Raw genomic sequence first — 57671 nt, forward strand, 5'->3', positions numbered from 1 at the left:
ACTCCGAGCGACGCATCAGTTATTTGAATAAAGTATTGGATGCGCCTGGCGAGGCTTTGCCAGATGCGGAGATTATTTGCCGTTTCGCCCGTAAGATGGGCTACAAGGGATTTGATTTTAAAGATAATGCTGCGATATATGCCGAGCATGCCAGGCTTACCGCCAAAACTAATATTGACATCAGCGGCTTGAGTTACGAGATTTTGAAGGAACGGAAAACGGTGCAATGGCCCTATAAAAAGAAAAGCCCGCCTAACGGTACGCCACGCTTATTTATTGACCGGAAATTTTACACGGCATCGCAAAAAGCTATTATTCATCCGGTACCTGATACCCTGACCAGTGAGCAGCCAGATATAGACTATCCGTTTATTCTAACCACGGGCCGTATCCGCGATCAATGGCATACTATGAGTAAAACAGGTAAGGTGAATAAGCTTAACCAGCATTATACACAGGCTTTTGTAGAGATCCATCCCGCGGATGCGGAGAAATTAAAAATTAACGAAGGCGATGTTACCGTGATTACATCTAAACGCGGTTCAGTACAGGTGAAAGCTAAAATATCGGCACAAATAAAAAGAGGCGTGATCTTTCTGCCGATGCACTGGGGAAAGATCTTAGGTAATGACCTGAATAGGGCCAATAATGTAACCAGCGATATGGTGGACCCTATTTCAAAAGAGCCTGATTTTAAATATTGCGCGGTTAATGTGGCCAAATTTAAAAAGCCTTTTCAACGTATTGTGGTGATAGGGGCAGGTGCCGGCGCGTACGGGTTTGTTAAATCTTATCGCGAGTTAAATCAGGACGATGAAATCACCATTTTCAGTAAAGAAAATTACCCTTTTTATAACCGGGTTATGCTGCCCGATTATATAAGCGGCGAGCAGCAGTGGGAGCAATTGGTGAAGATGACAGACGAAGAAGAACCCGAATACAAAATAAAAATGCTGCGCGGCGTGAGTGTTGAATTGATTGATCGCGCTAATCAATATGTAAAAGACTCAAGGGGAGTGAAAACGCCTTACGATGTTTTGTTGATTGCTACGGGCAGCAGGGCGGCGGTTCCCAAACACGTGCCCTCGCTACCGGGCATTTTTACCATGCGTAACCGTAATGATGCCGATAGCTTTAAAAAGCATATTCCACATGATGGCCATGTAGTGATAGTGGGCGGTGGCTTATTGGGTTTGGAAATGGCTGCCTCGTTACGCGAGATTGGTAAACAGGTTACTATCATCCAACGAACTTCCAGGTTTTTAAATAGACAACTGGATGCTCTGGGTAGCCAGTTGTTGCATGAGGAAATGGAGGATCAAGGTTGCGACATTTATTACGACGACGAGATCCAACTATTTTATGGGCGTTCAAAACTGACGGGCATCGGCCTTAAAAGTGGGCGCAAGATCAATTGCGACGCTATGATCCTGGCCATTGGTACCACGCCAAATTATGAACTGGCGAAAGAATGTGGATTGGAATGTCGTCGCGGCGTTATAGTGAATGAACGGCTGCAAACCAGCGACTCCAACATTTACGCCATTGGCGAAATAGCCGAGTTTAACGGCACCTTATACGGCATAACTGCCGCTGCCGAACAACAGGCTCATGTAGTAGCTACCTATATGAACGGCGATATAGCCAGCTATTATAAAGGTAGCCTGTTTATGAATATCATTAAGATTCATGGGTTTGATTTATGCAGTATTGGTTTATCTGAATGCCCCGACGACGATAATTACGAGGAAGTTGTTTTTACCGATAAAGCCAAGCGCTATTATAAAAAATGCATTATCACGCAAGACCGGCTGGTAGGCGCCATACTGATTGGCGATAAAAGTGAGTTCCTGGAATTTCGCGATCTGATAGCTAACCAAACAGAACTGAGCGAGAAGCGCCTGCAATTGCTTCGTAGCGGTAACAAGGCCGATCCGGTCCTGGGTAAATTAGTATGCAGTTGTAATAACGTGGGCAGCGAAAATATTCGTCAAAAAATTACGGAAGGGTGCGATAATTTGAGCGACCTGTGTGCAAAGAGTGGTGCGGGCATGGGTTGCGGGTCATGCCGACCGGAAGTTAAGCGCATTTTAGAAGAAACATTAGTCAGTTTATCCGGAGCAAGAAGCACATGAAGCATCTCATTAAAATTAACCTGCCGGGTGGTTTCATATCAGCCGGCGATCTTTACGAAATACTATTGATAGCAGAGAGTGCCGGTGCTTCCTGTATTCGTTTTGGTAATAGGCAGCAATTGTATTTTGAAATATCAGCCGATAGTTTGGAAGATCTGGAGCTGGATATGCTTAAATCGGAAATCACTTATGAGATTGACACCGACGAGTATGCTAACATTATAAGCTCGTACGTAGCCGATTCTATATTTACCCACTACGAAAGCTGGTTACGTGAAGGTGTATACAAAGATATATTTGATGCCTTTGATCATCAGCCTATATTGAAAGTAAATTTGGTAGACAGCAACCAAACGCTTGTTTCTTTTTTTAGCGGCAATATTAATTTTATCGCTTCGGGTACTAATAATTATTGGTTTACCTACGTTCGTTTCCCTAAAACTAATCAATTATACTGCCTGCCCAGGTTGGTTTACTCGGAAGATATACCCGCGCTGGCCAAGGCGATAGAAAAAGTTATTCTGCACCAAAAAGAATTATTTTACGGGCTGCCCGATATTGACGAAGCGTTGTTTTACCAGACACTTGTCGATAGTATAGATTTGGCTTTCCGGCCAATTATGGAGTCGCTTAAACTACCAGATTTTTATTTGCCGTACTACGAAGGCTTTAATAAATATGGTAATAAATATTGGCTGGGCATTTACCGGCGTAATGAATTGTTCCCTTTGGATTTTTTGAAGGACGCCTGTTTGCTTTGTTTAAAATCGCGTATTGGCCAGGTTTACATCACACCCTGGAAATCCATCATCATTAAAGGTATTGAACAGGTTGATCGTAATCAATGGGGACTGATTTTGAGCAAGCATCAACTTAATATTCGGCATGCTGCCAATGAATTGAACTGGCAGATAGAAGATACTTGTCAGGAAGGGCTGGAATTAAAGCAACAACTGGTGCGTCAGTTTGAAGACGCAGACTTGCGTACTTATCAGCTTTGCTTCGCCATTAAAACACAATCTAAAACCGGATTGCAGGGTTCTATTGTCATCAGAAAAAACAAATCAGGAAAGTACGACATATTGCATATGCGGGATTTTAATCCAAATTCAAAAGAAGAGTTAATATATGCTCAAGATGTGCGACCTTATTTGCTAAGTAAAAAGTTGATTAACCTGTGCAATGATTTTTATAAACAGCAGGCAGATCCGCAATTGTGGCCAGCCTCGGTTTTATCAGACGAAGCAAGTTTAACACCGCATGAAATGGCCGTCTATCAATGTAATAGCTGTCTTACACGTTACGACAAGCGGTATGGTGACCCTATTAATAATATTGAGAAAGGTGTGGATTTTGAGTTACTTGAAGATTACGAATGTCCGGTATGCGGGGGATCTAAAAACGAATTTCAAGTGATATATACAGATCAGTGAAGGTTTTAATCAATTTTCATTGATGGGTGCCTGTCTTAACAAATATCTGTACTCTAATTTGCACCGTGCTTTAAAATAAAAAGTCTAAACATTTGTTTTTTAACGATTAAGAGTTTTTTGTTGTGGAAGCGAGACGATTGAAATTGAACTTAGTCCCAATAGGAAAATCGAAATTGAGGGCTTCATTTTAGGATTAACTAATATTTTAGATGTGTTGTTATTTTAAGTACAGCCGATACCACCAAAAAACCCTTAACGAAAGTTAAGGGTTTTTATTTAACCTGCATTTTAAGAAATGAATATCGGTTATTAAATAAGCTGATTTATCAACTGCCTTAATAAAGGTACCACGGTTAATTCAAACCAGGGGTTTCTCTTTTGCCATATTTTATTACGCGGAGATGGATGTACGAGTGGTAAGTATGTCGGTAAATAATCATTGAAGTTTCTTACGGTTTCTGTTAATACCTGCTTTTTTAAATCCTTTAGGTAATAATTTTGCGCATACTGCCCAATAAGGATAATCAATTTAACTTCGGGCATATGGCGTAGCAATTGCCCGTGCCATAAAGGGGCGCATTCAGAACGTGGCGGCAGATCGCCTGAGGTGCTTTTGCCCGGGTAACAGAAGCCCATAGGTATTAAAGCGAACAATTGAGTGTTATAAAACTGTTCTTTATTTACACCAAGCCATCTTCTTAACTCGTTGCCACTCTGATCATCCCATGGAATGCCGCTATTTTGCACTTTTTGCCCTGGTGCCTGGCCTATTATAACAATCTTAGAGCTGGAACTTGCCCGTACTATGGGCCTTGGTAGATTAGGTAAATAGTTTGTACAAACCGTACATAATCTTATTTCATTTAAAAGTTCATCCACTGCTGAAAAATTAGCCGGTTTAATATTATTGAGCAATAGTCGTTTATAATTTACAGCAAGCTAAAGGACGGTTAAATTCCACATAGCCATAAATATTGAACTAAATTATGAATTATTGCCCTATTTCAAATTCCACCAAACCAAAGTCTTAGGCACATCGCCTAAAGTATAAGGTTCGCCAATGCGAGGTACGTTTAGCGGCATCCCTGTTTTTTGGGCAGCAGGCACAAGGGTTTTTATGGGTTCATTCCATGGGTGACCAGCTTCCGGGAACTTTGACCAGTGAACGGGCTGCAGCATGTGGGCTTTAAGGTCCACGGCAGCCTGTGCTGGCTGTCCAAGGCCTAAATGAACATAGGGCTGATTGTATTGTCCGCACTCCAGAAATGCGAGGTCAAACGGGCCATATTGCTTTCCAATTTGTTTGAAGTGCGGCCCATAACCACCGTCGCCACCGTAAAACAGTCGGTATTGACCCGCTTGTATTACGTAGGATGCCCAAAGCGTTCTGTCTGCTTTTTTGCTGTAAGTACGTTCGCTGTGGTGCTGTGCAGAAGTAGCTGTGATTTTGATACCGCCGGCTAGTAAGGTTGATTGGTTCCAATTTAGTTCGATGACCTTTTTAGGATCAAATCCCCAGTAAATTAAATCTGCACCCACGCCTAGCGGCACCACGGCCATTCTAATCTGATTTTTCAATTTTATAAGGGTGCGATAATCCAGGTGATCATAATGATCATGCGAAATGATCAGCACATCTATTGGCGGCATATCCTTGGCGTGATAATTCTTAGTACCCGGGAATGCCTTAATTAAACCGGGCACCGGGCCGGCATGGTTGCTAAAAACCGGATCAATGAGGATATTACCCTGCAGCGTTTTAATGAGCAAAGACGAATGCCCGAACCAAACGACGGTAGGTGCGGGAGAAGTCAGTTTCTTCAGATCGGTATTAACCCATGGTATTGCCGATGTAGGCCTGACAGGGCCAACATGGTCGCGAAACATGGCAGCCAGGCGATGGTGCTTGAAAGTAGAGTCTGGGCGTATTACCAGGTTTTGAAAACTGCCATTTTTGTAGTTAGACATTGTGTCCAACCGGGTAAGTTCTTCGCCTTCCGGATTTCTACCTAAGGAGCGATACTCACCACAACCAACGATTGCCGTTAGTAATAGCACAATCATCCCAATGCCTAAGAAATTATTTTTCATACTTATAATGATGCAAAATAACGCGTAAGGTTTAATGATTGTTTCGCAACCTTGAAATCAGCTATAACTCAAAACAAACTAAAACCCAAAAGCCGGCATCACCAACGCAAACATTTTGGTTAATAATCGCTTATCCCTATAAACATACCATGGACGACGCCGAATTCAGAGAACAATTTAAACCGGTACATGTGCCTTCATCATTTGAGGATGCTGCTAACCTGCAAGACAAAGTGGTATTTGCCCTGGCAGAACTAAATGAAGCGATGGCCGATGAGGTTGCGCGGAAATTAGAAGAACTGGAGCCTGAGCAGCCTCACAAACCTGTCATCAGTGATGTGCATAGGGTATTATCAGAACTTTATCAAAAAGGTTTGATAGCCGGAAATGAAACTGATAGCGGCCTGGTTTACAACCTGCATAAAATAACGCATGCCAATGACGGCAGCGTTAATCCTGACCTTTTGGCTCCCGGCCTTGATTAACCTTGTATTTTAATTGAGATGAGGAGACGCGAAACAAATACTGAATTAAAATCCTCGTTGGATTTCAATAAAACCACTGCAGATCGTTTTACAAATGCGGTAGCATCCGCATTTGGTAGTTTTACGTTTTTGATCTGCTGTATCCTGTTTTTTGTGGTTTGGGCCGTGTTGAACTGCCACATCGTTCCTAATCTCAAGCCTTTTGATCCTTTCCCATTTCAGATTCTGGAGATGCTGGTGTCTCTTTTTGCCATTATTTTATCCGTTTCGGTATTGATTAATCAAAACCGGCAGGGCAAAATAGAAAAGTTGCAACAACAGATAGAATTTGAGGTAAATGTTCGCGCGGAGGACGAGATCACCAAAACGTTGAGTATGCTCCATGAAATACAACATCATTTAGGCATTAAGGATAAAGGCGACAAAGAGTTGGAGAAAATGAAAGAAAGCACCGACATTCACGAGATCCATAAAAGGATAGACGACGGGGAATCGTCTGCTTAAAACATGCTGGCCTGTTCTGTTCCCGGCCCTTGTAATTCTTGCTGATAAGTGCGAATCAAACCGATGATATCTGCGCCATAAGCTGCAGCTTTTTGCGTGCCTACACCTTTAATAGTACTCAATGCCTTCAAAGTTGCCGGCAGTTTCTCTGCAATGGCAGCAGCTGTTTTTTCAGATAAAACCATATTGGGCATTATCTTTTCATCAACCGCCTTTGTTTCACGCCATTCCAGCAATCGCTCGTACAGCGCTTCGTTTGCTAATGCGTTTAAGGCTTTAAGGTAGGAGCGGTCATGGCTATTCAGTTTATTTTTACTGAGACTTAAATAAGCATCGGTATCGAAAGGATTTATTGCAAAATGTTCCAGTAAACGAATGCGGTTCATCATCCAGATAATCATTTGATCTGCTTTAGCAGCATTTTCTTTCGACTGATTGATGTAAGCCGGTAGTTGCGTATGCAGATCCTCTACCGCCATACGCAGTTTTTCCAAAAAATAGCCTGCTGCCTGCTGGCTGCGTTCAGGCTTTAACTGCCTCGTAAATTTCTCAGCTATATTTAAAATTTCAGTTTGAAACGTCGGCAATAAAAAAGCAAAACCTTTCATTTTGACTTTTAACGGAGCGAAATTAAACAGTTCACTAAGCAGGTATAAACGGTATAGCTCGCGGTCGCGTTCCAGTTTTTGACTATCGGGTTTGATTTCTGTGGCTTTATCATTAAACCGGGCGACGGCCGGATCGCCAATAATATTATGCGCAGCAATCGGATTACGCAGTACCATGCCACTCAAACTACGACAACGGCTCAGCGCCACATAGGCCTGCCCGTGCGCAAAAGATTCGGACACATCAATAATGGCTTTATCAAACGTAAGCCCCTGACTCTTGTGGATGGTGATGGCCCAGGCCAGCTTGAGTGGTATTTGGGCGAAACTGCCGGCATTGGTTTCGTTAATAGCCTCGCCCTCTAATTGGTATTTAACGTTGGTCCATTCAACAGCTTCCACGGCAATCTCTTTGTCTTCGCGTCCACATTGTACATAAACTACCTTATCATTCACCGCGGTAACAGTACCAATTTTCCCGTTATAAAACAACTTCTCGGCCGAACTGTCATTTTTAACAAACATCACCTGTGCGCCTACTTTTAATTTAAGGCTTATTTCGGTAGGGTAACCATCTTTCGGAAACTCACCACGGATGGTGGCCATAAATTCGTGTTCCTGCCCCTGCAATGCCTCCAGCCATTCGGTATTAATTTGCTGCGCGATGTTGTTGTGGGTAGTTAATGTAATGTACGGATCTGCTGGATCGGGCTTAAAATCCGCAATATATCGTGCATTTAACAGCCCCAGGTTTTCTTTGCTTAAACTTTGGTTGCGTACTTCGTTCAGGATATCTACGAAGGCTTGCTCTTTTTGCCGGTATACATGATCCAACTCAATGCGTACATAAGGCGCTTTCTGTAATACCTGGCTGCTAAAGAAATAAGGCGTATTGTAATATTGGCGCAAAATACCCCACTCTTCATCGCGGATGATGGGGCTTAATTGAGATAGATCGCCAATTAATAAAAGTTGTACCCCTCCAAACGGATGAGCAGACCCTTTGACGTTTCGCAAAATCAGATCGATCTGGTCCAGTACATCGGGCCGCACCATACTTACCTCATCAATAATCAGTAATTCCAGGTTAGCCAGCAGTTCGCGCTTTTCTGCGCTGTAATGCATGTCGGGCTGCTCAGAGCCATTGGGGATGATAGGCGCAAACGAAAGCTGGAAAAACGAATGGATGGTCATGCCCCCGGCATTGATAGCAGCCACACCAGTTGGCGCAACCACGGCCAGTTTCTTTTTTGATGTTTGCCTGAGCTGCTGTAAAAAAGTTGTTTTACCCGTCCCCGCTTTACCCGTTAAAAACACAACCGTGTTGGTACTCTCCAAATAATCACCTGCCAGCTTCATTGCTGCATTCGTCTCAGCCATCGTACTACAATAATAATCACGATCAATTAATAATACTTCGGTTGTGAAGAACTTTAGATAACATTGGCTTTCGCAATTAGTAAATTAAAACCTTTTGGTATGATGCTGTATTATTATAAGAAATCAACTACTCTTGTAATATGAAAAATCAAATCAAACTTTTATTAGTGGCATTAAGTATAAGCACCGGTATTTTTGCCTGCAAAGGCAGTGTTAATAGTGGCGACGCAGGCACAACGCCGCAAGACTCGATAAAAACCGGCTGGGATGTAAATGTTGACACGGTGGGTAAACATACCAATCTTGTTGTCGATACCACTAAAATGCACGATACAACCACCAAAAAATAAAATAGAATTAATAGAAAAGCCTTTAGTTTATAGCTAAAGGCTTTTTTGATGATTTTAAATCTCCAAAACAGATCATTTTTAAAACACAAGTGAAACAGCAGGCCGCCGTGCTATTTAGAGGCGTTGCAGATCGATATCCAATTTACCAGAACTAAACCATACCGACGACAACACACCCAAATTTGTGGTTTTAACTTTTTTAATTGCGTTTCCTGCAGTTATTTCATAATAACTATTAGGTGTTAATCCTTTAATTTCTCCTTTTACTCTTCCCGGATTTTTGATGGTAAACGACAGCTTATCACTGCTCCATTTGTTAACTGTTAAATTGATTGACTTCGCAGTCGCGTCAATATTTAATATGCAGCTGTCTTTATTTAGATGGTAATAGCTAAGGTGGTTACCCTTTTGCGACGCACCAAAATCCTCTTTGCTACTCACGGCAAAGCCTTTAGTACTTAAATTGTACTCCCCGGTACTTAGCCGTATGCGATAGGCAGTATCGCGCAGCGTATAATAAAAGTCGGTACCGTTAAGTTCAGGAGACATGTTGGGTTCTAAACCCATTCTGTTCCATTTTGGGCGGATGCCATAAATGTCGCTATAGAGCGCGGTAATGGTGGTGCAGATCCCTGATAGTACATCGTCGCCTTGCCCTAATTGGGTAACGCGGCTGTATCGTTGCGATGACAATCCGTCTTTATTGTATTGCTGCAGAATGTTATGGATATATTTTAGAGCTATTGCACGGTCATATTCGGCATATGAGCGGATGCCCAGGTAGCCCCAGGTAGGGAAGATGTCGCCGTTTTCATATTTGGGGAAGGGCCAGTTACCGCCCGAAACTTCATCCTGTTTAAATGAATCAAAACATAGTGGCCAGTGGAACAGGTGCTCAGACTGCATGCGTTTTTCAATGTTATCCAGGATGATTTTCTTGCGAGTAGGGTCATCGCATATTCCAAAAGCAATAGCAGCAAAGTTTACCGGCGTTACCATATTGTCGCCATGGGTGCTGCCGTCCTTATCGCGCCAGTAAACATACTGCCCGGCTTTTGCCGACCAGAACCCGCCGTCTTCAATAGGCTTATTGAACGCGGTTTTTAACTTAGCCGCAAGCGAGCTGTAGTATTTTGCTTTTTCTGTATCGCCCAAAGTTTGCTCGCAATCGGCCCAAAGTACCAACGACCGGTACATCTGCGCGTTTACAAAAGCATTTTCATAGCTGGCCCAAACAATGTCCAGCCAATCGCTTGATGTATGATCGAACCGGCTATTGTTCATCATTTCAAAAATACCGTTATGGTCGCTGTCGCGTGCTATGAGCCAGCCCAGCGCGTTCTCGCAGCTTTGTCGGTGAGATTTTAGCCAGTCTATTTTTCCGGTGACATCAAACTGTTCGCAAACGTTAATAATATACCCGGTTTGTGAGTCGACAGTGTATCCCCACATAGCCTCATAGTAACCTGTTTTTTTATTATAAGTGCCCGGCATCTCATCGCCTTGAACATTGTGCCAGCGCGATAAAACCCTGCCATCGGGTTTAATAGCCTCGTCGCGTTCCTGGTCCAAAGTGACTGATAGGTTATTAGTATAATTCGGATCATCCACCGCCATGCCAATCTGCGCAAAAAATGGTTCATGCATACACTTCCAATTACTTAGCCAGCCGTTACCACCGGTAATACGGCTATCAACCACGCCATAACGCGCTGTGGTGTTGAGCAATTCGCGTACTGCAATAGCATCAATCCCTGGTAGTTTGCCTCTTGAGTATTGTTTGTCATAGTTCACATATGCTAACTCGTAATTAACCACCACCTTACCTTTGTGTACCTTAAAAGGCGCAAAAATTAACTCGCGGCCGTTTACAAATCGGCTCAGGTTATAGCGCTGATTCAGCTCATCATCGCTAACCACATGGTTAATGGTGAACTCGTTTTTATCGCTATGGCTATAACGGGCTGCGGTTTGTCCGTTGCCGGTTTGTGTTTTTATCCGCAGGCCAACGCCAGTTTTTGCGTTCCATAAAGTCACGCCACCGGTATGTACGCCATAGGTATCGTTTACACCTTTAAGGTATTTGCACCATACCATGCCGCCATTATCTAAAATACCACCCGTCCAGGTGCTAGTATTGTTGAAGCTCCATTTTGGGAAAGCGGTATCGTCTAATTCCGCATCGTTATTATATTCGCGGGTTATGCGCCAGTTGATTTTATGGCTGTCTGTCATAAACTCCCAGGTTTCATTAACCTGCAGATCGTTATCGCCATAAATAATACCGGAGATAGTGGTCTTATTTTTTTCCTGGCGGATGCTTACAGGTTTGCTATTGTAACTGGTACCGCCTTTGCCCGATTGCAGCGACACCCCCGTAAAAATGCCCGAAGGCGAAAGCATATTTACCCCTTTAATGGTAAGCTGTTTTATGACGACACCTTTTAAATAGCCAATGACCAGCCCAACAGGATTACCCGGACTTGATATGGTAATTTGTTTTGTAGCGGGATATTCAGGCTTTATAGGTTTACCTGCAGCAAATATCGTCAACGGCAAAAAAAGAGCGACACCTAAAACTGCAACTATATTGGTAAGTTTTCTCATAGAATAAAATACAGGCAATGATGGTTTACTGTAGTAGAAATACTTTCTTAATAGCCTCTAAATAACCATAACCATTCACATTATCGGGTTGCAGGTAGCTGGTTTCTGTCCATTCGTTCCAGCTGTTTATGGTGATGAGCGGAACTTGTTTTGGATGAGCATCGGCATAATCTTTTGCCATACGCAGGGCCTTTTCAAAATTCTCGGGCGTATTGTTTCTCACTACTGCGCTTTTACCGGTACGCGGGCTGTTATCCCAGCCTACACTGATATGCGGATAGTAGGGGATGTCAAATTCGGCATCGATCTTGGCCCACTCTTTCTTCATTTGCTCCAGAATGTTCAGGTAATCATCATTAACATTTAAAAAGTGTGCAAACTGGTAATGGGTGGCACTGGTGAAGCCAAGCTTTTGCAATACGGCGTTTTGGGGTTTCTCGCCCTTATCGGCATCTACACCGCTAAAGTTAAAGTTGGCACCCCACATGGTAAATTGCAGATCGAGTCCCGGGAAGCCCGCTTTTTTAGTTTCCTCGCGGAACCATTTCAGGGCGTCGATAGTTTGCTGTAAACCGCCCAACCCGTTGATCAGGTTAGGCAGATCATAGATCATGAACACCGGCTTGCCGTTGATTTTATAATATTGTGGTGATTTAAAGTATTTGTCGATATCGCGTTTGCAGATGCGTTCAAACTCATTACGGTCAACCCGGCCTGTCCAGATCACGTTGTTTTCGTTGTATTTATTCAGGCGGGTATCCCAAACGTTAACCACATCATGGTTGGCCCACATTAAATAAAATTTCATTTTATCGCGGTTGCCGGCTTTCAGGAAACCATTGTCCAGCGTGGTTTCCATAAACGGGCGGCCATCATACCAATACCAGTCGAATATAAACACATTAACCCCATGGTCAACAGCCTGGTTAATTTCCATTGACATGACGGCCGAATCAGCCTCGTTAATAGTACCCCATAACGGTTTACGGTTCCAGTAAAAGCCGGGAAAGCGCTCCTGTACACTCGTTACCGTTTCCCACTCGCCAATACCCGACGGCCAGAATGGGCGCAAACGCGGATCGTCACTGGCATAAGCCGGGTATAAAAATGCGGCTACATCATAGTGGCGTTTGGCGGTTGAATTTTTATTTTGGGCTGATGTGGTAAGTGCGAAAAAGAGCGTGCAAGCTAAAACGGAAACGATTTTGAGTTTCATAGATCAAATATTGACTATACTAAGGTATAATTAAACAGGTTAAAATTGGCAGGAATGACCGGCGCATGCCAAAATCATCCAAGTCTAAAAGTATTTCATCTGTTTTTATTAACCGTCCTGCACTGTCTTGTGGCGCATGGGCCGTAAAGAAGCGTAACAGATAGTTGGATCTCGTCCATTCATCCATGTACAAGCGCCCTTTGTCCATGGATTAGGGGCGCTTAACAGTGCAATTTTGAGGTGTCAATAAAGACAAATAAAAATTAGATTTATGCAACGTTTAATCGCACTTGAGCCGGCAACTGCTACCGGGAAAACTAAAGAATTATTTAATGCCCTTGAGGCTAAACTGGGTATGGTACCCAACATGATGCGTACTATGGGTAACTCGCCCGCGGCGTTAAACGGCTATTTATCATTTAACGCAGCCTTAACCGAAAGTAACATCGGAGCGAAATTGGGAGAGTTAATTGCGCTGACGGTAGCTAATGCCAATGGCTGCGACTACTGTAATGCCGCCCACAGTTTTATTGGCGAAAAGTTGGTACATATTGATCTAAACACGCTTGCAGATGCCCGCGAAGGGAAAGCCGCAGATGCTAAAACGCAAGCCGCACTTGATTTTGCCCTGTTGGTGATATCAACAAAGGGCCGGGTAAGTGACGGGGATATAGCAACAGTTAAAGCCGCCGGTTTTGGTGATGCAGAAGTTGCCGAAATTATAGCACACGTGGGGTTAAACATTTTAACCAATTATTTTAATATAGCAGCACAGGTGGTAGTTGATTTTCCTGCCGTACCTTTAGCAAACATAGCCGCTGTTTAAGGGATGATGGGCCGGTTTAACCGGCCCATGTTTTAAATAATAAACAGAATAAAAGCTAAGCTGATTATATAATTAAAAAAGGTGACTGCTCAAACATCATACACGTTGATTAACCCTAACACCCAGGGGTTGGCTTTTGAATTGTTTTCTTTTGAGGATGACCAATATTTCAGAGAGGCTAAACGGCATGGTCATTACTCACTCTTGTTTATAACCGAGGGCGGTGGCAGGCTCAAGGCCGACTTTTCGACTTACCAGTTCCAGGCTCCGGCGCTTTTGTGCTTTTCTGTTTATCAACCATTTACCATATCGGCCGAAAATGGTTTGAAAGGCATCCTGATTCATTTTCATCCTGATTTTTTCTGTATTCATAAACATCAGGAAGAGGTAGCCTGCAGTGGCGTGCTGTTTAATAATATTTATGAGCCGCCAGTGCTACAATTAAAAGCAACGGAGATGGAACAGTTGTTAACCATTGTTTCGCATTTAAAAGCTGAAATCAGCCGCCCGGAGTTGGCACAGTACGAGTTGATGGTATCTTACCTTAAAATATTGCTAATCAATGCTTCGCGTTATAAGATAAATGGCCGGCCAGATATAGCGCTTAGCTCAAGCAAAGAACCGTTTATTTTGAAAACACTGAAAGATGCCATTGAAGAGTATTATAAAACTAAACACCGGGCCGGGCAGTATGCCGAACTGTTAAATATTTCTACCAAAGCGCTTAACAAACTAGCCACAACGCATTTTAGCCGCACGCTTACCGACTTAATCAACGAGCGTATTATGATTGAGGCTAAGCGCGAGCTTTATTTAACCGAAAAGCCGGTAAAGGCCATAGCTTACGCACTAGGTTTTAATGATGAGTTTTATTTCAGCCGTTTTTTTAAAGCTAACGCCCGGGTATCTCCGCAAATTTATCGTACTACGGTTGGTTTTGGCAGGGGGTAGCAATCTATGGAAGGTTCTGTTTTCCATACTTAAGTTTCATCAAAATCTCCGCGATCGATTTCCGGCTTAAGCCCGATAAAAAACCTTTAACCGCAATGATTAAAGGTTTTTTATTGACATTTTATAAATTATTAAAGCTCGATGTAGGTATATGCATACTTAGTAGTGGCGGTGGGGCTATTTGGATATACATAAGAGGTTGCTGTGACATAGCCATCCTCATCATAAGCATTTGTTACTGTGATATTATTTTGTGTATCGTTTGGCCTTACCTGTGTTTCAGTTACTACACGCCCATCTGAATCAAATGTGTAGGTGTAATTAGTAACCTGATCCGGACTATTGGGTACTGTGGTAACACTGCCTGCCACCAGGTTGGGACTTACATAGTTGTTTATAGAAGGGTATTGAATTGGTTTACCCACAACCTTTTTGTCGGTAAAAGTATTGGTAATAACCGTCCCGTCGTTAACTTCTGTTTTTATGTTGTTGCCGTTTGCATCGTACGTATTAATAGTTACAATGCCGCTATCGGTGTGTACTTCTTTAACTCTGTTGCCATCAAAAAGGTAGTCCGTAGCACTTGTCGCGGTTACTGTAGTATTTGCATATTTTGTGGTAGCTGCATGGACTATAGACTTGGTATCATCATAAGTATATTCTGTTAGGGTTCTATAGAGTCCGGTTGTTTGAGTTTGACTAAAATCTAAACTTATTAAGCGGTTGTTGTCATCGTAGCCGTAAAGTATTACAGTTTTACCTCCCGCGTCGTTTTGTGTCGAACTCGCCATCCGTTTTTTCGAATCATAAGTATAGCTGGTATTATAGGTCGAACCCATAAATATGGTGATTGCTGACGATATATATATTGTTTTGGTGGTAGGGGTGTCAGTTTTAGGGGAATCGTTTTTTTTGCAGGATTGGGTGCAGACAACAAATGCCAGCAACCCCATGAGGGATAAGGTTGTTTTCATAAAAGAAGATTTAAAATAGGTTTATACTAAATTAAAACTTTTAATTGAAAAGCAACAATTAAATTCCCGAATTACGCTGCCTTAAACTTTTGTTCGACGCCACATGATTTAAGTTAACCGGTATGGTGTAATGACTCACCCGATCTACGCTTTGCCGGATCACCCTCTCTTCCACGAGTGGGAAAGAGGGTAATTGTTAATATCGAATAATGAATTCTGAATTTCGAACATCGAAGTACTTTATCATTCATTATTCAATATTTATCGACCCTCTTTCCGCCAAAGACGAAGAGAGGGTCGACGAGCAAAGCGATGTCGGGGTGAGTCTCCACCTGCATACTATTCCTTTAAAATCTCCGCGACCGATTTGCGGCTTAAGCCATAGATAAACTTTTGGCCGGGATAATATTTTTCGCGCAGCTCAAAGTTTTCAAATGCTGGCCCGCCGGGCAGGTTTACGTATTGTTTAGGGTCGGGACTGGCACCGGCCCAGTATTTAGCGCGGCCGTTTACACGTACCTGTAAGGATGGATCGTAACCTGAATTATCTTTGCGCCAGTATTGCGTCAATTTAAAATCGGGGCGATAGCGCCAGCCTTTTTTAGTTTGATAGGCGCTGTCGGTTGGCCATGAGGTTAATTCGGCCAGGCTTTCGTTTTGTTCGGCTAACGCGATAGGGCTGCCATCTTTTAGTTTTAAAAACTGAGTTACGGGATAGCTTTGCTTTTCAATAAAATCAATACCGTTGAAATTGCTGTATAATTTGCGCGAGTCTACTATCTCATTATTTAAATGCAGCAATCGCAGGCGCGAATAATTACCCATGGTGGCTGTAAGCGCACATCTGTCCATACGGGCGCTGTTGGCTTTATTGTTAATTTCAAAACAGATTTCCTCGGGCCGGTCGCTGCGGATGCTGATCTTCAGATAAGGCGCAGCCTTATCTGAATACTGTTCCATAAAGACAAACAAGGTTAGTTGTTCTACCGCTGGTTTGGCAGGGTCGGGGTGAGTGATCACTCCCAGAGGTTTAAGGGACGGGTTATAAGCATCATCGGTTTTCTTATCACTCGCCCATAATAACTTTCCCCATTTGCCGTCTGTAGCCGATGGCGAGATTTCGCTAAACTCGATCTTGCCATCAACAATAGGTTCAATAGCGATGTAGTTGATCAGGTAGATTTTGCCCTTGTACTCATAGCCAACCTGTATCAACCCCCGTGGGCCGCCGCTCCCTGTATTGCCGGTTTCAACCGCATTTGGCCACAAGCTAAAAACAATACCGTCGTGTATGCCCCATAGCTGTTTGTTTGATGTTGCGTCTGGCCGAATCCACTTGCTTTGCGCGCTTGCGGCCAGGCTAATCAAAAAACAAAAGGCTAATAGGAAAGTATTTCGTTTGTTTATAAAGGACATAATTGGTTTATTGAAAATAGAAGTTTAAAGATATTTTTTATCGGCTAAGCAATCAATAAAATTGGGTCAATTGTTGGTTACAATCTCTAAAAAACTAATTTAGCTTTAAGTACCCACACCGCCATGATTAAAACACTCGAAGGTTATTATCTCTCAAAACCAGAACCTTACCAAAGCTGCCTGTTGGCTTTGCGCGATATTATATTGAGCGCTAATGCAGATATTAGCCATGAGCGAAAGTTCCAGATCCCGTTTTTTACTTACAAAGGCAAAAAGCTGGCTTACCTGTGGCTGGATAAAAAGAAGTTAAAAATGGGTTTCTGCCTGGATAAAAGCCTGCAGCCGGTAATGGAGGGCGTGAGGCCCAAAGATCAGTATGAATCCGTCATTATAGATCCTGATGCAGATATCCCCATTGATATCATCTTGAATAAACTGAATTATTACATATTACTTATCGACAAAAAATAAAGCCAATCGTTTTGTGCGATTGGCTTTTAGGAAGATATAGAATCGATAATGTATTTACAGGTTGTTTACGTAATCATCAACCAGGTCATACTGTTTTGAGTACCAATTGTTCATGTACTGTGTTTCGTTATTTAGCGTTTGGCTGATATTGCCGGCCCTGTCAGCCTCCCTGTTAAACGCAAGTGTGCCGGCAAGCAAGTTTCGGTAGAACTCTATTCGGTTCGCCACAGTTACTTTACTTAGCTGGTTGTTTTTTAATGATGCCCAGCGGGTTTTTACCAAATCTTTAAAGTTTGCAGCATTAAGTTTAATTAAGCGCCAAAACAGGTAATTACTGCTTACCCCCAAAATTGCATTATCCAGGTACATTCCTTTCCAATCGCGGCCCAGCGTGCTGTCCATATCCCATGGTGTATAAAAGAAATTGCCGTTGGTGCGATAATCATAAAAGCTGAAGTATTGATTTTTGCCCATATTATCAGTTGCGTCGATCGCATTCATGAAAATGAAATACTCAACCAGGTTATTGATATCCACTTTGCTGGCTATATTACCCGAAAAATCCTGATCGGCTGAGGTGGCTACAAATTGCGCGAAATCATGGAGATATTTCCAATCGGGTGCCGGTGTGTCGCCCAAATCGGGGTAAGAAAGCTCCCAGCCCGCCCAGGTAGCCGAGCTGTTGCTGTAGCCGGTTTTATCTAAAAATGTAGTTTCGTCTGTCACTTCGTCTGACTTATAAACCATGCCATATTGCTTTTTAACTTGCAGTTGTTTGCGATCCATTTTTTCGGTAAAGCAGTATAAACCGGCATATTGACCGTTTACAAACACCTCGCTCATATATCCCCGCGTGCCGTTTAAGGCTGTAGGTTCTTTGGCTATATAGGGTACGTTATTAAAACTATTCCAAAGATCGGTACACACCCTGTTACGCATACGGGCCTGATCAATATACATCGCATCTAATATCCAGTCTTCGTCGTTACGCAGGCCCAGTAAGGGTATATCGCGCGCAACACCATTTGCATCGACCGTATTTATTTTGTACGACTTTTTGGGCAGGTACTGTGCGGTAGCGCCACGTATGGCTATGGTGATGTTTGAATGTGTTTGTAAGTCGACTTTATGACTTTGGTAGTCCGGATCAACCAGGTTCATTGTTGCATCACTTTTAGTTTCGTCGATAACATAATTGATAGACGGGGTAGTTATCAAAACCATAGGCAGGCCTGTAACAACTAAAATGTAAGAGACGGTAGCACCGTCGCTGCCCGCAGCATCTATTTTGAGCTGTTGATTAGTTTGAAGCTGATATTTAAGCACATCGCCACTTTTTAATTTAATGCCATTAATATAAACAGCAGCAGCGGCAACACTATCGTAACCAACGGTATAACTTGATAACGTGGTACCCGGGCTAACCGGGAAATAATAGCAGTTGCTGGTAGCATCAAAACCACAGTAAGCACCATTAATGCGTAGTTTTAGCAGCTTGGGGGTACCGGATGCTACTACCGGAGGATTATTATCGCCTGTTTGGCTGGTGATAGTGTTGTTAGGCGCGATAGCTTTATCGGCTTTTTTGCATCCTCCAAATAATAAAATCAATAGCAGGCAATACAGTTGATATTGTTTGGTCATAAATAATTGTTTCAAAGCAAAGTTTAAGGTTGGCAGCAATGGCTATTTTACTAAGACTTCGTGCTGTATCAGTTATTTGTTGGGTGGGGACGTTAAATAATTAAATATTATAAATGTTACACGTAATAATTTTGTGCAAAAACAGTGGCATAGTGGGCTTTAACTATATTTGTTTATAAGCCAGTTTAATACACTTGGGCCAAACCAATTATCAACAAATCAGATACAATGAAACTAAATCCTCGCGGTAGTAAACTTGCCGTCGCGCTGCTTATACTCGGATCAATAGCCGGTAAACGCGCAATGGCTCAAAATACCAATAAGCCGCTATATCTCGATTATAACCAGCCTGTTGAAGCAAGGGTGAAGGATCTCATATCGCGTATGACGCTGGAGGAAAAAGCCGAATACCTGGATCACGTCGGTCCGGATATCCCGAAGTTTGATATTAAATCAGACAAGTGGAACCAGAGCTTGCACGGTGTAGTATGGACGCGACCAACTACGATGTTCCCGGTTTCGATAGCTATGGCCGCCACCTGGGATCCAAAATTGGTGTATAATGAAACTACCGCTATATCAGACGAAGCCCGTGCTATTTACAACGGCTGGCATAACGACTCCAATTTCCAGGGCGAAAAAAAGGGTTTGATCTACCGCTCGCCGGTTATCAACATCAGCCGCAACCCCTATTGGGGCCGTATTAACGAGTGCTTTGGCGAGGACCCATTTTTGGATGGACGCATTGGTGTAGCACATGTTAAAGGTTTGCAAGGGAATGATCCGCACTACCTGAAACTGGTATCCACACTAAAACACTATGCGGTTAACAACGTGGAGACAGATAGAACCAGTCGCTCGGCCACGGTTAGCGAACGGATGTTGTACGAGTTTTGGCTGCCGCATTTCAGGGATTGTATTGTCGAAGGTGGCGCGCAATCTGTCATGGCATCATACAACGCTATAAACGGTGTGCCTAACAATATTAACCATATGATGCTGACCGATATCCTCAAAAATAAATGGGGATTTAAAGGTTTTGTAGTGTCTGATCTGGGCGGCGTAAATACCATGGTTAATGGCCACGAAAAGGGCCAGATGAGTTATGAAGAGGCCGTAGCTAAATCCATCAATGCCGGTTGCGATTTTTCTGATAAAGAGTTTATGCAATACATCCCCATAGCGGTTAATAAAGGTTTGTTGAGCATGGCTAAGCTTGATGAATCGCTGGCCCGGGTTATGCGTGATCGTTTTCTATTAGGCGAATTTGATCCGCAGGAAAAAAATCCTTACAGCAAAATACCCATGAGCGTTATAGGCAGCCCGGAACATATTGCTTTGGCTTTAAAAGCTGCGCAAGAATCTATGGTGTTGCTCACTAACAAGAACCATATTTTACCGTTGGATAAGAGCAAGATCAAAACCATCGCTGTAATTGGTCCGCATGCTGATATATTCACTGCCGGCGGTTATAGCGGCAAGCCGATAGATGCGATAAACCCTATGCAGGGTATAAAAAACCGCATGGCGCCGGGCACCGAAATTATTTATGCTGCCGGTGCGGAAATCACACCGCCTCGTAGAAATGCCCCGGCTTTTGATAAAGCTGCCGAGTTGCAAAAAGCCGTGGACGCTGCAAAAAAGGCAGATGTAGCTATAGTATATGTTGGTACCACTTTAAATGTAGAGGCAGAGGGTAAGGATCGCACTTCGCTGGGCTTACCCGGTAACCAGGAAGAATTGGTGAAAGCGGTGTTAGCCGTTAATCCACGCACCATTATGGTGTTGATGAATGCAGGTCCACTTACTATTCCATACATCAAAGAAAATGCACCGGCCATTTTAGAGGCCTGGTGGCCGGGCGAGCAAGGCGGCAACGCCATTGCCGATGCGCTGTTTGGCAACATTAACCCCGGCGGTAAAATGCCGCTGACGGTCTACGCATCTGAGGCGCAAGTGCCATCGCAGGATGAATATGATGTAACTAAAGGATTCACTTATATGTATATCAACGGCGCTCCGCTGTTCCCGTTTGGGCATGGCTTAAGTTATACCACCTTTGCCTACAGCAATCTCAAATTATCGGCCAAACAAATAAAAACCAATGGCGATATCACTGTTTCTGTGGATGTTAAAAATACCGGAAAAATGGCTGGCGACGAAGTGGTGCAGCTGTACATTCACGATGTGAAGCCCAGCTTGGTAAGACCTAAAGAGGAGTTGCGCGGTTTCGAGCGTGTTACATTAGCGCCGGGCGAAAGCAGGACAATTAGGATGACCATCCCAAACAGCCGATTAGCTTTCTACGACGAAAAGATTCATGACTTCAGAGTTGAGGCCGAGCCGATAGATGTGCTGGTGGGCAGTTCTTCTGCAGATATTCGTTTAAAATCGCAGTTTACAGTGAGTAAATAGAAATTAACTGCATATCATGCAAAAGCTATAAATAAAAAAGGGGCCTGTTTGGCCCCTTTTTTATTGTTGAAATCCGTCCGGCAAAAAATCCAATGAAACAGAGTTCATGCAAAATCTTTTATAAGTAGGCGGCGGTCCATCGTCAAAAATATGACCCAGGTGAGAGCCGCATCTGGCGCATAATACCTCGGTGCGTTCCATCCCAATCGAGTTATCCTCGCGGTAAATAACGGCGTCCTTCCTTACGGCCTCGAAAAAGCTTGGCCAACCGCAATCGCTTGCAAACTTGGCGTCAGAGCGGAATAGTTTGTTACCGCACACTGCGCAGTAATAAGTGCCCTTGTCGCTGCTTTTCCAGAACTTGCCGGTGAAAGGGCGCTCGGTAGCTGCCTCGCGGGCGGTAGCATATAAATCAGCCGGCAAGATTTTTTTCCATTCGGCGTTTGATACACTTAACTTTTTGGTATCGGTGTTTGAGTAATAAGGGTTATTCTCATGGCCGCTTTTGGTCTTTAAGTGCTGTGCATTGGCCGCGCCAATCCATCCCAAAAGCAGGGCGCTTAATATCATTAGTTTTCTCATGGTTTCAATTTGTCTTTAAACGCTGCTTTAAATTTCTCTAGCTCGGGCTGTATCACATATTTACAATACGGTTGGCTGCCATTCAAATTAAAATAGTTTTGATGATAATCTTCGGCCTTATAAAAAACTGTAAACGGCACTACCTGTGTTACAATTTTTGATGGATAGGCTTTAGAAGTATTTAGCTTCGCGATGTAATAGTTGGCTTTATTTTTTTGATCGGCATTATGATAAAAAATAGCCGACCGATATTGTGTACCCACATCATTACCCTGCCTGTTAAGCTGAGTAGGATCATGCGCTACAAAAAAGGCCTCAATCAACTCGTCGTAAGTGATTTGTTTTGGGTCGTAAATAATGTTGCAGGTTTCGGCATGGCCGGTAGTGCCGGTGCAAACCTGTTCATAGCTTGGGTTGGCTACATGCCCGCCACTAAAACCCGAGATCACTTTCTTAACCCCGCGCAATTGCTGAAATTTTGCTTCGGTACACCAAAAACAGCCCATAGCAAACGTTGCGGTATCAACAACCGCTTTTAAATGCGTTGACTTAACCGGCGATGCAAAAAGCGACATAGCGCCCACTTGCATCATTATTAAAAAACAGATTATCTTTTTCATATATATCTAACTAACGAAGATAGTCGTGGTAAAGATGCTTTCCTTACAGCAAAAAAGATATTTCTGATAATAGGTTGACAAAGACACCCAATGTGCGAAAGATTCGAAAAAATAATTAGTATTATGTATTGCATAGTACTATATAAATAATATATCTTTGTTTAATTAAATAATAGAACAATGAAAAGCTTAACAATCAACTTAATAGGCGTGTACCTTGCTGCAAGTATCGCGTCTTGTCATTACGGAACGGGCAGGCACGTAGTTATTAAAACCGGCGATAATTATGGCGAGACAAAAATTGAATACTCGGGCCGTGCCGATTTTAATAGTGACGGAACGGCTATCACCTACATCAGCCCCAAAGGTTTTGTAAAATATAGTAACGGCGACCAGGAATTAATTGCCGAAAGCGATTATGCTGGGCATATCACTTATCAAATAAACGACAGCCAAAAACTGCGGCAGCTAAATCCGCAGCAAAAAATATTTTTAGCCGGCGCGATAAAAAATATGATTAGGCTTGGGCACAATGATGACTAATATTTGAGCGGGATAATCATCGTCACAAATAAAAATGCATGGATAATTAAACATACATTTAAACTTTGTGTTAACACAGCACAATTTGTGTTTGATGCCCCTGAAAAAATATCTGTTACCGGTTTTATTAATAGTGTGCTTGATGCCTTTTCAAGGCAAGGCATATTCGGTTTTAACTCACGAGGCTATCATTGATGCCAGTTGGGAAAAATCATTAAAGCCGCTTATTCAAAAACGTTACCCCGGGCTATCAGAGGCTGATATCCGGTTGGCGCATTCTTATGCTTACGGGGGAAGCTTGATGGCCGATATAGGTTACTCGCCTTTTGGTAGTGAGTATTTTACCAACCTGATCCATTATGTACGCACCGGCGATTTTGTCAATAACCTCATCTCAGAGTCTGAAAGTGCAAATGAGTTTGCTTACGCATTAGGTGCGTTGTGTCATTATATGGCCGATCAATATGGCCATTCGCTTGGCACTAACGTAGTGGTGCCAATGACGTATCCGGACGTAAAAAAGAAATTTGGCCCGGTTGCTACTTATGACGAAGACCATACCGCTCACAGCCGGGTAGAGATAGCCTTTGATGTTTTGCAGGTGGCCCGTGGTAATTATGCCTCGCAGGCTTATCATGATTTTATTGGGTTTAATGTTGCCAAGCCGGTACTTGAAAAAGCCTTTCTAAAAACTTACGGGCAAGATATTAATACCATCTTTCCAAATCTCGACCGATCCATTAACAACTTTAGGTGGGCCATTAATAGCCTCATGCCTACGGTAACCCGTAGTGCCTGGGTTTTAAAAAAGGATGAAATTAAAAAGACCGAACCAGGTGTTACCAGCCGTAAGTTTCATTACCGCATGCAGCGTAAAAAATACTATGGCGAGTTTGGCCGCGACCGCGACAAGATAGAATTTAAGCAGCAACTGCTGGCTTTCTTTTTAAAGATAGTGCCTAAAATTGGTCCGTTTAAGGTTTTTAAATTTAAACCGATCAGTCATGAAGGTGAGGTTATTTTTATTAAGAGCTTTGATGAAGTTACACGGCATTACGAAGAAGCGTTAGCAATGTTGGATTATAAAAAGCCGCACTTGCCAAATGTTGATTTTGATACCGGTGTGTTAACCACCTACGGAGAATATGGCCTGGCCACTAAAACTTACAATGATCTGCTGGATCAGCTTGCGCAAGGTAAATATGTAGCGCTTACGCAGCAGCTAAAAGATAATATTACTCAATTTTACAGTAAGGCTGACACCGTTAGTCTCGCCAAAAATGATACGGATTCATGGAAGAAAAGACGGTTGATTTTGCAAACTATTGCAACTGAAAACACCGTCCCGGTAGACAGCTTACACACCACCAACAAGGTGAATGATAAAGTATTCGTAATTAAACTAAATCATTAACTTTACGCTTGTCTGTAAAGGCGTTTGAACCAATTTACACCTGTTTTCATGAAAATAGTATCACGGTTAGTAATAGCAATGATCTTGTTATGCGCGGCTATTAATGCACAAGCAAAATTTGTTATGCCCAATGAGGTTGTGATTCAAGATGACTCATTACTGGTGGCTTTTGACGCGACTACGGGTGCCTTGATAAGAATGGAACGCAAAGCCACCCATTGGGTAATTGAACGGCGACCCGACCTTGGTACTACTTTCAGGATGCTGGTGCCACTGCCTAAACAGCGAAGCAATTACGTCATGGGGCAGGGACAGCCGGCTCGTATTGAAAAAATATCTGATCATGAGGTTCGTATTCATTGGGATAAATTGACCAGTAATCATGGTGGTTTGTTACCCATGAAGTTTACAGGCACGGTAACTTTAAATAATGGTCAGCTCATGTTTAGCGGATCGTTAGAAAATAATTCCGATTTAACGGTTGAGACAATTGACTACCCGTATCTGGGCGATTTCTCCCGCCCGGCTAAAACATCGCCAATGCAGGTTAAAACCATGTGGTACGGCAACTTAGAGTCGGCAGAACTATTTCCAAACTTTGGTAACGACAAAGGCTACTGGGGCACATTTACGCCAATAAAAACATTCGACACCAACCGCAGTTTGTTTTGCCTGATACAGACGCCGGGGCAGGGTATGTATGTTGAAATGCACAATCCGCTGCAGAAATATTTATTGGAATTTACCTTCGTACAGAATCCGGGTGTAGAGCAATCCGTTAATTCGCCTGTGCCGCAGGTTGATGAGATTGACGGGCACGCCGTAAACATGGAGTTCAGAACCTGTCATTTTATTTTTGCGCACCCACATACAAAATTTGATCTGGTACCGGTGGTGATGCAATGCTACAGCGGCGATTGGCATAACGGCGTAGACATTTACAAAAAATGGCGCGCTACCTGGTTCAAAGCGCCACATGAGCCTGCCTGGGTTCAGGATGTGCATTCATGGTTCCAGTTACAGATCAATTCGCCAGAGCAAGACTATCGCGTTAAATACAAGGATATTGTGCAGTACGGAAAAGAATGCGCAGAAAACGGCATAGGCGCTATACAATTAGTAGGCTGGAACGAAGATGGCCAGGACGGCGGCGACCCAAGCCAAAATACAGATCCTAATTTGGGTACTACTCAGGATCTGAAGGATGCGATCAAAAAGGTACAGGGGATGGGTGTGAAGATGATTATGTTTGGTAAGCTAAACTGGGCAGATAAAACAAAAGATTGGTACAAAAAAGAGCTTTACAAATATGCCGCTACCGACCCTTATGGTATACCTTATGAGCATGGGGGCTACAGCTACTATACACCTACGCAACTGGCGGGCATTAATACCCGCCGCCGTGCGGTAATGGATTTTGTCAGCCCCGCATATCGCAACCGCATTACAAAAGAATTTCAAAAACTGTTAGACCTTGGTGGTTCGGGATGGTTGTTTGATGAGAATTGTCATCATGGCCCGGTTAAATATAGCTTTGCGACAGATCATGGATACACCGCGCCGGGCTATATTTACAGTGGCGATATGCCGTTGGCTTCGCAATTGCGTGCTGCAGCCGACAAGATAAGTCCTGATTTTCTATTCGCAGGCGAAGGACATATGGATTGGCTAATGCAATATTATTCAACGTCTTATTTCCGTATCAATGGCGGATCGATACCGGTTTGCCGGTATCTTGATTCACATTCGCCGTTGATTGTTGCGGTAAACGGATTTGATGATCGCGAGATGTTGAATTTGATCTTGATGGACAGGTATATCATCAGCTATGAACCCTATAACTTTAAGGGCCACATCACTGATTTTAGAATGACGCTTGATTATGGCAAAAAAATTGACGCGCTACGTAAACGGTACCGTACTTATTTATGGGATGGTGAATTTCATGACACTTTAGGCGCGACGGTAAGCGGCAATGGCGATTTTAAATATTCGGTATTTACAACGTCAACCGGCAAGAGGGCTATTGTGTTGGTGAACCCGGTACGTAAAGCGGTAAATTGTAAAGTAAATATGCACAATCAGGGCAAATTGGTTGTAGCATCACCCGAACAGCAGGACGCTATTGAAACAGATGGCAATGTAGAAGTACCCCCAAGATCGGCGCTAGTAATAATGGAGCAGTAAGATATTGAAGTAAAGAATAGTTATTTTAAATGCTTTTTAATAATGTCTGTTAATTCCGTCAAGTTAAAAGGCTTTTTCAGATAGGCATCGGCCAGGCCTGCTTCTGCAATTTCTTTGATATTACTTACTGCCGATATAATGATAACAGGGATATGGCTGGTGGATGGATCGCTCTTAAGTTGGCGACTCAATTGCTCGCCATTAGCATCGCTCTTCCATTCTGTAAGCCAGTTGTCAAGCAATATAATATCCGGCTTGATCTCATTAATTGATCTCAGAATTTTAGAATCCTCAGAGGATATCACCTCGTAGTTCTCTTCTTCCAATACATAAACAATAGATTCTCTAATGTCTCTGTCATCCTCAATTACTAATATCTTTTTGGCCATTGTAGTGTAGGTGTAATATACACTAATAACAGCGAACCATAGGTGTTTTGTTTTGGATGGGGACGAATTTTAGTGATAATTATGACGAATAAGGCTTGTTTTTCGTCATTTTAACAGGAGGGTGTCACTCTGAGCCTGTAGAAGAGCGATGCGGAAATGCCATTACGCGCCAATCCGTCGACGAACTCAGGATGACAGCGCTATATTGGTGACGTTTAAAAAGTCTTGCTATTATAACAAACACGGCAACGTGGCTCATAACTGTCCTTCTCTCCAAGCAATACTTTTTCTTTGCTCGGCACCAGTCGGTACGAGTAAAGCGCAGGCGAGCCGCACCGCAGGCAAACGGCATGCACTTTAGTTACAGATTCGGCTATAGCCATGAGCGTAGGCATGGGGCCAAAGGGGCGGCCCTTAAAATCCATATCCAGCCCCGCTACAATAACGCGGATGCCTTTATTGGCCAGGGTGGTGCAAACGTCTGGTAATTTGTTGTCGAAAAACTGGGCCTCGTCAATACCAACAACCTGGGCATGGCCGGCTAACAATAATATTTCTGATGATTTGCCTACAGGTGTAGACTTAACGGCGATAGAGTTGTGCGATACTACATCGCTTTCATCGTAACGCACATCAAGCTTTGGTTTAAAAATTTGCACGCTCAGCTTGGCATAACGGGCACGGTTTATTCTTCTAATCAACTCCTCGGTTTTACCCGAAAACATCGAACCGCAAATAACCTCGATACCGCCACCGTTTTCACTCTTTCGCTTAAAAATCTCCTCGGTGAGCTGCATGGTAAACTTTTTGTAAAGGCCTAATATCAGAATTTAATGCTTAATTTTGGTAAGCATTTCGTAAAGTATTGTAATGAAGCAACTGGAAGTATTTAATAAGGTAGGTGGCATCCTGAAGGAGCTTAATGAGCAATATCAATATATCCAAACTAATCCTGAAGTTATAAACGACCTGGAAATGGAGCTGTTTGTTGCCAATGCGCATTTCCTGACAGACCATGCCGAGATTTTAAACAAGCTTAATCAGCGTACTAAAGCAGAGAAAGCCGAAGAAACCCGTGCAGACAAAGTGGGTACAAAAGCAGACATTCATGCATTGCCTCCGCCGGCACCGGTAGAGAAACCCGAACGAAGGTTTGAATTTCCGCCAAAGCCTGCCGAGCGTCCAAAACCCGAGCCGATAAAAACAGAAGAGCCGGTTACGCCGGCCAAACCAGCTCCTACTTCCGAGAAGTTTTTCGAACCCCTGGTGCAGCAACCAAAACCAAAACGTAATGAGCCTGCGGAAACAGAGGAAGTTTCTTCGGGAATTGACCTGTCATCAGATACACCGAAAGACAGCTATTCTTTTATGATGGAAGAGCCCGAGGTAATTCGTCATGAATTGGAAATTGATCCGGCTGATATCGATGATGATACAGAGGAAGAAATTGTTGCCGTTGAAGATATTGAAGAAGTTGTATCAGAACCGGTGAAAGCTGAAGAACCGGAAATTGAAGCCGTAGAAGAACCAAAGATAGCGGTTAAAGAAGAAGTAAAAGCAGTTGAGAAAAAAGAAGAACCGGCTCAAGATAAAGAAGAGGTATTGACCATTCATCAACGCATGTCTGCACAACGTGCCAGCTCGCCAGGTTATACAGAGCAAGCTGCGCAGCCTGTAACCAACCTGAAAGCTGCCATTAACCTGAATGATAAACTAAGCTTTATTAAAGACCTGTTTAACGGCTATAGCCTGGCTTACAGCGAGGCTATAGAGATATTGAATCGCTTTAATACTTTTGAAGAGGCCAACCGCTTCCTGACAAAAAACTATACCTTAAAAAATGATTGGGACAGTAAACCTGAAACTGCTGACAAGTTTTACGCGATATTGAAGAGACGATATAGTTAACACCCCTCTAAATCTCCCCGAAGGGGAGACTTCTTAAAAATTATATTCTTAAGTTTTTTAAGTCCTCCACCTCGGGGAGGGTTGGGTGGGGTTTTTAATTATAGATCATACCCATCCTGTTCGAATCTAATTTGATGAGGATGAACAGCATGACCGTAAAACTCAATAGCGACGACCCGCCGTAGCTAATTAATGGTAAGGGGATACCAATAGAGGGCACAATTCCAATCGTCATACCTATATTGATCACCACGTGGAAAAAGATAACCGAGGCCACGCCGTAAGCATAAACGCGCGAAAATGGCGATCGTTGCCTTTCAGCGACGTAAATAATGCGCAGTACCAGCAGCAGATATAAACCCAGCACCACAACTGATCCTGCAAAGCCAAACTCTTCGCCCACGGTACAAAAAATAAAGTCAGTACTTTGCTCGGGCACAAACGAGTATTTGGTTTGCGTGCCGTGCATATAGCCTTTACCCCAAAGCTTACCTGAGCCTATGGCAATTTTAGACTGATTAACGTTATAACCCTTACCCCTCAAATCTTTGGTTATACCCAATACAATATCAATACGTACCTTTTGGTGGGGTTTTAAAACTTTGGTGTATAAAAAATTTACACTTAATACAAAAGCAACTAATATCCCCGTGCCGACACCTATGGTAACGAGAGTTTTGCGGTTACGTCTGAATAGCAAAATAATGATTATCGATAAACCGATAATACAGCCAATAATTATAGGCAGGTGTCCAACTTTAATAGTGAGGACAAACAAGGCAATGAACAATCCTTCCAGTATCAGGAAATAAGGCGATAATCCCTCGCGGTATAATACAAATAGCAGCGAACTAAACACCAGCGTAGAGCCTGCATCGGGTTGCAGCAAGATCAGAACCATCGGCAGGAAAATAATAGCGGCCGCGGTAGCAAATGATCTGAGTTCGGTTATTTTAACGTTGGTGGCACTTAAATATCGCGCCAGCAACAAGCAGGTGGAAAACTTGGCAAACTCTGAAGGCTGAAGCCTGAAACCGCCCGGCAGAGAGATCCAGGCCTGGTTACCACCAACGTTTCTGCCTATAACGAGTACCAGTAGCAGCAGCAGCACAGAAATGCCATAAACAGTGGGTGCCAATGCCGAGAGAAATCTGCTTTCAAGTAATAAAATAAATATCCCCAGTACAATAGCGACCATGACAAAGACAAACTGCTTGCCATAGTTGGTGTCCAGATCTACTAGTGATGGGTTTTTTGGATCAAACACGGCTGAGTGGATGCTGAACACGCCAATGGTGCAAAGCGCCAGGTATATAAAAACCATGAGCCAATCGACATTAAAAAAAAAGCTGCGTTGCGGGTTACTCATCATCTTTAGGTTTTATAGCTGTCAGATAATTTGGGACCACCGGTTTTTTATTTTTGTTTGATGCAGATTGGATGGCTTTTGCTTTCTTAATCGAATCAACCCTGGCCCGGCGAGCGCTATCCAGCCTGGCGCGTCTTTTCTGTTGGCTGATATATAAATTGATATCAGGCATCAGGTTAGCATTTATATAACGCTCCGGGTCAATGCCCGAAGGGCGCGCGGTAATGCTGTCGCGTAAATATTTTTCAACCATGAAACTGGCTATTGGGGCAGCCCAACTGGCACCTTGTCCGCCATTTTCTACTATAACAGCTATGGCAATTTTAGGATTATCCCTGGGTGCAAATGCCACGAAAACAGAGTTATCTTCGCCATTTACCTGTGCCGTGCCGGTTTTACCACACATTATTATACCGGGTATTTTTGAGGCAGCAGCCGTACCGTGATCAACCACAGCCTGCATGCCGTCAATAACCGGCGCAAAATATTCTGAATCTACACCCACAAAATTTTTCGCGGTGTATTCTTTTCTGATGATCTGCTTGTCGCCTATAGCTTTTATCAAATGCGGCCTATAGAAAAAGCCGCGATTGGCAATCGTCGCTTCAATATTTGCTAACTGTAATGGGGTAGCTCCTAATTCGCCCTGGCCAATACCTAATGAGATAATTGTACTTGAACGCCAGCCGCCATATTTATACATTTTGTCATAAAGCGATGCTTTGGGTAAAAGGCCGGCGAGTTCACCCGGCAAATCCAGGTCAAGCTTCCCGCCCAGCCCAAACATAGCCACTTTGTTTCGCCATGCGGTGAAGGCACTATCGGTTTTTTTTGGCCCCAGGCGATTGATGAGCTTTTCAAATACCATATCAAAATAGCCGTTGCACGATTGGGCAATAGCACTGCTCAGATTAACTAATCCATGGCGCTCGCCGTGAAAACACGGTATGCGGCGGTTACCTGCCACATAATAACCCGGGCAGTTATAGGTAGTTTGCGGTGTAATGAGGCCTTCCTGTATGGCTATAAGTGCGTCCAACGGTTTAAATGAAGAGCCCGGCGGATAAAAGGCCTGAATTGGGCGCACCTGGAATGGATTGTATGGATTGTCGTTTAACCTGCTGTAGTTAGCGCTGCGGTCGTGCCCTACCAATAAATTAGGGTCATAACTGGGCGTACTTACAAAGGCCAGGATCTCGCCGGTTGATGGTTCAATGGCCACTATGCTGCCTGCCTTATTTCTCATCAGCTTTTCGCCTAGTTTTTGTAACTGGATATCCAGAGAAGAAGTCAGTTTTTCGCCGGGAACAGCCAAGGTATCGTAAGCTCCGTTGGCATACGATCCTTTTTGATTGCCTTTCGAGTCGACCATCCAGTTTGTTACGCCACGCTGGCCGCGTAGAACATTCTCGTATTGTTTCTCTACACCCGAGATACCGATGTAATCGCCCAAACGATAGCGACCGCCCGATTTGGCTATGGTGTTATCATTTACCTCGCCAATGTATCCTAAAAATTGTGCTGCTGTAGAATCGGGGTAACTGCGGATAGGGTGGGGCACAACTCTGAAGCCCTGAAACTCGGAAAGCCGTTCCTGTAGTGAAGCGTATAATTGTGGCGACAGCTGCTTCTCAAATGGTGATTGCAGATTTGGCGAGTATTTACGGGCTTTAGCCAAACGTTTGTCAAATTCGGCTTTGTCTATACCCAGCAACTTACAAAACTCAATAGTATCAAATGGTTTTATTTCTTTAGGAGTAACGTCAACGTCGTAAACCAGTTCGTTAGTAACCAAAGTTTTTCCGTTACGATCAAGGATTGTCCCGCGGGCCGGGTTTATAATATCCGGGCGGATAACGTTTTTGCTGGCAGATAGCGCATATCTATCATCAATGATCTGGATATAGAAAAGCCGGCCAAGAAGTATGAGTATAAGGGTAATAAATATGCCGCCAATAATGTATCTCCGCTCAAAATACTGATTCATTTACGCTCTTTACTTTTATAAAATAACAGGCCCGAAACCAAGATCAAAAATACAGTAAATATTGTACTTAGCACAGCGCGGCCAATGGTGTATTGTATCTCGTCGAATCTGAAAACTTCCATTATAAACAAAAAGAAGTGATGGATTAAAGTAAGTACAAGCGCGTAGGTAAAAAACCACCTGAAACCCATGTTACTTAACGTTGGCTCAGGCTCGTTATCAAAACCATCTTTTTGTACGGTGATGCTGATGAAGAGTATGCGTACAAAAGCAAGCAGCACGCAAGCGGTAATGTGCAAGCCGGGGGTATCATAAAAAGCATCAATAGTTAAGCCCAGTATAAATGCCAGTGCAAACAGCAAGATATTAGGTGTTTCGAATGGCAGCAGCAGGATAAAAAGAATATACAGGTACGGCGTAGACAGATCATACAGGCTAATGTTTTTTAACAGGAAAACCTGGATAAATACCAGCAGTATAAAACGCAGCAGGTTTACTATGATAGTTCTACTCATCTTTTTTCTGCTGGGCCTCCAATCCCAATTGCTCGGCGGCTAGTTTGTTGTTTACCACATAAACGTATTGCAGTTTGCTAAAATCAACCGCCAGGATCACATCCATATTCAGGAATGAGCCTTTGGCGTTTTTTGAGTGCAGGTTTGAGATCTTTCCTATGGGCACCCCGGCGGGAAATAAAGAAAGATCAGAAGTAACTACCTGCTGTCCGAGCCTTGGCGAGGCGCTATTTAAAACGTCGTATAATAAGCCTACGTGCGGATCAAGATTATCGCCCCAAATAAATGAGCCAAGATCTTTGGTGCCGGCAAGCGCCGCGCTGATTACCGTTTCTTTATGTAGCAATGATTGCACTACCGAGAAATGCGCTCCCACAAAAACAACTTTACCCACTACACCCTGCGGACAAATTACCCCCATGCCTTTAGCCACGCCTGCGCGGCTGCCTTTATTGATAGTTAGATAGTTATTACGACGATTGATAGAGTTATTGATCACAGCAGCATCAATATACTCATATTGCTGCTTGTAAACGGTGTCAACCACTTTATGCTTGGCAGCCGAATCGACATAAAAAGATGTTTTGAGCTGATTACGTAAGCGGGCGTTCTCGCGCGCCAGGCTGTCGTTTACGTCCTGCAGATGTAAATAGCTTTTAAAGTTGCCAACCTGTTGGTACAGATTACCGGTAACCTGGTTACTGCTATTAATGAAAGTTGCCTTTTGGAAAGAGTTGTATTTGATGTAGATAACCAACGCAATCACCTCAAATATAATGAACAGAAAAAACGCGTTGTATTTTGTAATGAATATTAAAAGATTACGCATCTGTTATTTGAGATTGGAGTCAAGAATCAAGAGACAAGAAACGGGTAAATGTTTACCTCTTGATTCTCGGCTCTTGATTCTTGCTTCTAATTTACTGCATTAAAAATTTAAAATTACCGATATTTTTTAGCGCAGTGCCGGTGCCTCTAACTACGGCACGAAGCGGATCTTCGGCAACGTGTACCGGTAGTTTAGTTTTGGCCGATATACGTCTGTCTAAACCACGCAATAATGCGCCACCGCCGGTTAAGTAAATGCCGGTTTGGTAAATATCTGCAGAAAGCTCTGGTGGAGTGATCTCCAATGCTTTTAATATCGCCTCTTCAATTTTTGAGATAGATTTATCTAAACAATGTGCAATCTCGGTATACGATACCATGATCTGTTTTGGCACGCCTGTCATCAGGTCGCGGCCCTGTACAGCAAAATCAGCCGGTGGATCGCTCAGTTCAGGCAATGCAGCACCAACTTCAATTTTAATTTTCTCTGCAGTACGGTCGCCAATCATGATGTTATGCTGGCGACGGATGTATTGAACAATATCAGAGTCAAAGTTATCACCGGCTACACGGATGGATTGATCGCAAACGATACCAGACAAGGCGATAACCGCAATCTCGGTAGTACCACCACCAATATCGATGATCATGTTACCCATAGGCTCCTCAACGTCAATACCAATACCTACGGCAGCGGCCATTGGCTCGTGGATCAGGTAAACCTCTTTGGCTCCGGCAATCTCGGCCGAGTCGCGCACGGCGCGTTTCTCAACCTCGGTAATGCCCGAAGGAATACAGATCACCATACGTAACGATGGGAAGAACCATCCTTTACCCTGGTTAATCATTTTGATCATGCCGCGGATCATGTGCTCGGCAGCGTTAAAGTCGGCAATTACACCATCTTTAAGCGGACGCACCGTACGGATATTATCGTGGGTCTTGCCTTCCATTTGCATGGCCTGGCGCCCAATGGCTATCACTTTGTTGGTTGTGCGGTCAAAAGCTACTATCGACGGTTCGTCAACAACAACTTTGTCATTATGTATGATGAGGGTATTCGCGGTACCTAAATCTATCGCTATCTCTTGCGTGAAAAAATTAAATAAACCCATTTGTCGTTTGCTTCAAATAATTTGCAAAGTTGTTAAATTTAGTTGATTAAGTTGCAATAAGTTAATTAGGTGAATGGTTTATTTTAAAAATATTTAAAAAAAGCCATCCAATCAATCAACAACGCATAACCCATCAATATTAGTGTTGATTAAATGAACGATTATCCTAACTAAACGCTAATCAACTAATCACCAATCATTAAAAATTAGTGTTTAAAGTGACGCACACCGGTGGTTACCATCGAAATGTTTTTTTCATTACATTTTTCGATAGATAGCTTGTCGTTGATTGATCCACCAGGTTGCAATACGGCCAATATACCTGCCTCTGCCGCCAGCTCAACACAGTCCGGGAAGGGAAAGAAAGCATCAGATGCCATTACTGCCCCATTCAAATCAAAGCCAAAGCTTTCTGCTTTGATCACCGCCTGTTTCAACGAGTCGACCCTTGAAGTTTGGCCCACCCCGCTGGACATCAACTGGCTGTTTTTAGCAAATACAATAGTGTTTGATTTAGTATGCTTAACCACCTTGTTGGCAAAGTATAAATCTTTCAGCTCTTGCTCGGTTGGTTTGCGGTTGGTAACCGGGGTCATATGTTCCGGGCCTTCAACGGTATTGTCTTTGTCTTGTTCAATCACGCCATTAAGCAGGGTTTTAAATTGCTTGGCCGGTAATTCAACAGGTTGACGAACCAGGATGATGCGGTTCTTTTTGCCTTGTAATATCTGTACGGCTTCGTCGGTATATGCCGGGGCAATTAGTACTTCGTAAAATATTTTGTCAATTTCGGTTGCTGTTGCAGCGTCAATCTCGGCGTTTGCAATGATCACTCCACCAAAAGCCGATACCGGATCGCATGCTAAAGCATCGATCCAGGCTTCTTTGATAAAAGAGCGCGAAGCAATACCGCAAGCGTTGGTATGTTTTAGTATAGCAATGGTTGGCTCGGTAAATTCGTCAATCAAAGCTACGGCAGCATCAACGTCAACCAGGTTATTGTATGATAGTTCTTTACCGTTTAATTTGTTGAACATGGCATCCAGGTTACCGTAGAATACACCTTTTTGATGCGGGTTCTCGCCGTAACGCAAGGTCTGGCTGGTTTGTATGCTGTGTTTAAATACCGGCAGCGGCTCGTCCTGGTTAAAGTATTGGAAGATCGCCGTATCGTAGTTCGAGGTAATATTAAATGCTTTTTGAGCGAAACGCTTACGCTGATCAATAGTGGTAGTACCATTTTGAGAGCTTAACATTTCGTATAATTCGGTGTAGTCATCTTTCGAGGCCAGGATAACTACATCTTTAAAATTCTTTGCCGCTGCGCGGATTAGGGAGATGCCGCCGATGTCAATCTTTTCGATCACATCGTCATGGCCTGCGCCACTTTCTACGGTTTCTTCAAACGGGTACAAATCAACAATTACCAGGTCAATTTCAGGGATCTCATACTGCCCCAATTGTTTTTTATCGCTCTCGTTGCTTCTGCGGGCCAATATGCCGCCAAATACTTTTGGATGCAGTGTTTTAACGCGACCGCCTAAAATTGATGGGTAAGAGGTAAGGTCCTCAACAGCAATCACATCAACCCCAAGGCTGCGGATAAAAGTTTCTGTACCACCGGTACTATAAATGCTGGCACCAATACGGTTTAACTCACGAATAATGGGTTCCAGATTATCTTTGTAATAAACTGAAATAAGGGCGTTTTTAATAGCAACGGGCTGACTCATTGAAAGGTATTTTTTTGAGCCGCAAAGGTAGTGATTAGAGATTAGAGATTGGAGGTTGGTGATTGGTTTTTTTTGAGAAAAATGAAAAGCATGGTTAGCAAGCCAAAATAAGACGGATGGAATGATTTTGCTATATTAGATGTCCAGTAGCAACTAATATGTCTTCAGTATCCATTAATCATCCCGACCAGGTCAGAGCCGCGTGGAAAAAATATTACCACCTATGGAAGCGCGAAGACGTAGGGGCAAAGCACGTACTTTTAAAGGAAGGTGATATCAGCCGGAAAGTTTATATGATAGAAAAAGGTTGCGTGCGTAACTGGTTCAATCACAATGGAAAGGAAATTAGTTTTCAATTTTTTTTTGAGGGCGATGTGGTATACTCGGCCGAAAGTTTCCGGAAGAATATCCCGAGTGTATATACCATTGAAACCATTGAGCCGGTTAGTTTACGTTGGCTAAGTCAGAAAGACATGGAGTTAATACGCGAAGATTTATTGCTATATAATGAAATGATTAGGCGCGCCGTAGATAAACAAGCCGAGTTTATGCGCCATTTTTTTTCTTATTTGAGAGATACGCCAAAAGAAAGGTACGAACTGCTGCTGTACCAAAATCCAGAAATCATTAAGCGCGTACCCCTGCAACACATAGCTTCTTACCTGGGTATTACAGCGGTATCATTGAGCCGCATTCGTAACCGAATATAATTTCTTAACAATTGTAAAGTATTATCTTGTTGCTAAAGGCGAACTTAGAGCAATTTAGATTGCCCGACAAAATGAAACTCAATAAAGTCATTCCAAAGATCTTCTACTCAGATATTAAAGCAGGCCTTGAACTCTTTGTTGATTGCCTGGGTTTTACGGTGAAGTACAAAGAAGACGCCCCCCCTTTCTATATTATTGACCGGGATGGCGTAACTCTGTTTTTGGTAGAGGACGATGAATTTGCCAAAAAAGATCGCCCCGAAATAAGAATTGATACGGATGATATTGACGCATTGTATAATGAATTGGCAGCAAAAGAAACTCAACTTTTTCATCCTAACTTAAACAAAGTAAAACTACAGCCCTGGGGTTTAAAGGAACTAGCCTTGCGCGATAAAAGCGATGTTTGTGTGATATTACAACAAGGGACGTAAGATGCATGACGATATACCCAGCTCGACCGCGGTAGGCGCAGCCATGCTAAGGGCGGCTCATCAGATTATTGATGGTAACGATAAATTGCTTGATGATCCGGTTATTCTCAAACTGATAGGTGAGGATGCTATTCAGCATCTGCTTGAGCGTAAAAGAGAGTTTTATTTGCCCGGTACCTTGGCTATGCGAACGCATGTGGTATTGAGAAGCCGTTATGCGGAAGATTGTCTATACGATGCTTACAACGCGGGTATAACGCAGTTTTTGATCCTGGGCGCCGGTATGGACACTTTCGCCTACCGCCAACCCAAATGGGCCGGCGGGCTGACTATTGTTGAAGCTGATCATCCCGCCAGCCAGGCTAATAAGTTGGATCATTTGATTGATGCTGGTATAGAGATCCCGCAAAATGTATCCTTTATTAAAATCAATCTCGAGGAGGATGACCTTGCCGAAGTTCTTAAACAAAGTAAGCTCGATTTAAGTAAACCTATGTATATAGCTTGTTTGGGCGTGATGATTTATTTGACGCGTGACGCTATCGCCAAAATATTCAGATTTATTGGTTCATTGCCCGGGAAGACTGAATTTGTTTTTACAGCATCGCAAAAACGTACGGATATGTGGGCCGTTATAGCGGCAGAGAAAGTGGCCCAGGCCGGAGAACCGTGGATAAGCCATTTTGACTTTGAAGCGCTCGAAGATCAACTAAAAATGAGCGGGTTTAGCCGCGTAATATTTTTAGATCCGGCAGAAGCTAAAAGAAGATATTTTGCACATGCCAACCTGCGCATCCCACCTCCCCGAAGGTGCAGTTTATTAAGGGCGGTGGTATGATTGTCTATAAACTGAAACGTAATAATAAATAACTTTATAGGTTATATATAAATTAGTATATTAGAGTATGACAACATTGATTATCAAATCAAATTCAGAAAGAAAGACTCAATTATTAATTCAATTGGCTGAAGAATTAGGACTGTCTGCTAAAATGCAAAATTTTGAAGAATTAGATGTGAATGCTATGGTAACCGGAATAGGTAGAAAAGCGACAGATGAGGAATTAATTGATTATCTTACTAAGGATACTGAAGCTTCACCTATTAGTTTAGAAGATGCATTCTCCAAATACATCAATCAAAAATAATTCTGTTGAATTTGGTGGTGAAAATAACGCCAAAGGCGTTACGGGTTATTGACGCAGTTGCTGATTTTGTAGAGTCAAAAAATACAAGTGGTAGTGGCGCAAGATTCGCTTTGAAATTCAAATTGGCTATTGAGAGCCTGGCACTACCTAATGTAGATTATGCCCTTTGTAATCATCATGTTCTCGCATCGTTAAAATATTCTTGCAGTCATTTTAATGATTGGGTTATCGCTTTTAGAATTACTGATACCGAACTTGTAGTTTACGAAATAATTCACAGTTCTTTGTTGTTTTAATTGACTTAAACTTCTGTAAAGTCCAGGTCTTTGCCATAAGTCTCATCTAATAACCAGGCTGCAGTAATACCAATAGCAAAAATGATTAAGCCGGTTACCCAACCGCCAATTAAGTAATTACCAAACAGCGTCCGCAGAAATTTAAAAAGCAGAATCATCAGTGGTAAAGTACCGCGAACCATATTCGGGATACTGATACCGGCCGACGCCCGCAGGTTGGTGCCAAATTGCTCTACACTGCTGGTAATGTAAACTACGTTTAGTCCCGCGCCATAACCCAATCCGGCACAAATAACATAAAACCAGATAGCGCTGCCATTGTGCTGCAGGAAGTAAAGAATAGTAAACAGAACCGCGATGGCATAAAATATAAACAGCGTTTTTTTGCGACTTTGCAAGCGCTGGCTAAGCCAACCCACACTAAAATCGCCTGCGGCAATAGCCATATATAAAAACATAATAGCGGTGCCCGGCTCAACCCCGCTAATACCCATAGATTTGGCAAACTGATCTGAAAAAGTAACCAATATGCCAATGATATACCAAACCGGCAGGCCCAATAAAATGCATTGCATATACTTGGAAAAGCGGCGGCGGTTATTAAAAAACATCAGGAAATTACCTTTGCTGATGCTGGTTTCTTGTACCTCTTTAAAGATCTTGCTCTCCTGTACCTGTATCCGCATTAGCAAAAGGATAACACCCAGTATGCCACCAATATAGTAACACATCCGCCAGTCTACCATTTTACTAATCACTGATGCCGCCACCACACCAAACAAACCAAAACCCGCTATAAATCCGGCAGCGGTGCTCCGTTTTTCTTTTGGCAATAGCTCGCTTACCAGGGTTATCCCCGCACCGAGTTCGCCGGCCAAACCTATGCCTGCAACAAAACGTAAAATAAGGTATTGATCTATGTTGGTGACCATGCCGTTAAGGGCATTGGCGATAGAGTAAAGGAGTATCGACCCAAATAAAACTTTTAGCCGGCCCTTCCTGTCACCCAAAATTCCGAAGATAACGCCACCGATAACCATACCTATCATCTGTACGCTGATGAGCAGTTCGCCTTTTGAAACGATATCGGCAGGGCTTAAACCTAATGCTGTGAGGCTGGGTTTGCGGATGATGGCAAACAACAGCAAATCATAGGTGTCAACAAAAAAACCTAGGGCGCTTACAATTACGGCAAGTTGGAAAATGCTGGTAGAGGGTTTGGTAGACATTGGAAATTGTTAATTGGTTTTCAGGCGGCTAATATATTTATTTATCATTGGCATATATGTTTGTAATCAAACTTTAATGTTATGGGGTAGCTTGTGTCGGGGTTTTTTGCAAAATAAGAAGAGGCTGTTCCTACTATCAGAACAGCCTCTTCTTTAGGCAACCAGATAAGGCCTTAGCTCTAATTCTTGTCTAACAGATAGCGCCAAACCACCGCGCTTAGTATGCTGCCTAAAATAGGCGCTACAATAAATAACCATAACTGGCTAACAGCCTCGCCGCCAACCAACAATGCCGGGCCGATGCTTCGGGCCGGGTTTACAGATACGCCGGTAACCCTGATCCCCACAATATGTATAAGCACAAGGCTTAAGCCTATAGATATGCCTGCAAAACCACCATGTATATTTTTTGTAGATGTTGATCCGAAAATAACAAACAGAAATATAAATGTAAAAACAGTTTCTGCAATAAACCCCGACTGCAAATTATAATGCGCGGGCGATAAAGCGCCATACCCATTTTGCCCTAATCCGTTTGCCGCAATACTATATCCATCCTTACCCGATGCGATCAGGAACAGGATACCAGCCCCGGCAATGGCTCCCAGTATTTGGGCTATTATATAAATTGCAGCTTCGCTTGCCTTCATCCGGCCTGCCACAACCATGCCGATAGAAATAGCCGGATTAATATGGCAGCCCGATACATGGCCTATAGCATAAGCCATAGCCACAACCGATAAACCAAAGGCAAAAGATATACCGAGTAAACCGACACCATCTATATTACCACCGTTTGCCGCGGCAATTACCGCGCTACCGCAACCCATTAAAACAAGCACCAGCGTGCCAAAAAGCTCTGCAATAAATTTGGAGGATAATTTTGTTTCCATATCAGATTTTAGTTAATGAATAAATAGGATACTAATTGTATTTTATAATGGCGAGCATTAAGTATTAGCTACTTATGCTAAGTAAAGTTACAATATAGCCCGGGATATCTACTATAGTTATTGTTTATATACAGGTGAAATTTCTTCAACATCGGGCGGTTTAAATTTGAAAACAGTGCAAGGCATAACTAATACTGTAGAGCTATAACAGATATTGGTTCAAAAAGCAGCCTGCCTTATTCAAAAACAACCATAAAAAAGATAAAGCCGCCTCATGTTTGACTCATGAGGCGGCTTTATACAATGTTTGATCTCGTACAATCAGCTCTTCATTTTTTTGAGCAAGTTTTCAATCACCTTCGGGAAATGCTGATGCTCCAACTGCTGGCCTTTAAATTTGATCATCTCCAGGTTATCGCCGGGTTCAATTTTAAATTTGGACTGGTGGATCACTTCGCCTTCATCAAACTGCTCGTTGGCAAAATGTATGGTAATGCCTGATTCTTCTTCGCCGGCTGCTAATACCGCTTTATGCACATGGTCGCCATACATGCCTTTGCCACCAAACTTAGGTAATAGGGCAGGATGCAGGTTAATTATTTTATTAGGGAATGCCGCCAATAACGTTTTTGGAACCAGCCACATAAAACCTGCCAGTACGATCAAGTCAACCTGCAGGTTTTTAAGCATGCGGATAATTTCATCAGTATCATAAAACTCCTGGCGGTTAAATATATGCGATGGGATTTCGAAGTTATCTGCACGTTGCAGTACATAAGCCTGCGGATTATTAGTTAATATCAATACAACCTCAGCCTCGGCACTACGTTTAAAATGCTCCATAATTTTCTGAGCATTTGATCCTGATCCTGAAGCAAAAATGGCTATTCGTTTTTTCAAAATGGCGGTTAATAAATTTGTTGTTGACCCAAATATAAACTTTTACAGGTTTGTTTACTATTGAGTTGTAGTATTTTGTCGTACAAAGCCATAGCGTACAACCCGCCGTATTGCAGAATTGTTGTAATTGATCACGTCGCCGGTTAAAAGCACCATAGAGTACCTGCCCAAACTGCTGATGGTAGAGTAAAGAAAGGGTTTTGTACTGCCTAATGTAGTGTCTTGAACAACAATATTCGACGCAAGGATCAAGCGATTTCCGGTTAATTCCCAATCACCTTTGGAGATTGTTGATTGTGCCGGGCAATCGAAATTGGTATAGGTACAGGTTTTGTCTGCATTAAAAGTAAAAACCTGATCGCAGTTAATAGCATAAGTGGTGTCCAGCAACGAGGTATCGCCGTGGGTCACCATAACTGTTACCGAGGATAAATTCCACTGCCCACTTACCAGTAGGTCAGGTATGTCGCTATCCAACGTTTTTTTACATGAATTAACAAAAAAGCCAATTAATATGGCTGCCGGAATGATGACGTATGCGAACTTATTTTTCATTTATAATGCTGCAAAAATAGAAATTAATTAACCAAGCCTATAACCTAAGGGAATTATAACTGTATTTACTACTGTATTATTTTATCGCCACCTATATTTGCCTTATGCGGATACCTTTTGAAGAACTGAAAACCGAATTTAAACGAGTGCTAATCAAGCTTGATTTTCCGGAAGCTAAAGCCGGTCAGTGCGCACAGATCTTTGCCGAGAATAGTCGCGATGGCGTTTACACTCACGGGCTAAACCGTTTCCCAACTTTTGTGAAGTACGTTAAACAAGGGGTAATTAAGCCCGATGCGGAGCCAACGTTAGTTAATGCATTTGGTGCTTTGGAGCAGTGGGATGGCAATTTAGGCCCGGGCATTATTAACGCGCTTTTCTGTATGAATCGTGCTGTTGAGTTGGCCGAAACAAACGGAATAGGCTGCGTGGCCATCAGAGGCACCAATCATTGGATGCGGGGCGGCACTTACGGCTGGCAAGCTGCCGATGCGGGTTTTATCGGCATTAACTTTACCAATACCATTGCTAATGTAGCACCCTGGGGTGGTACTACACCTACATTGGGGAATAATCCGCTGGTAATTTCGGTGCCGCGAAAGGAAGGACATGTGGTGCTGGATATGGCGGTGTCGCAATTTTCGATCGGTAAATTACAGCAATATCAAAGTTATGGCGAGCAATTGCCTGTAAGTGGGGGCTATGACAAAGAGGGTAATTTAAGTACTAACCCCGCTGCTATCCTCGATTCAAAAAGAGTTTTGCCAATTGGTTTCTGGAAAGGATCAGGCTTATCTTTAGTGCTTGATCTGTTGGCATCGGTATTGAGCCAGGGAAAATCCACGAAACAGATTAGTGATCAATCTATAGAGTCAGGCATATCGCAGGTATTTATCGCTATAAAGCCACAAAACACGCAGCAAACCGACGATCTGATCGAAGAGATAATAAACTTTACTAAAAGCAGTCATCAAACTAATGCGAATAAACCGGTGGCTTATCCGGGCGAAAGCACGTTGAAAACCCGCAGGGAAAATACGACCAAAGGTGTGTTGGTGGATGAGAAGATTTGGGCGGAGGTGCGGGCTTTATAAGCTACTTAACGCCCGTACTTCTGTATCCACTTCGTAATGATGTCTAATACCTCGGGCGAGATGGTTTCTTCTATTTTAGCATATTCATTTGTCTCACCGGTGCCGGCGTGTTGAAATAAGTGGTTCAGACCTGGCATGACCATGGTCTTGAAGTGTTTGTTGCCGGCGCTGGTCAGCAAACTGTCAAATCCGGCCAGGTTTTCTTTGGCGCTTACCTGTGTGTCTTTACTGCCATTTAAAGCAAGAACCGGGATTGTTATTTTACCCAAAGTAGTTGCCGGGTCGTAAGCATTAAAATAGCGCTCCCAGGGAGAGTAGATATTTCCGGCCAGCTGATTTATATAGTTTTTTCCATTTTCGCCTTGAAAGCCCGCGTCATTTAAAAATTGGACTGGCTGCTGCTTAAGCCATGCTTCCATAAATTTTGCAAAAGCCGGTTTAAGCTCACTGTCATCAGTGTAGTTAGTGTATTGATTGGCAAGATTAATCATGCCGCTGAAAAGCGCAGTCATTCTGGTTATATATTCTTCAGAAAGATGGGCTTTTCGACTACCATCGCTAAATTGTTTAATAGTTATATCTTCTCCCTTAATACCCACGCCGGCAAGGCATATTATAAAGGCTACATCTTTAGATTGTACGGCGGCAATGGGGGCTATCATGCCACCTTCGCTGTGCCCCAGCAAACCAATATGTTTAACATCAATGTCTGCACGATTTTTTAAATAGTTAACACCTACAAGCACATCATTAGCAAAATCTGCAGAGGTTGCATTGATGATATTTCCTGTCGTTTCGCCAATGCTACGGTCATCAACCCTTAAAACTGCAATGCCATTGCGGCTTAAATGATCAGCAATCACCCAAAATGGTTGATGTCCCGCCAAACTTTCGTCCCTGTCTTGCAAACCAGAGCCTGTTATCAAAATTACTGCCGGTACTTTTTTTTCTGATTTGGGAATAGTTAAAGTAGCGCCATATCTTATTGACTTATCCTTATTATAATAAAGTACATTCTCCTCGCTATACGGAAATGGAGGCTTTGGCGTTTGCGGCCTTTTTAACTCAGGCTTAGTTGCAACACGTTTAAACTTTAGAAGCTCATAAACTCCGTTTTGCCCCCAGTTGCCCGATAATTCTGTTTTATCAGTATTAAATTTTGCTATGTAGTTTGATTGCATGGTTTTGAAAAACAACCTGAGACTATCGCCGGAAAAATTTATTATAGAAGCTTTTAAATTTATGATGGCTTGCTGCGGTACGTCAAGCGTTATCCTTTTTTCTTTAGTTAGGCTATCTTCCCCTATATGTAAGGTCAAATTAAGACCCATAGATTGCGCTTCCCAGGTGGTTTTTGCAGGTAAAGTTTGAGCCGATAAATTATAGATACCTGCAAACAACAGGTATAAAAAGATGAGCGTACGATTTAGGTTCATGGTGATAATTGGTAGCCCTAAAGTACACAATTATTACACATTCAAGTTTTAGAAACGGCTTGGTTTGATAGTTTTATCCCATCATCCCTTCAAACTTTTCCCAAAATCCATCTTTAGGTACGGGGGCAGTTATGAGGATAGGTTCTTTTTTTATAGGATGTATAAACTGCAGCCGCCGGGCGTGCAGGCAAATGCTTTTGCGCAAACTGCCACGCGGGTAACCATATTTATTGTCGCCAACTATAGGCGTGCCCAGGGTTGATAATTGCACCCTGATCTGGTGCGGACGACCGGTGATCGGGTCAACTTCTATTAAGTAATAGCCTTCCAGTTCGCCTACCAGCTTATAGTGTAACTCTGACCGCTGGCTACCGGCTACCTCATGATCATGCGCTTTGGTAACGTTTTTCTGCGGATTTTTGATCAGGTAATGCACCAGGGTTCCGGCTTCGGGGTAAGGGCGTTTGCGGGTTACGGCATAATAAGTTTTATGCATTTCTCGCGCCTTAAACATTTTGTTAATACGCTCTAAAGCTTTGCTGGTTTTGGCGAACAAGATCACGCCACTAACGGGGCGGTCCAAACGATGTACAACGCCTAAAAAGGCACCGTTAGGTTTATTGTATTTTTTGGCGATGTATTTTTTAACCTTTTCGTCCAGCGGCTCATCGCCGGTATCATCAACCTGTACAATGTCGCCAGCGCGCTTGTTTACAGCAATCAAGTGATTATCCTCATAAAGGACATCCTTATCTGTTATATCGTGGTCGGCGTAATGAAATTCAGGTCGGGCCATTATTTAGTCGATAGTCCATGGTCCATAGTCCATGGTTGATTATATTTTTATTACTATGGTCTCTGGTCTATCGACCATGGACTAATTTAATATTGTTCTTTTTCGTTAGGGAATTCTCTGCCTTTTACATCGCTCACATAATTTTCTATGGCGCCATTCATGGTATCATACAAGTTAGCGTACTGACGCAAAAAACGTGGCTTAAAACCTTTATTAATACCCAGCATATCATGAATCACCAATACCTGCCCGTCGCAATGCTGCCCGGCGCCTATACCAATGGTTGGGATAAGCAGGCTTTCAGATACTTCTTTAGCTAACTGCGCCGGTATTTTCTCCAATACAATGCCAAAGCAACCCAGTTCCTGTAATTTCAAAGCATCTTCTTTCAATTTTGCAGCCTCTGCATCCTCTTTTGCGCGAACAGTATAAGTGCCAAATTTATAAATAGATTGTGGCGTTAAACCCAGGTGCCCCATCACCGGGATACCTGCAGTCAGGATCCGGCTTACAGATTCGGCAATCTCAATACCACCCTCTAGTTTCACCGCGTGAGCGCCCGATTCTTTCATGATGCGGATAGCCGAGTTCAAGGCTTCTTTAGAGTTGCCCTGGTAAGTGCCAAAAGGCAAATCGACTACTACCAACGCACGTTTAGCCGCGCGCACTACTGCCGATGCATGGTAGATCATCTGATCTAACGTTATCGGCAAGGTAGTTTCATGACCGGCCATGACGTTCGATGCCGAATCGCCAACTAATATAATGTCCATACCTGAGGCGTCTACTACGGCCGCCATCGAGTAATCGTAAGCAGTTAGCATGGCAATTTTCTCGCCACGGGTCTTCATTTCCTGTACGGTATGGGTGGTTATTCTTTTTACTTCTTTGTGAACAGACATAGTTAGATCTGATTTACTGTTAGGCAAAGGTAGGATAATTTTTATTTCGGAATTCGGATGTTTGATTTCGGATTTATCATCTTAATATCACATCAAAAAAATCCGAAATTCCACATCCGATATCCGAAATCTTTTCCTACTTTTGCGCCGTGAACAAAGGAGTTTCTTACTTCGTTTCTACAGTCCAATTTTACGGCGCATCGCACCAGACCAGCCGCAATTTTCACTATTCAATTTATTTAAACAGATGACTTATTTCACCAAATTACCTGCGGTATTATTATTAGAAGACGGAACTGTTTTTCATGGCAAAGCTGCCGGAAAAATTGGTACCACCGCCGGCGAAATTTGTTTTAATACCGGTATGACCGGCTACCAGGAAATTTTTACCGACCCATCTTATTTTGGGCAAATTATGGTGGCTACCAATGCGCACATCGGTAATTATGGTATAGCCAATGCCGAAGTTGAATCTGGCAATATCCAGATTGCCGGCCTGGTTTGTAAAAACTATAATATCCCTTACAGCCGTAAACAAGCCGATGAGTCTATCCAGGATTATTTTCAACAACAAAATATAGTAGGGATCTCTGATGTGGATACCCGCCAGTTGGTTCGCCATATCCGCGATAAAGGCGCGATGAATGCCATCATCTCCTCGGAAATTACGGATATTGACGAGCTGAAAGCTAAACTGGCCGAAGTGCCGTCAATGGATGGGTTGGAGCTATCATCAAAAGTATCGACTACAGAAACTTATACGTTCGGCGAAGAAAACGCACCATATCGTGTTGCAGTGTTAGATTTAGGTGTAAAGAAAAATATCCTGCGCAATTTTGATGATCGTGGGGTTTATGCTAAAGTTTATCCTGCCAAAACCACTTTTGCCGAAATGGAGAAAGATTTTGCACCAAGCGGTTACTTCATCTCCAACGGCCCCGGCGACCCATCTGCCATGCCTTATGCCGTTGAAACGGTTAAAGAGATCCTGGCTTCTGATAAACCTATGTTCGGAATCTGTTTAGGTCACCAGTTATTGGCTTTGGCTAATGATATCCCAACCAAAAAAATGTTTAACGGCCACCGCGGTTTAAATCACCCGGTTAAAAATATCATTATTAACCACTGCGAGGTTACTTCTCAAAACCATGGTTTTGGCGTAGTACCTGAAGCAGTTAGAGCGTCTGATAAAGTAGAGATTACCCACGTTAACCTGAATGATCAATCTATTGAAGGTATCCGTGTAAAAGGTAAAAAAGCATTCTCGGTACAATATCACCCCGAGTCATCACCAGGCCCGCATGATAGCCGCTATTTGTTTGACGACTTTATTAATTTGATGAAGTAATCAGATTGAAAATAAATAGAAAGACGCCCGATGGCGTCTTTTTTGGTTTAATAATAATTGTCATTCTGAGCGTAGCGAAGAATCTTATACGTAATACTTGTCGCGCTTATAGGATTCTTCGCTACGCTCAGAATGACAACCCTTTTTGTGTGTTTTACCGAAACCCTCATCCATTCACCGACAATTTCCCTTAACTTACCTAATAACCGTGTGCCATTTTTGATTTCCGATGCAAATTTGAATCATAAAATCATCACACAATGACAACTTTATTCACCGTACCGGCATTAATTATCGTCACGCATTTTTTTGCGCATGTAGTATCTGCTATCCATTTAATTGGTCACCTGGTAAAATAATTACAAGTTATGAAGCTCTTTCTGCTTATTGTAATAATCGTACTGATACGTCAAAAAAATCGCTGATATTTCACACCTTTGCGGCATGGCAAAACAATCCATCATTACAGTAAAAAACCTGGTTAAAAACTATGGCGATTTTAAAGCTGTAAAAGGCATTAGCTTTGAAGTTTACGAGGGCGAAATCTTCGGTTTACTGGGCCCTAACGGCGCGGGTAAAACCACCACCCTCGAGATCATTGAAACCCTGCGTGAAAAAACCTCCGGCGAGATCACTGTCGACGGATTTAATATTGATACTGATGCTGCAAGCATTAAAAAACGCATTGGTGTACAATTGCAGGCAGCGGGTTATTACCCGAACCTGAATCTTACAGAGTTGATTGATCTCTTCTCGGGATTGTATGGCATACAACGCAGTCCGCTGGAAATGTTGGAAAAAGTTGCGCTGACAGACAAAGCCAAAGCCAAATACAAAGAATTATCAGGCGGGCAGAAACAACGTTTCTCGATAGCTACCACCTTAATAAACAATCCGCGCATTGTGTTTTTGGATGAGCCGACAACGGGACTCGACCCGCAAGCACGTCGTAACCTTTGGGATTTGATTCGCGAAATCCGCGACCAGGGCACTACCGTAGTGATTACCACCCACTATATGGACGAAGCCGAAGTGCTATGCGACCGCGTAGCTTTTGTAGATAACGGAAACATCATAGGCGTTGATACGCCAGATCATTTTATCGATCAACTGGTAGCCTCGGGATTTGAACGACCAAAACAAGTTAAGTTGGCCAACCTGGAAGATGTATTTATTAATTTGACAGGTAAAGAGTGGCGGGCTGAGTAAACATCTCACAACCCTATCCAAAAGAGAGGGCTTTAAATAACGTTATCGACAATATTGATACTGATTAATAGATAAACATAAAATTAAAAAACATGCTCGTCAGAACCCTCTCCTCTGGAGAGGGCAGGGTGAGGTCTAATGAACATGACAAACCAAGAAAAACCGTACAGTAATTTTAAAGCTACCCTGGCTATCACCCGGGCAAGTTTCCGTTCCATTATACGTACGCCATCTACGGTGGTGTTTACGTTGCTTTTTCCGTTGATATTTATTTTGGTTTTCGGCTTTATTAGCGGGGGCGGAGTTATTTCCGTTGATGTTGGTGTGGCTAAAACTAATGATACCTTGAACCCGGTTTACCAGGCTTTGAAGAAAGTAAGCGTGGTGCATCTGATCCACGATCAAACACCGGAGCAGATGGAAGCCAATCTGAAAAAGGGGAGCATCGATGCAATCCTGAATATTCAGAAAAATGCTACGCCACCTGTCTTCACGGTGAATGTACAGTCAAGCAAGGCATCCGGCGATAAGATGGCGATTCTAAGATCGGCTTTAAATAATATTTTTTTCGAGATCAATTCGCATGTAACCAATGCACCGCCGCCGGTTGCCGTTATCAAGGAAGATACGGTAGCAGGCCGCGAGTATAAAACTATCGACTTTATTTTGCCCGGTCAGTTGGGCTTTTCCTTATTAAGCACTGGTGTATTTGGTACTGCATTCGTTTTCTTATCACTACGGATCACCCTGGTAATCAAACGCTTTTTTGCCACCCCTGTGCAACGTTATAGTATTATTATAGGCGAGGCTATTGCGCGGATCTCTTTCGCGTTAATTGGCGCATTGTTTATTATTTGCATCGGTCATTTCGCATTTGGTTTTACGCTGGTCCACGGTGTTGTCACGGTGCTCAATATGCTGCTGCTCTCGCTCATTGGGGTAGTGGTCTTTATGGGTTTTGGTTTCGTGGTGTCGGGTATTGCTAAAAACGAGAGCACGGTGCCGCCAATTGCTAATTTGATCACGTTGCCACAGTTCCTGCTATCGGGTACGTTTTTCTCTATCAATGTTTTCCCGGCGTGGTTGCAGCCTATCAGCAGGGCGCTGCCTTTAACCTACCTGAATGACGCTTTGCGTAAGGTTGCTTTTGAGGGCGCAAGCTTAATGGATGTATCGCACCAGATTTTAATTATGGCCATTTGGGGCGTGGTGATTTATGTGGTAGCTACCAAAACGTTTAAGTGGGAATAGCCAGGTAAACATCGGTCAACGTCGATTTACCTATTCATTTACTTTTATAGCTATGGCGATTTAGTTCTTGTATTTCTGCTTATAAATAGTTAAATCGCTTAAGCATTTAACTATTTAGCTGATAGATGAAATCCGGGGCATTAAAAATTGCAATAATTTATGTCGTAGCCGGTGTATCGTGGGTCGCTCTTAGCGACAAGGTGCTGGATTTACTAAAGGCGCGGCTTGATGTATCTGTGATCTTATTTATAGGCAGCATCAAAGGGGTTGGCTATATGATTTTTACCGGCTTTATCCTTTATAGACTCATCCTTCACTACAATGCCAAATTAGACGAAAGCGAAAAGCAATACCGCAGCTATTTCGAGGCCAACCCATCGCCCATGTGGATCTATAATAAACGTACCCTGAACTTTACTGCTGTAAATAATGCCGCAATATCTAAATATGGCTACACCGCAGATGAGTTTATGAATATGACAATCTTAGACATTCGTCCTAAAAGCGATGTCGGTAAGGTGCATACGGTAGTAAAACAACTTGCCGGCACTTATAACGACTCTGGCATATGGACCCACCGTAAAAAGGATGGCACTTTGATTCCGGTGCATATCACTTCTCATATCATTACTTCGCTAAAGGAACCACATATCATGGTGATGGCTGCCGAAGTAAAAAAGGCTTAATAAATTGTTTAAAAACACGCTTTGTAACATTAAATTTATGTTAATATTAAACAATTTTGCAGCTTATTTATTTGAAATTGTATCTTTGAAAAACTAAATGTTTCTGGTGTACTATCTACACTAAGATCTTAACTGAATAAATAAGCAAGAAAAATGAGTTTAATAATTGACGTTCACGCCCGCCAGATCCTTGACTCGCGCGGAAACCCTACTATCGAGGTAGATGTATTAACCGAAAATGGCTTTTTAGGCCGTGCCGCTGTACCATCAGGTGCATCAACGGGTATACATGAGGCTGTTGAGCTGCGTGACAATGATAAGTCTGTTTACATGGGTAAAGGTGTTTTAAAAGCCGTTGAAAATGTAAATGACATTATCGCTAAAGAACTGCAAGGTGTTGACGTGTTTGATCAAAACAGCATAGACAAGATCATGATTGATCTTGACGGCACCCCAAACAAAGGCAAATTAGGCGCTAACGCAATTTTAGGTGTTTCTTTAGCTGCTGCAAAAGCTGCTGCGCAAGAAAGCCGCCAGCCTTTATACCGCTACATTGGTGGTGTTAACGCTAATACATTACCTATACCAATGATGAACATTGTTAACGGTGGTTCACACTCTGACGCGCCTATAGCGTTCCAGGAGTTTATGATCATGCCGGTTGGGGCTTCGTCTTTCTCTGAAGCTTTACGTTGGGGTACCGAGGTTTTCCATAACCTGAAAAAGATTTTACATGACCGCGGTCTTTCAACTGCAGTAGGCGACGAAGGTGGTTTTGCACCAACTTTTGAAGGTACTGAAGATGGTGTTGAAACCATTTTAAAAGCTATCGAAAAAGCAGGTTACAAACCAGGTGTTGACATTTGCCTAGCATTTGATTGCGCTGCTTCTGAGTTTTACAAAGACGGCAAATACGACTATACTAAATTTGAAGGCGAAAAAGGTGCCATCCGCAACAGCGAAGAGCAGGCAGATTACCTGGCTTCATTAGCCGCTAAATACCCAATCATCTCTATCGAAGACGGTATGGCTGAGGATGATTGGGCCGGCTGGAAAATCCTGACTGACAAAATTGGCGATAAAGTTCAATTAGTGGGTGACGATTTGTTTGTAACCAACGTATTGCGTTTACAAAGAGGTATTGACGAGAAGACTGCAAACTCTATCCTGGTAAAAGTTAACCAGATTGGTTCATTAACCGAAACCATCAATGCGGTTAGCCTGGCACAAACCAGCAGCTATACTTCAGTAATGAGCCACCGTAGCGGCGAGACTGAGGATGCTACCATTGCTGATTTAGCCGTTGCTTTAAATTGTGGTCAAATCAAAACCGGTTCGGCTTCACGTTCAGACAGGATAGCAAAATACAATCAGTTGTTACGTATCGAAGAAGAACTGGGCGAGAACGCTAAGTTTATCGGTAAGAACTTTAAATACTACAACAAATAATATTCCAGGAGACGCAAAATATTGCGTCTCTACATTGATATTGAAAAGGCTCCGGGTTCGGGGCCTTTTTTTGTTTGACATTTAACCAAATATCCCTCTTTCCCGCTTGCGGAAGAGAGGGTGGTCGAGCGAAGCAAAGACCGGGTGTCCCCCCGCGTTAAGGATTACAGCGGATACCGGCCCGTGACTAAGGCCCTGCGCAGTATGATCCGCCTAAAGGCGGACTGACCCGAAGGGAACGCCCAAATAGTTATCAAAGATTATTTCATCATTTATATCTTAAAATAAAATGTCCCTACCTAAATTATTCATTATCAACTTATTGCTTATCAAAGACATTGCTAACTAATAAAAGCGTATCTTTGCGCAAATAAATTAATACCCGTTAGCTTTACGGCTTTGATCACCGACAAACTCTTCAGATCCGCTATGCAATCGCGTTAGCACAAAATATAAAAGACAATACATGTTATTTCAAGATTTAAATTTAATTGATCCAATTCTCAGGGCTTTAAAAACTGAGGGATATACTACCCCAACACCTATACAAGAACAAGCAATACCTATTGTGTTGCAACGCCGCGACCTGTTAGGCTGCGCGCAAACAGGCACCGGTAAAACGGCTGCTTTCTCTATACCTATTTTGCAATTGCTTTACCAGGACAAACTGCAACACAAAGAGCAGAAAACCATTAAGGCCCTTATACTAACCCCAACCCGCGAGCTGGCTATCCAGATCAACGAAAGTTTGGCAGCTTATGGCCGTCATACCGGTTTGAAGCATTTGGTAGTTTTCGGCGGTGTATCTCAAAACCCACAGGTTGATGCCTTGCGTCGTGGTGTGGATATTTTGGTGGCAACACCGGGCCGTTTGCTGGATTTGATGAACCAACGCTTCATCAACCTCGAGCATATCAAAATGCTGGTATTAGACGAAGCCGATCGTATGCTGGACATGGGTTTTGTAAACGATGTGAAGAAAGTAATTGCCAAAGTACCTGCAAAAAGACAGACGTTGTTTTTCTCGGCCACTATGCCAAAAGAGATCCAGCATTTAGCAGATAGTATTTTAACCAATCCTGAAAGAATTGAGGTTACGCCTGTATCATCAACAGCCGATACCATACAGCAAGAACTTTACTACGTAGAAAAGAATGACAAGCGCGCCTTGTTAGAACATATTTTAAAAGATAAAGGCATTAAAACTGCGCTGGTTTTTACCCGCACCAAACATGGCGCAGACAAGGTGGTTAAAGATCTGCACCGCTTAAAGATCACTGCCGAGGCCATTCACGGTAATAAATCGCAAAATGCAAGACAACGTGCATTGACCAATTTCAAGAACCGCGATACCCGTGTGTTAATAGCTACGGACATTGCAGCGCGTGGTATTGATATCGACGAGTTGACACACGTAATTAACTACGAAATACCAAACGTACCCGAAACTTATGTACACCGTATAGGTCGTACAGGCAGGGCAGGAGCCAATGGCATTGCTTATTCGTTTTGCGATGCAGAGGAACTGGAATTTATAAGAGACATTCACAAGCTGATTGGCAAACAGATCCCGGTTAATGAGGAACATCCGTATGTAATGAATCCGCTGACGGTAAGCCCATCTGCTGCTGCGAAGCCTAAAGGTAAAGGTGGCGGCCAAAAGCGCGGCCGTGGTTTTGGCCGTAGCGATCGCCCGTCGGGTGATAAACGTCAAGGCGGCGGTGGCCGTTCAGAAAATAGCAACCTAAGCGGCGGAAAGCCGGGTGGTAACAGAAGGTAGTGATAAAAGGTAGAGACGCAATATTTTGCGTCTCTTTTTGTTTTACCGTTGTATTGTTAATAAGTTAATAAGCATATTTGCACCGGTTAAACTTTTTTAATAATTTTAAATAAAATTATCGCGCCACGTTTATGCAACGACTGATAGATCTTTTTAAAAACAAATTTTTCCTGGTTACGGTGGCATTCGTGGTATGGATGGTTTTTTTCGATAAGAATGATCTGTTGTCGCAATACCAGTATCACCAGGAAGTTAGCAAACTGAAAACTGAGCGCGATTTCTACAAAGCCCAAAGCGAAAAAGTAACTAAAGATCTGGACGAGCTAAACTCGGATCCGGCCAAACTCGAAAAATTTGCCCGCGAAAAATATCTTATGCACAAAGACAATGAAGATGTTTTTGTGATTGTGAAGGATAAGAAAGATTAAACTTTCATGATGTCATGCCGAACTTGTTTCGGCATCCCACATGCTAGGCGAGGCGGACTGCCGCCGGAGATCCTGAAACAAGTTCAGGATGATCCGTGTAAATCAAATAAAGCAAGTTATAATTTACTAAGTTTGCTTCTTCGTCCATGATCGCAAGCCTTACCATCATCCGTTACAAAAAACGTTTTATACCCTTTGCCTTGATGGCAATGGCTGCGCACCGCATTCCGATAGCGCTGCAAAAAGGCTGTACCTTCTGGAGGTTATTGGGTAGCGGCCGCGACGGCGGCTTTAGCATGAAGCCCGATTGGCAACGATGGGGGCTGTTTGCTGTATGGAACAGTGAAAGCGATTTTAATAGCTTCAACAACAATTCATTCATTTCCAAATGGTGGAATGCGCTTGCCTATGAAAAATGGACGTTATTATTACAACCGAACCAAAGTCATGGCAAATGGGGCGGTGTCGATCCTTTTAATGATATCGAACCTGTTAAAAATATCGAGGGGCCTGTTGCAGTACTTACCCGTGCACGGATAAGATTGGGCAAATTTAAAGCATTCTGGTCGTCGGTTGAAGCGGTGAATGATGATCTTAATATAGCGCCGGGCCGGCTAACATCTATCCCTATAGGCGAAACGTACCACCGGGTTGCTACATTTTCTGTATGGGATAATGCAGACAACATGAAAGCATTTGCCTATAAACCCGGAAATCATGCCGACGTGATCAAACGCGCCCGGGAGGAGAATTGGTTAGGCGAAGAAATGTTTACCCGCTTCACAATTATATCAAGTCAGGGTACATTAAATGGCCAGGATCCTTTACAGGGTGTGGGTCTGAATTAAGATTTGAGCAATAATTTCGGCCCAAATTTCTACATTTACACCATGAGTATCCGTGTTGAAGGTTTAACAAAAATTTATGGCGAGCAAAAGGCGGTCGACAGTATCAGCTTTGAGGCTAAGCCCGGCGTGCTGGGCTTTTTGGGGCCTAATGGAGCCGGTAAATCAACCACCATGAAGATATTGACCTGCTTTATACCGCAAACTGCGGGTAAGGCAGAAGTATGTGGGTTCGACGTAACTACGCAACCCATTGAAGTTAAGCGCAGCATTGGTTACCTGCCCGAAAGTAATGCGCTTTACGGCGAGATGTACGTCAAAGAATCGATGGGTTTTATCGCCGATATCCATCAACTTAACGATCCTGGTAAACGCATAGCCGATGTTATAGAAATGACCGGCCTTGGTCCGGAACAACATAAAAAAATCGGTCAACTGTCTAAAGGCTATCGCCAGCGTGTTGGCCTGGCGCAGGCTATTTTACATGATCCGCAGGTTCTTATTTTGGACGAGCCTACCTCAGGTCTTGATCCAAATCAGCTCATCAGCATCCGCCAGCTAATACTTAATCTCGGTAAAACCAAAACTGTGGTGCTGTCAACCCACATTATGCAGGAGGTTGAAGCCGTATGCGATCATGTGATCATCGTCAATAAAGGTAAAATTGTTGCCGATGATACATTAGCTAATCTCAAAGGCAAAAATACAACCACATCGCTTGAGGATATCTTTGTTAAGCTTACCAATCTTTAATAAACTATAACATGCAGACTTTGCCAGTCGATTTTCCGTCTTGCAAAAAATGGTATTACGCCATTCTTTGCTCATAATATTTTTTATATTATTGAGTTTATTGCGTAGAAAACCCTTTTTTTATTTTAACCGCAATTATAAACCCCTACTATCATGAGAAAAATTTTATTAACCCTTATTTTAATTGGCAGCATAACAACTGCATTTGCCCAAAAAGCCGACCCGGAAAAGTTTAGTATTGGCCTTGAAGGCGGCATACCTTTGGCTTCGGCGCGTGCTTATTCAACTTTTACGGTTGGTGGTTCGTTGAAGTATAACTTTACTATTAATGACAAAGTTTCGCTTACTGCCTCTGCCGGTTATATTTATTTCCCTTACCGTGCCGATGCTACCATTCCTTTCGTGGGCTACGGCACCACCAACAAAGGCGAGGGTTACATCCCTTTAAAAGGTGGTGTTAAATACTTTATTAGCGATGTGTTTTATGCTGAAGGACAGGCAGGCGCAGCCATATCAACCGCTACCGGGGGCGGTACGGCGTTTGCTTATTCGCCGGGTGTTGGTTACCGCTTTGATACCCATGCCGATATCGGTATCAGGTTTGAAAGCTGGTTGCAAAACAACAGTACCATTAACCAGGTAGCGCTGCGTTTAGCTTATAGTTTTTAAACTAAACGCTAACCATATCAAAAAGGCTTTTGCGATGCAAAGGCCTTTTGTTTTTTTAATACTGCCGATATGCCGATAGCAAATATTGTTGTAATTTCGGCGTTCAAGGTTTTAAGGTGTATAGCATACTCAAAAAAGAAATAACAACCTACCTCAGCTCGCTG

Annotated in this window: 55 protein-coding genes (2 of these 55 only partly in view); 30 read left to right on the forward strand and 25 right to left on the reverse strand. The window is 43.0% G+C overall.

Annotation, left to right across the window (positions count from 1 at the left end; genetic code table 11):
* Together HB679_RS07920 and HB679_RS07925 are read left to right on the forward strand one after the other, a co-directional pair.
* Positions 1-2135: the 3' portion of a nitrate reductase gene (locus tag HB679_RS07920; protein ID WP_214071426.1), read on the forward strand. It extends 1390 nt beyond the left edge of the window; the window shows 2135 of its 3525 coding nt (coding positions 1391-3525); the start codon falls outside the window, past its left edge; the stop codon is at positions 2133-2135.
* The gene (locus tag HB679_RS07925; RefSeq protein WP_255547560.1) at positions 2132-3568 is read left to right on the forward strand and encodes a rubredoxin; all 1437 of its coding nucleotides are present in this window, start codon (positions 2132-2134) and stop codon (positions 3566-3568) included. Before HB679_RS07920 ends, HB679_RS07925 begins: the two co-directional genes overlap by 4 nt.
* A 309-nt stretch (positions 3569-3877) precedes the next feature.
* On the opposite strand, the gene HB679_RS07930 is transcribed toward HB679_RS07925, so the two are convergent.
* Together HB679_RS07930 and HB679_RS07935 are read right to left on the reverse strand one after the other, a co-directional pair.
* Positions 3878-4447 carry a uracil-DNA glycosylase family protein gene (locus HB679_RS07930; RefSeq protein ID WP_214071427.1) on the reverse strand — a complete coding sequence of 190 codons (570 nt, stop codon included), beginning with the start codon at positions 4445-4447 and terminating at the stop codon, positions 3878-3880.
* A 120-nt stretch (positions 4448-4567) separates the two neighbouring features.
* Positions 4568-5659 carry an MBL fold metallo-hydrolase gene (locus HB679_RS07935; RefSeq protein ID WP_214071428.1) on the reverse strand — a complete coding sequence of 364 codons (1092 nt, stop codon included), beginning with the start codon at positions 5657-5659 and terminating at the stop codon, positions 4568-4570.
* 149 nt (positions 5660-5808) lie between these two features.
* Between HB679_RS07935 and HB679_RS07940 the strand changes: the two genes are divergently transcribed.
* The gene (locus HB679_RS07940) at positions 5809-6144 is read left to right on the forward strand and encodes a hypothetical protein (protein WP_214071429.1); all 336 of its coding nucleotides are present in this window, start codon (positions 5809-5811) and stop codon (positions 6142-6144) included.
* An 18-nt stretch (positions 6145-6162) separates the two neighbouring features.
* On the forward strand, positions 6163-6648 hold the full coding sequence (locus tag HB679_RS07945; RefSeq protein WP_214071430.1) for a DUF1003 domain-containing protein: 486 nt from the start codon (positions 6163-6165) through the stop codon (positions 6646-6648).
* Here the strand turns inward: HB679_RS07945 and HB679_RS07950 are convergent.
* Complete coding sequence (locus HB679_RS07950; RefSeq protein ID WP_214071431.1) at positions 6645-8636, reverse strand: HRDC domain-containing protein; 1992 nt, start codon at positions 8634-8636, stop codon at positions 6645-6647. The two genes, HB679_RS07945 and HB679_RS07950, sit on opposite strands and share 4 nt — an antisense overlap.
* A 140-nt stretch (positions 8637-8776) precedes the next feature.
* Between HB679_RS07950 and HB679_RS07955 the strand changes: the two genes are divergently transcribed.
* Positions 8777-8986 (forward strand): hypothetical protein, encoded by a 210-nt coding sequence (locus tag HB679_RS07955; RefSeq protein WP_214071432.1) that lies wholly within the window; start codon positions 8777-8779, stop codon positions 8984-8986.
* Positions 8987-9100: 114 nt separating this feature from the next.
* On the opposite strand, the gene HB679_RS07960 is transcribed toward HB679_RS07955, so the two are convergent.
* Positions 9101-11593: a hypothetical protein gene (locus HB679_RS07960; RefSeq protein ID WP_214071433.1), complete on the reverse strand. Its 2493-nt coding sequence runs from the start codon at positions 11591-11593 to the stop codon at positions 9101-9103.
* Between the two features lie 25 nt (positions 11594-11618).
* Positions 11619-12809 (reverse strand): glycoside hydrolase family 99-like domain-containing protein, encoded by a 1191-nt coding sequence (locus HB679_RS07965; protein ID WP_214071434.1) that lies wholly within the window; start codon positions 12807-12809, stop codon positions 11619-11621.
* 271 nt (positions 12810-13080) lie between these two features.
* Between HB679_RS07965 and HB679_RS07970 the strand changes: the two genes are divergently transcribed.
* Together HB679_RS07970 and HB679_RS07975 are read left to right on the forward strand one after the other, a co-directional pair.
* Positions 13081-13635, forward strand: coding sequence for a carboxymuconolactone decarboxylase family protein (locus HB679_RS07970; protein WP_214071435.1), 555 nt, complete (start codon positions 13081-13083; stop codon positions 13633-13635).
* A gap of 81 nt (positions 13636-13716) precedes the next feature.
* A complete protein-coding gene (locus HB679_RS07975; protein WP_214071436.1) occupies positions 13717-14586 on the forward strand; it encodes a helix-turn-helix domain-containing protein in 870 nt (289 codons plus the stop codon).
* A gap of 131 nt (positions 14587-14717) precedes the next feature.
* Here the strand turns inward: HB679_RS07975 and HB679_RS07980 are convergent, their stop codons facing one another.
* A complete protein-coding gene (locus HB679_RS07980; protein WP_214071437.1) occupies positions 14718-15560 on the reverse strand; it encodes a hypothetical protein in 843 nt (280 codons plus the stop codon).
* A 339-nt stretch (positions 15561-15899) separates the two neighbouring features.
* Positions 15900-16976 carry a hypothetical protein gene (locus HB679_RS07985; RefSeq protein ID WP_214071438.1) on the reverse strand — a complete coding sequence of 359 codons (1077 nt, stop codon included), beginning with the start codon at positions 16974-16976 and terminating at the stop codon, positions 15900-15902.
* A gap of 123 nt (positions 16977-17099) precedes the next feature.
* On the opposite strand from HB679_RS07985, the gene HB679_RS07990 reads away from it, so the two are divergent.
* A complete protein-coding gene (locus HB679_RS07990; protein ID WP_214071439.1) occupies positions 17100-17447 on the forward strand; it encodes a DUF1801 domain-containing protein in 348 nt (115 codons plus the stop codon).
* A gap of 54 nt (positions 17448-17501) precedes the next feature.
* On the opposite strand, the gene HB679_RS07995 is transcribed toward HB679_RS07990, so the two are convergent.
* Complete coding sequence (locus HB679_RS07995; RefSeq protein ID WP_214071440.1) at positions 17502-19106, reverse strand: CotH kinase family protein; 1605 nt, start codon at positions 19104-19106, stop codon at positions 17502-17504.
* Between the two features lie 213 nt (positions 19107-19319).
* Here HB679_RS07995 and HB679_RS08000 point away from each other — a divergent pair, with 213 nt between their 5' ends.
* Positions 19320-21506, forward strand: coding sequence for a glycoside hydrolase family 3 C-terminal domain-containing protein (locus HB679_RS08000; RefSeq protein WP_214071441.1), 2187 nt, complete (start codon positions 19320-19322; stop codon positions 21504-21506).
* Positions 21507-21566: 60 nt separating this feature from the next.
* Here the strand turns inward: HB679_RS08000 and msrB are convergent, their stop codons facing one another.
* Both msrB and msrA read right to left on the reverse strand, forming a co-directional pair.
* A complete protein-coding gene (gene msrB, locus HB679_RS08005) occupies positions 21567-22088 on the reverse strand; it encodes a peptide-methionine (R)-S-oxide reductase MsrB (RefSeq protein WP_214071442.1) in 522 nt (173 codons plus the stop codon).
* Positions 22085-22708, reverse strand: a complete 624-nt coding sequence (msrA, locus tag HB679_RS08010; RefSeq protein WP_214071443.1) for a peptide-methionine (S)-S-oxide reductase MsrA — start codon at positions 22706-22708, stop codon at positions 22085-22087. The genes msrB and msrA overlap by 4 nt, the downstream gene beginning before the upstream one ends.
* Positions 22709-22888: 180 nt before the next feature.
* Between msrA and HB679_RS08015 the strand changes: the two genes are divergently transcribed.
* The 3 genes from HB679_RS08015 to HB679_RS08025 all read left to right on the forward strand — a co-directional run bounded on the left by HB679_RS08015 (position 22889) and on the right by HB679_RS08025 (position 26852).
* Entirely contained in the window at positions 22889-23251 is a 363-nt protein-coding gene (locus HB679_RS08015; protein ID WP_214071444.1) for a hypothetical protein, read from the forward strand.
* Between the two features lie 142 nt (positions 23252-23393).
* Complete coding sequence (locus HB679_RS08020; protein ID WP_214071445.1) at positions 23394-24665, forward strand: zinc dependent phospholipase C family protein; 1272 nt, start codon at positions 23394-23396, stop codon at positions 24663-24665.
* Between the two features lie 48 nt (positions 24666-24713).
* Entirely contained in the window at positions 24714-26852 is a 2139-nt protein-coding gene (locus HB679_RS08025) for a DUF6259 domain-containing protein (RefSeq protein WP_214071446.1), read from the forward strand.
* Between the two features lie 20 nt (positions 26853-26872).
* Here HB679_RS08025 and HB679_RS08030 read toward each other — a convergent pair whose 3' ends face one another.
* Both HB679_RS08030 and HB679_RS08035 read right to left on the reverse strand, forming a co-directional pair.
* Positions 26873-27241, reverse strand: a complete 369-nt coding sequence (locus tag HB679_RS08030; RefSeq protein ID WP_214071447.1) for a response regulator — start codon at positions 27239-27241, stop codon at positions 26873-26875.
* 215 nt (positions 27242-27456) lie between these two features.
* Positions 27457-28038, reverse strand: a complete 582-nt coding sequence (locus HB679_RS08035) for a thymidine kinase (protein ID WP_214071448.1) — start codon at positions 28036-28038, stop codon at positions 27457-27459.
* A gap of 73 nt (positions 28039-28111) precedes the next feature.
* On the opposite strand from HB679_RS08035, the gene HB679_RS08040 reads away from it, so the two are divergent.
* Positions 28112-29149, forward strand: a complete 1038-nt coding sequence (locus tag HB679_RS08040; protein WP_214071449.1) for a hypothetical protein — start codon at positions 28112-28114, stop codon at positions 29147-29149.
* Between the two features lie 94 nt (positions 29150-29243).
* Here HB679_RS08040 and rodA read toward each other — a convergent pair whose 3' ends face one another.
* The 6 genes from rodA to purH all read right to left on the reverse strand — a co-directional run bounded on the left by rodA (position 29244) and on the right by purH (position 36696).
* On the reverse strand, positions 29244-30518 hold the full coding sequence (rodA, locus tag HB679_RS08045) for a rod shape-determining protein RodA (RefSeq protein ID WP_214071450.1): 1275 nt from the start codon (positions 30516-30518) through the stop codon (positions 29244-29246).
* The gene (gene mrdA, locus HB679_RS08050) at positions 30511-32505 is read right to left on the reverse strand and encodes a penicillin-binding protein 2 (protein WP_214071451.1); all 1995 of its coding nucleotides are present in this window, start codon (positions 32503-32505) and stop codon (positions 30511-30513) included. Before mrdA ends, rodA begins: the two co-directional genes overlap by 8 nt.
* The gene (gene mreD, locus HB679_RS08055) at positions 32502-33020 is read right to left on the reverse strand and encodes a rod shape-determining protein MreD (protein ID WP_214071452.1); all 519 of its coding nucleotides are present in this window, start codon (positions 33018-33020) and stop codon (positions 32502-32504) included. The genes mrdA and mreD overlap by 4 nt, the downstream gene beginning before the upstream one ends.
* Positions 33013-33849, reverse strand: coding sequence for a rod shape-determining protein MreC (gene mreC, locus HB679_RS08060; protein ID WP_214071453.1), 837 nt, complete (start codon positions 33847-33849; stop codon positions 33013-33015). The genes mreD and mreC overlap by 8 nt, the downstream gene beginning before the upstream one ends.
* 91 nt (positions 33850-33940) lie before the next feature.
* Positions 33941-34963, reverse strand: coding sequence for a rod shape-determining protein (locus HB679_RS08065; RefSeq protein WP_214071454.1), 1023 nt, complete (start codon positions 34961-34963; stop codon positions 33941-33943).
* 206 nt (positions 34964-35169) lie between these two features.
* Positions 35170-36696: a bifunctional phosphoribosylaminoimidazolecarboxamide formyltransferase/IMP cyclohydrolase gene (purH, locus tag HB679_RS08070; protein WP_214071455.1), complete on the reverse strand. Its 1527-nt coding sequence runs from the start codon at positions 36694-36696 to the stop codon at positions 35170-35172.
* Positions 36697-36854: 158 nt separating this feature from the next.
* Between purH and HB679_RS08075 the strand changes: the two genes are divergently transcribed.
* The 5 genes from HB679_RS08075 to HB679_RS08095 all read left to right on the forward strand — a co-directional run bounded on the left by HB679_RS08075 (position 36855) and on the right by HB679_RS08095 (position 39284).
* Positions 36855-37406, forward strand: a complete 552-nt coding sequence (locus tag HB679_RS08075) for a Crp/Fnr family transcriptional regulator (RefSeq protein ID WP_214071456.1) — start codon at positions 36855-36857, stop codon at positions 37404-37406.
* 71 nt (positions 37407-37477) lie between these two features.
* A complete protein-coding gene (locus HB679_RS08080) occupies positions 37478-37840 on the forward strand; it encodes a VOC family protein (protein WP_214071457.1) in 363 nt (120 codons plus the stop codon).
* 1 nt (position 37841) lies between these two features.
* Positions 37842-38678, forward strand: a complete 837-nt coding sequence (locus HB679_RS08085) for a class I SAM-dependent methyltransferase (RefSeq protein ID WP_214071458.1) — start codon at positions 37842-37844, stop codon at positions 38676-38678.
* Between the two features lie 67 nt (positions 38679-38745).
* On the forward strand, positions 38746-38988 hold the full coding sequence (locus HB679_RS08090; protein ID WP_214071459.1) for a hypothetical protein: 243 nt from the start codon (positions 38746-38748) through the stop codon (positions 38986-38988).
* 14 nt (positions 38989-39002) lie between these two features.
* A complete protein-coding gene (locus tag HB679_RS08095) occupies positions 39003-39284 on the forward strand; it encodes a type II toxin-antitoxin system RelE/ParE family toxin (protein ID WP_346345148.1) in 282 nt (93 codons plus the stop codon).
* Between the two features lie 5 nt (positions 39285-39289).
* Here the strand turns inward: HB679_RS08095 and HB679_RS08100 are convergent, their stop codons facing one another.
* The 4 genes from HB679_RS08100 to HB679_RS08115 all read right to left on the reverse strand — a co-directional run bounded on the left by HB679_RS08100 (position 39290) and on the right by HB679_RS08115 (position 42861).
* On the reverse strand, positions 39290-40513 hold the full coding sequence (locus tag HB679_RS08100) for an MFS transporter (RefSeq protein WP_214071461.1): 1224 nt from the start codon (positions 40511-40513) through the stop codon (positions 39290-39292).
* A gap of 179 nt (positions 40514-40692) precedes the next feature.
* Positions 40693-41406 carry an aquaporin Z gene (gene aqpZ, locus HB679_RS08105; protein WP_214071462.1) on the reverse strand — a complete coding sequence of 238 codons (714 nt, stop codon included), beginning with the start codon at positions 41404-41406 and terminating at the stop codon, positions 40693-40695.
* Positions 41407-41727: 321 nt separating this feature from the next.
* Complete coding sequence (gene purN / locus HB679_RS08110) at positions 41728-42306, reverse strand: phosphoribosylglycinamide formyltransferase (RefSeq protein WP_214071463.1); 579 nt, start codon at positions 42304-42306, stop codon at positions 41728-41730.
* 57 nt (positions 42307-42363) lie between these two features.
* Positions 42364-42861, reverse strand: coding sequence for a DUF5004 domain-containing protein (locus HB679_RS08115; protein ID WP_214071464.1), 498 nt, complete (start codon positions 42859-42861; stop codon positions 42364-42366).
* Between the two features lie 104 nt (positions 42862-42965).
* On the opposite strand from HB679_RS08115, the gene yiaK reads away from it, so the two are divergent.
* The gene (gene yiaK, locus HB679_RS08120) at positions 42966-43955 is read left to right on the forward strand and encodes a 3-dehydro-L-gulonate 2-dehydrogenase (RefSeq protein ID WP_214071465.1); all 990 of its coding nucleotides are present in this window, start codon (positions 42966-42968) and stop codon (positions 43953-43955) included.
* 5 nt (positions 43956-43960) lie between these two features.
* On the opposite strand, the gene HB679_RS08125 is transcribed toward yiaK, so the two are convergent.
* From HB679_RS08125 to panB, 3 genes are all read right to left on the reverse strand, one after another.
* Positions 43961-45391 carry an alpha/beta hydrolase gene (locus tag HB679_RS08125; RefSeq protein WP_214071466.1) on the reverse strand — a complete coding sequence of 477 codons (1431 nt, stop codon included), beginning with the start codon at positions 45389-45391 and terminating at the stop codon, positions 43961-43963.
* Between the two features lie 73 nt (positions 45392-45464).
* Entirely contained in the window at positions 45465-46187 is a 723-nt protein-coding gene (locus tag HB679_RS08130; RefSeq protein WP_214071467.1) for an RluA family pseudouridine synthase, read from the reverse strand.
* Positions 46188-46273: 86 nt separating this feature from the next.
* The gene (gene panB / locus HB679_RS08135; RefSeq protein ID WP_214071468.1) at positions 46274-47089 is read right to left on the reverse strand and encodes a 3-methyl-2-oxobutanoate hydroxymethyltransferase; all 816 of its coding nucleotides are present in this window, start codon (positions 47087-47089) and stop codon (positions 46274-46276) included.
* A gap of 247 nt (positions 47090-47336) precedes the next feature.
* Here panB and carA point away from each other — a divergent pair, with 247 nt between their 5' ends.
* The 11 genes from carA to gldG form a co-directional block, all read left to right on the forward strand.
* Positions 47337-48437 carry a glutamine-hydrolyzing carbamoyl-phosphate synthase small subunit gene (gene carA / locus HB679_RS08140; protein ID WP_214071469.1) on the forward strand — a complete coding sequence of 367 codons (1101 nt, stop codon included), beginning with the start codon at positions 47337-47339 and terminating at the stop codon, positions 48435-48437.
* A 444-nt stretch (positions 48438-48881) separates the two neighbouring features.
* Positions 48882-49646, forward strand: coding sequence for an ABC transporter ATP-binding protein (locus HB679_RS08145; RefSeq protein ID WP_214071470.1), 765 nt, complete (start codon positions 48882-48884; stop codon positions 49644-49646).
* A gap of 144 nt (positions 49647-49790) precedes the next feature.
* Positions 49791-50897 carry an ABC transporter permease gene (locus HB679_RS08150; protein ID WP_214071471.1) on the forward strand — a complete coding sequence of 369 codons (1107 nt, stop codon included), beginning with the start codon at positions 49791-49793 and terminating at the stop codon, positions 50895-50897.
* Between the two features lie 125 nt (positions 50898-51022).
* The gene (locus tag HB679_RS08155) at positions 51023-51583 is read left to right on the forward strand and encodes a PAS domain S-box protein (protein WP_214071472.1); all 561 of its coding nucleotides are present in this window, start codon (positions 51023-51025) and stop codon (positions 51581-51583) included.
* Between the two features lie 153 nt (positions 51584-51736).
* On the forward strand, positions 51737-53032 hold the full coding sequence (eno, locus tag HB679_RS08160; RefSeq protein WP_214071473.1) for a phosphopyruvate hydratase: 1296 nt from the start codon (positions 51737-51739) through the stop codon (positions 53030-53032).
* A gap of 466 nt (positions 53033-53498) precedes the next feature.
* Entirely contained in the window at positions 53499-54812 is a 1314-nt protein-coding gene (locus HB679_RS08165) for a DEAD/DEAH box helicase (RefSeq protein WP_214071474.1), read from the forward strand.
* A 131-nt stretch (positions 54813-54943) separates the two neighbouring features.
* Positions 54944-55240, forward strand: a complete 297-nt coding sequence (locus HB679_RS08170; RefSeq protein ID WP_214071475.1) for a septum formation initiator family protein — start codon at positions 54944-54946, stop codon at positions 55238-55240.
* A gap of 146 nt (positions 55241-55386) precedes the next feature.
* Positions 55387-56088 carry a DUF3291 domain-containing protein gene (locus HB679_RS08175; protein ID WP_214071476.1) on the forward strand — a complete coding sequence of 234 codons (702 nt, stop codon included), beginning with the start codon at positions 55387-55389 and terminating at the stop codon, positions 56086-56088.
* A 42-nt stretch (positions 56089-56130) separates the two neighbouring features.
* Positions 56131-56838: an ATP-binding cassette domain-containing protein gene (locus tag HB679_RS08180; protein ID WP_214071477.1), complete on the forward strand. Its 708-nt coding sequence runs from the start codon at positions 56131-56133 to the stop codon at positions 56836-56838.
* Between the two features lie 153 nt (positions 56839-56991).
* Complete coding sequence (locus tag HB679_RS08185) at positions 56992-57507, forward strand: outer membrane beta-barrel protein (protein ID WP_214071478.1); 516 nt, start codon at positions 56992-56994, stop codon at positions 57505-57507.
* 116 nt (positions 57508-57623) lie between these two features.
* A protein-coding gene (gldG, locus tag HB679_RS08190; RefSeq protein WP_214071479.1) for a gliding motility-associated ABC transporter substrate-binding protein GldG crosses the window boundary here: on the forward strand, positions 57624-57671 show its start. Its footprint extends 2349 nt past the window's final position; 48 of the gene's 2397 nt are visible here — the first part of the coding sequence; its start codon is at positions 57624-57626; its stop codon lies off the right edge, out of view.

The sequence above is a fragment of the Mucilaginibacter sp. dw_454 genome, assembly GCF_018449775.1.
GTDB lineage: Bacteria > Bacteroidota > Bacteroidia > Sphingobacteriales > Sphingobacteriaceae > Mucilaginibacter.

Coding starts and splice junctions, on each gene's coding strand:
- HB679_RS08065 (WP_214071454.1), bottom strand. CDS start 34,963: ATGGGTTTATTTAATTTTTTCACGCAAGAGATAGCGATAGATTTAGGT.
- HB679_RS08130 (WP_214071467.1), bottom strand. CDS start 46,187: ATGGCCCGACCTGAATTTCATTACGCCGACCACGATATAACAGATAAG.
- HB679_RS08100 (WP_214071461.1), bottom strand. CDS start 40,513: ATGTCTACCAAACCCTCTACCAGCATTTTCCAACTTGCCGTAATTGTA.
- msrA (WP_214071443.1), bottom strand. CDS start 22,708: ATGAAAAAGATAATCTGTTTTTTAATAATGATGCAAGTGGGCGCTATG.
- panB (WP_214071468.1), bottom strand. CDS start 47,089: ATGTCTGTTCACAAAGAAGTAAAAAGAATAACCACCCATACCGTACAG.
- purH (WP_214071455.1), bottom strand. CDS start 36,696: ATGAGTCAGCCCGTTGCTATTAAAAACGCCCTTATTTCAGTTTATTAC.
- HB679_RS08150 (WP_214071471.1), top strand. CDS start 49,791: ATGACAAACCAAGAAAAACCGTACAGTAATTTTAAAGCTACCCTGGCT.
- yiaK (WP_214071465.1), top strand. CDS start 42,966: ATGCGGATACCTTTTGAAGAACTGAAAACCGAATTTAAACGAGTGCTA.
- HB679_RS08145 (WP_214071470.1), top strand. CDS start 48,882: ATGGCAAAACAATCCATCATTACAGTAAAAAACCTGGTTAAAAACTAT.
- HB679_RS08040 (WP_214071449.1), top strand. CDS start 28,112: ATGAAGCAACTGGAAGTATTTAATAAGGTAGGTGGCATCCTGAAGGAG.
- carA (WP_214071469.1), top strand. CDS start 47,337: ATGACTTATTTCACCAAATTACCTGCGGTATTATTATTAGAAGACGGA.
- HB679_RS07970 (WP_214071435.1), top strand. CDS start 13,081: ATGCAACGTTTAATCGCACTTGAGCCGGCAACTGCTACCGGGAAAACT.
- HB679_RS08125 (WP_214071466.1), bottom strand. CDS start 45,391: ATGAACCTAAATCGTACGCTCATCTTTTTATACCTGTTGTTTGCAGGT.
- mrdA (WP_214071451.1), bottom strand. CDS start 32,505: ATGAATCAGTATTTTGAGCGGAGATACATTATTGGCGGCATATTTATT.
- HB679_RS07990 (WP_214071439.1), top strand. CDS start 17,100: ATGATTAAAACACTCGAAGGTTATTATCTCTCAAAACCAGAACCTTAC.
- HB679_RS08025 (WP_214071446.1), top strand. CDS start 24,714: ATGAAAATAGTATCACGGTTAGTAATAGCAATGATCTTGTTATGCGCG.
- HB679_RS08030 (WP_214071447.1), bottom strand. CDS start 27,241: ATGGCCAAAAAGATATTAGTAATTGAGGATGACAGAGACATTAGAGAA.
- HB679_RS08035 (WP_214071448.1), bottom strand. CDS start 28,038: ATGCAGCTCACCGAGGAGATTTTTAAGCGAAAGAGTGAAAACGGTGGC.
- HB679_RS07980 (WP_214071437.1), bottom strand. CDS start 15,560: ATGAAAACAACCTTATCCCTCATGGGGTTGCTGGCATTTGTTGTCTGC.
- HB679_RS07955 (WP_214071432.1), top strand. CDS start 8,777: ATGAAAAATCAAATCAAACTTTTATTAGTGGCATTAAGTATAAGCACC.
- HB679_RS08155 (WP_214071472.1), top strand. CDS start 51,023: ATGAAATCCGGGGCATTAAAAATTGCAATAATTTATGTCGTAGCCGGT.
- mreD (WP_214071452.1), bottom strand. CDS start 33,020: ATGAGTAGAACTATCATAGTAAACCTGCTGCGTTTTATACTGCTGGTA.
- HB679_RS08080 (WP_214071457.1), top strand. CDS start 37,478: ATGAAACTCAATAAAGTCATTCCAAAGATCTTCTACTCAGATATTAAA.
- HB679_RS07950 (WP_214071431.1), bottom strand. CDS start 8,636: ATGGCTGAGACGAATGCAGCAATGAAGCTGGCAGGTGATTATTTGGAG.
- HB679_RS08180 (WP_214071477.1), top strand. CDS start 56,131: ATGAGTATCCGTGTTGAAGGTTTAACAAAAATTTATGGCGAGCAAAAG.
- HB679_RS07985 (WP_214071438.1), bottom strand. CDS start 16,976: ATGTCCTTTATAAACAAACGAAATACTTTCCTATTAGCCTTTTGTTTT.
- HB679_RS08085 (WP_214071458.1), top strand. CDS start 37,842: ATGCATGACGATATACCCAGCTCGACCGCGGTAGGCGCAGCCATGCTA.
- HB679_RS08185 (WP_214071478.1), top strand. CDS start 56,992: ATGAGAAAAATTTTATTAACCCTTATTTTAATTGGCAGCATAACAACT.
- HB679_RS07935 (WP_214071428.1), bottom strand. CDS start 5,659: ATGAAAAATAATTTCTTAGGCATTGGGATGATTGTGCTATTACTAACG.
- HB679_RS08000 (WP_214071441.1), top strand. CDS start 19,320: ATGAAACTAAATCCTCGCGGTAGTAAACTTGCCGTCGCGCTGCTTATA.
- HB679_RS08090 (WP_214071459.1), top strand. CDS start 38,746: ATGACAACATTGATTATCAAATCAAATTCAGAAAGAAAGACTCAATTA.
- HB679_RS08015 (WP_214071444.1), top strand. CDS start 22,889: ATGAAAAGCTTAACAATCAACTTAATAGGCGTGTACCTTGCTGCAAGT.
- HB679_RS07940 (WP_214071429.1), top strand. CDS start 5,809: ATGGACGACGCCGAATTCAGAGAACAATTTAAACCGGTACATGTGCCT.
- msrB (WP_214071442.1), bottom strand. CDS start 22,088: ATGAGAAAACTAATGATATTAAGCGCCCTGCTTTTGGGATGGATTGGC.
- rodA (WP_214071450.1), bottom strand. CDS start 30,518: ATGAGTAACCCGCAACGCAGCTTTTTTTTTAATGTCGATTGGCTCATG.
- HB679_RS08165 (WP_214071474.1), top strand. CDS start 53,499: ATGTTATTTCAAGATTTAAATTTAATTGATCCAATTCTCAGGGCTTTA.
- HB679_RS08170 (WP_214071475.1), top strand. CDS start 54,944: ATGCAACGACTGATAGATCTTTTTAAAAACAAATTTTTCCTGGTTACG.
- HB679_RS08175 (WP_214071476.1), top strand. CDS start 55,387: ATGATCGCAAGCCTTACCATCATCCGTTACAAAAAACGTTTTATACCC.
- HB679_RS07960 (WP_214071433.1), bottom strand. CDS start 11,593: ATGAGAAAACTTACCAATATAGTTGCAGTTTTAGGTGTCGCTCTTTTT.
- HB679_RS08020 (WP_214071445.1), top strand. CDS start 23,394: ATGCCTTTTCAAGGCAAGGCATATTCGGTTTTAACTCACGAGGCTATC.
- HB679_RS07945 (WP_214071430.1), top strand. CDS start 6,163: ATGAGGAGACGCGAAACAAATACTGAATTAAAATCCTCGTTGGATTTC.
- mreC (WP_214071453.1), bottom strand. CDS start 33,849: ATGCGTAATCTTTTAATATTCATTACAAAATACAACGCGTTTTTTCTG.
- eno (WP_214071473.1), top strand. CDS start 51,737: ATGAGTTTAATAATTGACGTTCACGCCCGCCAGATCCTTGACTCGCGC.
- HB679_RS08115 (WP_214071464.1), bottom strand. CDS start 42,861: ATGAAAAATAAGTTCGCATACGTCATCATTCCGGCAGCCATATTAATT.
- HB679_RS07965 (WP_214071434.1), bottom strand. CDS start 12,809: ATGAAACTCAAAATCGTTTCCGTTTTAGCTTGCACGCTCTTTTTCGCA.
- aqpZ (WP_214071462.1), bottom strand. CDS start 41,406: ATGGAAACAAAATTATCCTCCAAATTTATTGCAGAGCTTTTTGGCACG.
- HB679_RS07925 (WP_255547560.1), top strand. CDS start 2,132: ATGAAGCATCTCATTAAAATTAACCTGCCGGGTGGTTTCATATCAGCC.
- HB679_RS08075 (WP_214071456.1), top strand. CDS start 36,855: ATGTCTTCAGTATCCATTAATCATCCCGACCAGGTCAGAGCCGCGTGG.